This is a genomic window from Methylicorpusculum sp., assembly GCF_030651835.1.
Lineage (GTDB): Bacteria > Pseudomonadota > Gammaproteobacteria > Methylococcales > Methylomonadaceae > Methylicorpusculum.
The window spans coordinates 1-57,671 of sequence record NZ_JAUSBX010000125.1 but is presented as its reverse complement, the minus strand read 5'-3'; the positions used below and the strand labels follow the sequence as shown (position 1 = coordinate 57,671).

The 57,671-nt window shown below is 45.0% G+C and carries 50 protein-coding genes (1 of these 50 running past the window's edge); 22 read left to right on the top strand and 28 right to left on the bottom strand.

The features are described 5' to 3' along the window. The 4 genes from sdhA to Q7V32_RS16125 all read right to left on the bottom strand — a co-directional run. Window positions 1-676 carry the 5' portion of a succinate dehydrogenase flavoprotein subunit gene (gene sdhA / locus Q7V32_RS16140; RefSeq protein WP_304898005.1) on the bottom strand. It extends 1,109 nt beyond the left edge of the window, so 676 of the gene's 1,785 nt are visible here — the first part of the coding sequence; it begins with the start codon at window positions 674-676; its stop codon lies off the left edge, out of view. Window positions 677-679: 3 nt separating this feature from the next. Continuing rightward, complete coding sequence (gene sdhD / locus Q7V32_RS16135; RefSeq protein ID WP_159658217.1) at window positions 680-1,060, bottom strand: succinate dehydrogenase, hydrophobic membrane anchor protein; 381 nt, start codon at window positions 1,058-1,060, stop codon at window positions 680-682. A gap of 13 nt (window positions 1,061-1,073) precedes the next feature. After that, complete coding sequence (gene sdhC, locus Q7V32_RS16130) at window positions 1,074-1,448, bottom strand: succinate dehydrogenase, cytochrome b556 subunit (RefSeq protein WP_304898004.1); 375 nt, start codon at window positions 1,446-1,448, stop codon at window positions 1,074-1,076. Window positions 1,449-2,086: 638 nt separating this feature from the next. After that, complete coding sequence (locus Q7V32_RS16125) at window positions 2,087-2,254, bottom strand: DUF1674 domain-containing protein (RefSeq protein ID WP_304898003.1); 168 nt, start codon at window positions 2,252-2,254, stop codon at window positions 2,087-2,089. A 467-nt stretch (window positions 2,255-2,721) separates the two neighbouring features. Between Q7V32_RS16125 and Q7V32_RS16120 the strand changes: the two genes are divergently transcribed. Then, complete coding sequence (locus Q7V32_RS16120) at window positions 2,722-3,606, top strand: GGDEF domain-containing protein (protein WP_304898002.1); 885 nt, start codon at window positions 2,722-2,724, stop codon at window positions 3,604-3,606. A gap of 89 nt (window positions 3,607-3,695) precedes the next feature. Here Q7V32_RS16120 and rluB read toward each other — a convergent pair whose 3' ends face one another. The 7 genes from rluB to Q7V32_RS16085 all read right to left on the bottom strand — a co-directional run bounded on the left by rluB (window position 3,696) and on the right by Q7V32_RS16085 (window position 10,092). Further along, window positions 3,696-4,571, bottom strand: a complete 876-nt coding sequence (rluB, locus tag Q7V32_RS16115; RefSeq protein ID WP_304898001.1) for a 23S rRNA pseudouridine(2605) synthase RluB — start codon at window positions 4,569-4,571, stop codon at window positions 3,696-3,698. Further along, window positions 4,543-5,208, bottom strand: coding sequence for an SMC-Scp complex subunit ScpB (gene scpB, locus Q7V32_RS16110; protein ID WP_304898000.1), 666 nt, complete (start codon window positions 5,206-5,208; stop codon window positions 4,543-4,545). Before scpB ends, rluB begins: the two co-directional genes overlap by 29 nt. A gap of 10 nt (window positions 5,209-5,218) precedes the next feature. Continuing rightward, window positions 5,219-6,043: a ScpA family protein gene (locus tag Q7V32_RS16105; protein ID WP_304897999.1), complete on the bottom strand. Its 825-nt coding sequence runs from the start codon at window positions 6,041-6,043 to the stop codon at window positions 5,219-5,221. A 64-nt stretch (window positions 6,044-6,107) separates the two neighbouring features. Next, on the bottom strand, window positions 6,108-6,761 hold the full coding sequence (locus Q7V32_RS16100) for a site-2 protease family protein (protein ID WP_304897998.1): 654 nt from the start codon (window positions 6,759-6,761) through the stop codon (window positions 6,108-6,110). A 14-nt stretch (window positions 6,762-6,775) separates the two neighbouring features. Further along, window positions 6,776-7,399, bottom strand: coding sequence for an L-threonylcarbamoyladenylate synthase (locus Q7V32_RS16095; protein ID WP_304897997.1), 624 nt, complete (start codon window positions 7,397-7,399; stop codon window positions 6,776-6,778). Between the two features lie 44 nt (window positions 7,400-7,443). Further along, complete coding sequence (gene tsaB / locus Q7V32_RS16090) at window positions 7,444-8,127, bottom strand: tRNA (adenosine(37)-N6)-threonylcarbamoyltransferase complex dimerization subunit type 1 TsaB (RefSeq protein WP_304897996.1); 684 nt, start codon at window positions 8,125-8,127, stop codon at window positions 7,444-7,446. Window positions 8,128-8,136: 9 nt separating this feature from the next. Then, on the bottom strand, window positions 8,137-10,092 hold the full coding sequence (locus tag Q7V32_RS16085; RefSeq protein ID WP_304897995.1) for an ATP-dependent DNA helicase: 1,956 nt from the start codon (window positions 10,090-10,092) through the stop codon (window positions 8,137-8,139). Window positions 10,093-10,398: 306 nt separating this feature from the next. On the opposite strand from Q7V32_RS16085, the gene Q7V32_RS16080 reads away from it, so the two are divergent. Together Q7V32_RS16080 and bfr are read left to right on the top strand one after the other, a co-directional pair. Next, the gene (locus Q7V32_RS16080) at window positions 10,399-10,590 is read left to right on the top strand and encodes a bacterioferritin-associated ferredoxin (RefSeq protein WP_304897994.1); all 192 of its coding nucleotides are present in this window, start codon (window positions 10,399-10,401) and stop codon (window positions 10,588-10,590) included. A 185-nt stretch (window positions 10,591-10,775) separates the two neighbouring features. Beyond that, entirely contained in the window at window positions 10,776-11,240 is a 465-nt protein-coding gene (gene bfr / locus Q7V32_RS16075; protein WP_304897993.1) for a bacterioferritin, read from the top strand. A gap of 74 nt (window positions 11,241-11,314) precedes the next feature. Here the strand turns inward: bfr and Q7V32_RS16070 are convergent, their stop codons facing one another. From Q7V32_RS16070 to hrcA, 6 genes are all read right to left on the bottom strand, one after another. Further along, window positions 11,315-11,884, bottom strand: a complete 570-nt coding sequence (locus Q7V32_RS16070; protein ID WP_304897992.1) for a hypothetical protein — start codon at window positions 11,882-11,884, stop codon at window positions 11,315-11,317. Window positions 11,885-11,938: 54 nt separating this feature from the next. Further along, entirely contained in the window at window positions 11,939-12,745 is an 807-nt protein-coding gene (gene dapB / locus Q7V32_RS16065; protein WP_304897991.1) for a 4-hydroxy-tetrahydrodipicolinate reductase, read from the bottom strand. Window positions 12,746-12,749: 4 nt separating this feature from the next. Next, entirely contained in the window at window positions 12,750-13,880 is a 1,131-nt protein-coding gene (gene dnaJ, locus Q7V32_RS16060; protein WP_304897990.1) for a molecular chaperone DnaJ, read from the bottom strand. A 345-nt stretch (window positions 13,881-14,225) separates the two neighbouring features. Continuing rightward, window positions 14,226-16,157 carry a molecular chaperone DnaK gene (gene dnaK, locus Q7V32_RS16055; protein WP_304897989.1) on the bottom strand — a complete coding sequence of 644 codons (1,932 nt, stop codon included), beginning with the start codon at window positions 16,155-16,157 and terminating at the stop codon, window positions 14,226-14,228. A gap of 66 nt (window positions 16,158-16,223) precedes the next feature. After that, window positions 16,224-16,871 (bottom strand): nucleotide exchange factor GrpE, encoded by a 648-nt coding sequence (grpE, locus tag Q7V32_RS16050; protein WP_304897988.1) that lies wholly within the window; start codon window positions 16,869-16,871, stop codon window positions 16,224-16,226. A gap of 61 nt (window positions 16,872-16,932) precedes the next feature. Next, window positions 16,933-17,991, bottom strand: a complete 1,059-nt coding sequence (gene hrcA, locus Q7V32_RS16045) for a heat-inducible transcriptional repressor HrcA (protein ID WP_304897987.1) — start codon at window positions 17,989-17,991, stop codon at window positions 16,933-16,935. A 397-nt stretch (window positions 17,992-18,388) separates the two neighbouring features. Between hrcA and Q7V32_RS16040 the strand changes: the two genes are divergently transcribed. The 3 genes from Q7V32_RS16040 (at window position 18,389) to Q7V32_RS16030 (ending at window position 21,906) form a co-directional block, all read left to right on the top strand. Next, window positions 18,389-19,264 carry an NAD(+) kinase gene (locus Q7V32_RS16040; RefSeq protein WP_304897986.1) on the top strand — a complete coding sequence of 292 codons (876 nt, stop codon included), beginning with the start codon at window positions 18,389-18,391 and terminating at the stop codon, window positions 19,262-19,264. A 9-nt stretch (window positions 19,265-19,273) separates the two neighbouring features. Continuing rightward, on the top strand, window positions 19,274-20,956 hold the full coding sequence (gene recN / locus Q7V32_RS16035; RefSeq protein ID WP_304897985.1) for a DNA repair protein RecN: 1,683 nt from the start codon (window positions 19,274-19,276) through the stop codon (window positions 20,954-20,956). Window positions 20,957-21,018: 62 nt separating this feature from the next. Next, window positions 21,019-21,906, top strand: a complete 888-nt coding sequence (locus Q7V32_RS16030) for a carbon-nitrogen hydrolase (protein ID WP_304897984.1) — start codon at window positions 21,019-21,021, stop codon at window positions 21,904-21,906. A 325-nt stretch (window positions 21,907-22,231) separates the two neighbouring features. On the opposite strand, the gene Q7V32_RS16025 is transcribed toward Q7V32_RS16030, so the two are convergent. Both Q7V32_RS16025 and Q7V32_RS16020 read right to left on the bottom strand, forming a co-directional pair. Next, a complete protein-coding gene (locus Q7V32_RS16025; RefSeq protein WP_159658195.1) occupies window positions 22,232-22,546 on the bottom strand; it encodes an H-NS family nucleoid-associated regulatory protein in 315 nt (104 codons plus the stop codon). A gap of 240 nt (window positions 22,547-22,786) precedes the next feature. Continuing rightward, window positions 22,787-23,509, bottom strand: a complete 723-nt coding sequence (locus Q7V32_RS16020; RefSeq protein WP_304897983.1) for a DUF2914 domain-containing protein — start codon at window positions 23,507-23,509, stop codon at window positions 22,787-22,789. A gap of 541 nt (window positions 23,510-24,050) precedes the next feature. Here Q7V32_RS16020 and Q7V32_RS16015 point away from each other — a divergent pair. The 8 genes from Q7V32_RS16015 to folD all read left to right on the top strand — a co-directional run bounded on the left by Q7V32_RS16015 (window position 24,051) and on the right by folD (window position 38,390). Beyond that, window positions 24,051-26,879 (top strand): 2-oxoglutarate dehydrogenase E1 component, encoded by a 2,829-nt coding sequence (locus Q7V32_RS16015; protein WP_304897982.1) that lies wholly within the window; start codon window positions 24,051-24,053, stop codon window positions 26,877-26,879. A 1-nt stretch (window position 26,880) separates the two neighbouring features. Then, window positions 26,881-28,167 (top strand): 2-oxoglutarate dehydrogenase complex dihydrolipoyllysine-residue succinyltransferase, encoded by a 1,287-nt coding sequence (gene odhB, locus Q7V32_RS16010; protein WP_304897981.1) that lies wholly within the window; start codon window positions 26,881-26,883, stop codon window positions 28,165-28,167. 13 nt (window positions 28,168-28,180) lie between these two features. After that, complete coding sequence (lpdA, locus tag Q7V32_RS16005; RefSeq protein WP_304897980.1) at window positions 28,181-29,617, top strand: dihydrolipoyl dehydrogenase; 1,437 nt, start codon at window positions 28,181-28,183, stop codon at window positions 29,615-29,617. 144 nt (window positions 29,618-29,761) lie between these two features. Beyond that, window positions 29,762-32,047, top strand: a complete 2,286-nt coding sequence (locus Q7V32_RS16000; protein ID WP_304897979.1) for a CHASE2 domain-containing protein — start codon at window positions 29,762-29,764, stop codon at window positions 32,045-32,047. Between the two features lie 230 nt (window positions 32,048-32,277). Continuing rightward, entirely contained in the window at window positions 32,278-35,697 is a 3,420-nt protein-coding gene (locus Q7V32_RS15995; protein ID WP_304897978.1) for a FecR domain-containing protein, read from the top strand. Window positions 35,698-35,749: 52 nt separating this feature from the next. Further along, the gene (locus tag Q7V32_RS15990) at window positions 35,750-36,286 is read left to right on the top strand and encodes a hypothetical protein (protein ID WP_304897977.1); all 537 of its coding nucleotides are present in this window, start codon (window positions 35,750-35,752) and stop codon (window positions 36,284-36,286) included. 453 nt (window positions 36,287-36,739) lie between these two features. Further along, window positions 36,740-37,405 (top strand): Crp/Fnr family transcriptional regulator, encoded by a 666-nt coding sequence (locus Q7V32_RS15985; protein ID WP_304897976.1) that lies wholly within the window; start codon window positions 36,740-36,742, stop codon window positions 37,403-37,405. Between the two features lie 130 nt (window positions 37,406-37,535). Next, window positions 37,536-38,390, top strand: a complete 855-nt coding sequence (gene folD / locus Q7V32_RS15980) for a bifunctional methylenetetrahydrofolate dehydrogenase/methenyltetrahydrofolate cyclohydrolase FolD (RefSeq protein WP_304897975.1) — start codon at window positions 37,536-37,538, stop codon at window positions 38,388-38,390. Between the two features lie 148 nt (window positions 38,391-38,538). On the opposite strand, the gene Q7V32_RS15975 is transcribed toward folD, so the two are convergent. Together Q7V32_RS15975 and Q7V32_RS15970 are read right to left on the bottom strand one after the other, a co-directional pair. Continuing rightward, on the bottom strand, window positions 38,539-38,757 hold the full coding sequence (locus Q7V32_RS15975; protein WP_304897974.1) for a DUF2905 domain-containing protein: 219 nt from the start codon (window positions 38,755-38,757) through the stop codon (window positions 38,539-38,541). A 25-nt stretch (window positions 38,758-38,782) separates the two neighbouring features. Further along, window positions 38,783-39,253, bottom strand: a complete 471-nt coding sequence (locus tag Q7V32_RS15970; protein WP_304897973.1) for a Crp/Fnr family transcriptional regulator — start codon at window positions 39,251-39,253, stop codon at window positions 38,783-38,785. Between the two features lie 763 nt (window positions 39,254-40,016). On the opposite strand from Q7V32_RS15970, the gene Q7V32_RS15965 reads away from it, so the two are divergent. Beyond that, the gene (locus tag Q7V32_RS15965; protein ID WP_304897972.1) at window positions 40,017-43,481 is read left to right on the top strand and encodes a hypothetical protein; all 3,465 of its coding nucleotides are present in this window, start codon (window positions 40,017-40,019) and stop codon (window positions 43,479-43,481) included. Between the two features lie 68 nt (window positions 43,482-43,549). Here Q7V32_RS15965 and Q7V32_RS15960 read toward each other — a convergent pair whose 3' ends face one another. The 5 genes from Q7V32_RS15960 to Q7V32_RS15940 form a co-directional block, all read right to left on the bottom strand. Further along, window positions 43,550-44,950 carry a sodium:solute symporter family protein gene (locus Q7V32_RS15960; RefSeq protein WP_304897971.1) on the bottom strand — a complete coding sequence of 467 codons (1,401 nt, stop codon included), beginning with the start codon at window positions 44,948-44,950 and terminating at the stop codon, window positions 43,550-43,552. A gap of 29 nt (window positions 44,951-44,979) precedes the next feature. Next, window positions 44,980-46,077, bottom strand: a complete 1,098-nt coding sequence (nadA, locus tag Q7V32_RS15955) for a quinolinate synthase NadA (protein ID WP_304897970.1) — start codon at window positions 46,075-46,077, stop codon at window positions 44,980-44,982. Between the two features lie 172 nt (window positions 46,078-46,249). Then, a complete protein-coding gene (locus tag Q7V32_RS15950) occupies window positions 46,250-46,816 on the bottom strand; it encodes a DUF2780 domain-containing protein (RefSeq protein WP_304897969.1) in 567 nt (188 codons plus the stop codon). Between the two features lie 185 nt (window positions 46,817-47,001). After that, window positions 47,002-48,792: an aspartate--tRNA ligase gene (gene aspS, locus Q7V32_RS15945; protein WP_304897968.1), complete on the bottom strand. Its 1,791-nt coding sequence runs from the start codon at window positions 48,790-48,792 to the stop codon at window positions 47,002-47,004. Between the two features lie 68 nt (window positions 48,793-48,860). After that, entirely contained in the window at window positions 48,861-49,145 is a 285-nt protein-coding gene (locus Q7V32_RS15940; protein ID WP_304897967.1) for an FmdB family zinc ribbon protein, read from the bottom strand. A 98-nt stretch (window positions 49,146-49,243) separates the two neighbouring features. Between Q7V32_RS15940 and pyrC the strand changes: the two genes are divergently transcribed. Further along, window positions 49,244-50,278 (top strand): dihydroorotase, encoded by a 1,035-nt coding sequence (gene pyrC / locus Q7V32_RS15935; protein WP_304897966.1) that lies wholly within the window; start codon window positions 49,244-49,246, stop codon window positions 50,276-50,278. Window positions 50,279-50,331: 53 nt separating this feature from the next. Here pyrC and Q7V32_RS15930 read toward each other — a convergent pair whose 3' ends face one another. Then, a complete protein-coding gene (locus Q7V32_RS15930) occupies window positions 50,332-51,093 on the bottom strand; it encodes a VacJ family lipoprotein (RefSeq protein WP_304897965.1) in 762 nt (253 codons plus the stop codon). 139 nt (window positions 51,094-51,232) lie between these two features. Here Q7V32_RS15930 and rnt point away from each other — a divergent pair, with 139 nt between their 5' ends. Then, complete coding sequence (gene rnt / locus Q7V32_RS15925; protein ID WP_304897964.1) at window positions 51,233-51,904, top strand: ribonuclease T; 672 nt, start codon at window positions 51,233-51,235, stop codon at window positions 51,902-51,904. A 112-nt stretch (window positions 51,905-52,016) separates the two neighbouring features. Here rnt and grxD read toward each other — a convergent pair whose 3' ends face one another. After that, entirely contained in the window at window positions 52,017-52,340 is a 324-nt protein-coding gene (gene grxD / locus Q7V32_RS15920) for a Grx4 family monothiol glutaredoxin (RefSeq protein WP_304897963.1), read from the bottom strand. A 166-nt stretch (window positions 52,341-52,506) separates the two neighbouring features. Here grxD and Q7V32_RS15915 point away from each other — a divergent pair, with 166 nt between their 5' ends. The 5 genes from Q7V32_RS15915 to Q7V32_RS15895 form a co-directional block, all read left to right on the top strand. Then, complete coding sequence (locus Q7V32_RS15915) at window positions 52,507-53,685, top strand: acetylornithine transaminase (RefSeq protein WP_304897962.1); 1,179 nt, start codon at window positions 52,507-52,509, stop codon at window positions 53,683-53,685. A gap of 3 nt (window positions 53,686-53,688) precedes the next feature. Then, window positions 53,689-54,591 carry an ornithine carbamoyltransferase gene (argF, locus tag Q7V32_RS15910; protein WP_304897961.1) on the top strand — a complete coding sequence of 301 codons (903 nt, stop codon included), beginning with the start codon at window positions 53,689-53,691 and terminating at the stop codon, window positions 54,589-54,591. A gap of 44 nt (window positions 54,592-54,635) precedes the next feature. Continuing rightward, window positions 54,636-55,301, top strand: a complete 666-nt coding sequence (locus tag Q7V32_RS15905) for a TIGR04211 family SH3 domain-containing protein (RefSeq protein WP_304897960.1) — start codon at window positions 54,636-54,638, stop codon at window positions 55,299-55,301. Between the two features lie 81 nt (window positions 55,302-55,382). Continuing rightward, window positions 55,383-57,080 (top strand): dihydroxy-acid dehydratase, encoded by a 1,698-nt coding sequence (gene ilvD, locus Q7V32_RS15900; protein WP_304897959.1) that lies wholly within the window; start codon window positions 55,383-55,385, stop codon window positions 57,078-57,080. Between the two features lie 289 nt (window positions 57,081-57,369). Continuing rightward, on the top strand, window positions 57,370-57,671 hold a 302-nt coding region (locus Q7V32_RS15895; protein WP_304897958.1), incomplete at its 3' end, for a hypothetical protein.

Here is a 57,671-nt window from a genome sequence, read left to right as displayed (position 1 = left end):
TACCATCACCGGTTACAGTGTGCGCAGAGGTACAGGAAAAAAAGCTTCGCCCAAAACCACCGGTTGCCAGAACCGTCATGTGGCCTTTAAACAAATGCAATTGGCCGTCTTCCAAACACCAGGTCAGCACACCCCGGCATTCATCACCTTCCATAATCAAATCGAGTGCGATGTATTCGACAAAGAATTCGGCATTGTGCTTTAGCGCTTGCTGATACAGCGTATGCAAAATCGCATGACCGGTCACATCGGCCGCTGCACAAGTGCGCTGAGCCTGACCTTTACCATAATGCGTCGTCATCCCGCCAAATGCGCGCTGGTAGATTTTACCTTCCGGAGTCCGTGAAAACGGCACCCCGTAATGTTCCAACTCAATAATGGCGGGTATTGCTTCGCGGCACATGTATTCGATAGCATCCTGATCGCCTAACCAGTCAGATCCTTTGACGGTGTCATACATGTGAAATCGCCAATCATCTTCACCCATATTGCCGAGCGCAGCACTGATGCCTCCCTGAGCGGCAACGGTATGACTGCGAGTAGGAAAAACTTTGGAAATACAGGCTGTTTTCAACCCTTTTTCAACCATGCCAAATGTTGCTCTAAGTCCAGCGCCTCCTGCCCCAACAACAACGACATCGTGAGAATGCTCAATTATTTTGTAACTTCCTGACATGATTTACCCTACCAATATAATTTTAAAAACGGCTATCAATGCGGCCAATGCAAACAACAGGAAAACCAAATTGACGGACCAGACAGCAACGATTTTGATGCCTTCCTGGGACACGTAATCTTCAATCACAACTTGCAAACCCAGTGCCGAATGATAGAAAACAGCCAGAACCCAGGCAATGATGCACACCGAGTGAAAAGGCTCATTCATCCATGCTACTGTTTCTTGATAAGGGGCATTTAAAGTCATATCGAGCAATATTACTAACCAGTATGACAACGGGACCAGCGCTACGGCTGTCACTCGCTGCAACCACCAATGTGAAGTGCCGGACTTTGCAGAGCCCAGACCTTTAACCTTTGATAAAGGGGTTCTAAAATCCATAATTAACAGCCTATCAAACAAAAATGAAAGTAAATAAGGTCAAAGAAAAAGAAATGATCAGTTCTTTAATAGCCAGACTGTCCAGATTTTCTTTTTCATACGTTTTGCCCATGTCCCAAATCAAATGGCGCACACCGTGTACCAAATGAAAAAACAAGGCATAAATGAAGCCCCAATACATCAAACGAAATAGCCATATATCCATGACCTCCTGCATTGATGCATAAGAATCAGATCCGCCGGCTATGGATGAAACTAAATAAACAAACAGGAACAACCCAAACGACAGCATGACACCGGTCATCCGATGAGTGATGGACACTATGCCGGTCAGAGGTAGCCTGTAAACTTGAAGATGGGGTGATAAAGGTCTGTTGTTGTGATTCATATCCAATTCCGAATGGCTTAAGTTAAAAAAACGACCGTTTTATACAATCACTGTTTTTGTGGTTTATAAAACAACCCGCCGAAAAAATTTAGTTAAAAACTCAAATAGCATCCATTCATCTTTAAAATTCTCTGCTGGAAAAATAATCCATTAATTTGATAGCGTCCTGTAAAGCTTAGAAAACTTGAAATCGATAATTTCTCAGTAATTTCTGTACTGCTCAGCACATAAAATTCTTATGAGGACCAGCAAATCCGGTTTTAATTTAAGAGCGCAGGGTTTGATAGGTATCAGCATGCACAAATATTGCCAAAAATATCGCCTCACCCTTAAAGCTAAAGTAACCCCGTGATTTAAATAGTAAAGACAGGCAAAAATAAAAGCATGACAGGTTGCGACAAAGCCTTAAAGTTTAGTAGACGCACCTTTTGAGTGCCGACTATTTCAAAATTCGCACCTAATGAAGCCATTATCCGCGTTTTGTGTCATTTTTATCTAAAAATAAACCACAATTCTGATTGAGATGGACTTATTAGCTGATAGAGGATCTTGACAAAATCAACTCTAAGAGAAGCGGTTGACGAAATAATCCAGGCTTGTTGACGCAAGGCATTTCAAGAAAACCAACCTAACTCTGATTAAAAGTCTATGCATCGTCCTTTTTTTTCCCAATCGCCAAAACGGGTTGGCTCCGGACCATTCCGTCCTCCGATTTCTTCGACATTAACCGGGTCAGTCGTGTTGATTGAGTCAGATAATTCCTCTGCTTCATTGATGCTTTTCTCTGTTTCAGAAAGTTCTTTCATATTTATCTCCTGAATTTCAATAGCCAGAGTCCTGGCCCTAAACGACTAAAACCATTTTACTCGGATCTATCTCTAATAAGACGAGTAAATGCTTTATAAACTATTAGCACCACCTTGCTATTCCGGAATTGGGTTGAACAAGTGCCGAGGATCATCCGTTTGTGCAATGATAAGTAGATCCTTCACCAATTCCACGTTGATAACACAAACCGGATTCAAGAGCGAAGTCGCTTTTATCAATATGACTGAATTATACCAAGTGCGTGTTTCACCTGAATGACAAGAGAGCGTACAATCAGGGGGGCAACGGCAAAAATTTGCCGCATGAATGGCGACAAATTTTTGACCAAGACCAGTTAGCAGCCATAAGAAAACACCTAATGCATTGTTTATACAATGCATTTAAATTATGGCACGTTACTCGCTTTAGACAAGACAAGTTAAAGTCTTAGAGCAAGAGGTCTATCATGTCCAACAAAGTCGCCAATTTAGCCTTAGTCAGCAACGTAACTTTTGAAGCCTCAAAAGCAGTCAATCTGCACCATTACGATCTCAGCAGCGCGTTACAAACGAGTCTCGAGTTTAACCAATTGGTTACCATTTTCAGCGAAAAAATTCAAAGCCTGATTCCTCACAGCGGCTTCGAATATTTCAACAACGAATTCGGCATTGCGATCAAAAACGGCATTATAACTCGCAATTCCTGTTCATATGCGCTGAAAGTAGAGGAACAACAGTTGGGCGAACTCAAATTCATGCGCCGTCAGAAATTTGACCCCAAGGAAATGGATTTATTGGAATCGTTGCTGTGCTGCTTAATTTATCCATTAAAAAACGCAACACTCTATCATCAAGCCATCGACATGGCCTTCAATGATCCACTAACCAACACTCGCAATAGAACTTCGTTTAATGAATGCCTGAAAAGAGAAATCCAATTGGCCCATCGCAATCATTTAGATTTAGCGGTCATTTTTTTAGACATTGATCACTTTAAACGAGTCAATGACATCTACGGTCATCAATGTGGAGATTCCGCACTGGTAGCGGTTGCAAAATGGATTAAAGAGAGCATTCGGGGCAGCGATATCCTTTATCGATATGGCGGTGAAGAATTTGTCATTTTACTCAGTGATACCGACAAGGAAGGCGCCGCATTATTAGCAGAGCGCATTCGCAGCAATATTGAAAATCATACGTTGGCCTTTGACATGGACACCTTAAAACTGACGGCAAGTTTAGGAATCAGTCATTTACGCAGTGATGATCACGCAGAACAACTGGTCAGTCGCGCCGATGAAGCGATGTATACCGCGAAAAAACTTGGCAGAAACCGGGTGGTTATGCGTTGATGATCAAAAATCGCTTCTCTGCTTCAAGAGAGAAGCGATAGCCTAATAAATCGTCCAGGAAACCCGAAATCAGTACAGGAACATCCACTTTAAAAACGGGTTTTGCTTTTACCTTTTGATGTCACAATGGGTCTATTTTCCTTTTTCCGTGTTTTATCGTAAGAGGGGCTTTGGTCAATGGCCCTCTCTTTAGATAAGCCCACTGAATCAAGCAAGTCATTCAGCTCATCCATTGTCATTTCATAAAAGGAATGAGCTTTAAGTCCATCCGGCATTGCGATAGCGCCATACCGTATCCTAATCAACCGGCTCACCGTTACGTTTTGTGATTCCCATAAACGCCGTACCAAGCGGTTACGACCTTCCGTCACAACCACGTGATACCACTTGTTGGCGCCTTCGCCACCCTGAAATTTGATATCATTAAAACGAGCGATGCCATCTTCCAGCTCCACTCCTTTTTTTAATTTTTCAAATACCACCTCGTCAACATCACCCAAGATACGCACCGCATACTCCCGCTCCAACTCGGAGGAAGGATGCATCATGCGGTTGGCCAATTCACCGTTGTTGGTCACCAGCAGCAGTCCTGACGTATTGATATCCAGACGCCCGACAGCGATCCAGCGGCCTGTTTGTAATTTGGGCAATTGGGTAAAAATAACGGGCCGGCCTTCGGGATCACGACGGGTAACTACTTCGCCGGTAGGCTTGTGGTAGATTAAAATCCGGGTAGTTTGTTGGGCATAGCGCTGCCAGTGAATGATGCGGCCATTCAATTGCAGATGATCACCAGGTTGCAGTTTGTCACCCTGCTTAACCATCACACCATTGAGCATCAAACGACCTTCATCAATCCATCGCTCAATTTCCCTTCTTGAACCCACGCCTCCGCGAGCCAGCACCTTAGAAATACGTTCGTCTCCAACCGGCAAATTAGCCGATGGCGCTTTTGGCGCCGACAATACCGGTTTGTGTTTCGACGGCTTCGGTCGAGGCTTCGTTGTTTGTGCTTTGCTGTGGGTTGGCTTCTTGTTGTTCACTGTTTACCTGTAAGAGATGTTGATCGTGTTCTGCTAAAGAATTTAAATCCGCCATTTCCTGTAGGGTCGGCAATTCACTTAATGCAGCTAAATTAAAATAATCCAAAAATTGTTTTGTGGTTCCGAATAAAGCAGGCCGCCCCGGAATTTCTTTATGGGCAACGACTCTGACCCATTCTCTTTCCAAGAGCGTTTTGATGATATTAGAACTGACTGAGACCCCCCGTATATCCTCAATATCACCGCGCGTAACGGGTTGACGGTAGGCGATAATAGCCAATGTTTCCAGTAGAGCGCGAGAATATTTGGGCGGCTTCTCTTCAAATAAACGTCCCACCCAGGGTGAAACATCCGCTTTAACCTGAAAACGATAGCCGCTGGCCACCTTTTTTAATTCAATCGCCCGATGGGCATAATCATCAACCAATAATTCCACCGCCGCTTCGATATCGGCTGGCTCCGGTTGCTCCAGTTCAGGAAAAACCTGTTGCAATTGCTTGACTGACATAGCCTTGTTTGAGGCAAACAATAACGCTTCGATGATGCGCTTTAACTCCATAGGAATCTGATTATTGCTGAACTGAAACTGCAGAACGTAATTTTATGTGCACCGCATCAAAAGGCTCGGGCTGAATAATATCAATCAGACCTTCTTTGCTGAGCTCCAAAATGGCCAAAAAAGAAACGACAACGCCGTGACGCCCTTCGAATCGCCCGAAAAGCTGCGTAAAGACAAGACTTTTCATTTCATTTAGACTATCCAGAATCGATGTCATCCGCTCCCTCACCGAGAGTGGTTCTTTGACGATTTGATGATGGCTCAATTGTTCTGCACGCTTTAAGACATCTTGAAACGCCAGCAACATCTCTTTTAAAGCGACCTCCGGCAAAGGCTTGTTTACTGAGATCTGTGACGCATCTACTTCAATTTCGAACAAGTCTCGCTCCAACCGGGGTAACTGGTCAATTTCCTCTGACGCTTTTTTAATACATTCATACTCTTGCAACTTACGAATTAAAAAAGCTCGGGGATCACTCTCTTCATTGTCTTCTTCAGACTGACGGGGCAATAACATCCGCGACTTGATTTCCGCCAGAACGGCAGCCATAACCAAATATTCTGCAGCCAATTCAAGCTGAAGATTGCTCATCATATCAATGTAAGTAATGTACTGACGGGTAATTTGAGCAATTGGAATATTTAGAATGTCCAGATTCTGCCGTCTGATCAAATATAACAACAAGTCCAGCGGACCTTCAAATGCATCGAGAAAAACTTGTAAGGCATCAGGAGGAATATATAAATCTTCAGGCCAATCGACAAACGGCGCACCACCGACTGAGGCCAGCAGATCACTATGACCGTGGGAATTTAAAGTGTCGGTTTGCTCCATTACATTTAACAAAAGTGACTATTGGCATTTGAATAAGCATCTGATTGTCGTATCAATGAATGCATTACAACCCGGCCAAATCAAAAAATAACTTTTGGATAACAAACATCGGGTATCCAAGCACCAGCTGCAAAACGCCGGTATACATCAACACAATAAGAATGATGAAGCCGAACCGCTCTAGACTGTTGTAATACCAGGCCCACCGGTTCGGCAACAAGCCTGTCAAAATCCGGCTTCCGTCCAGCGGTGGTATCGGCAGCAGATTGAGCAATGCCAATACCAGATTGATCGTGATGCCGGCTATTCCGGTGTAGATCAGCGGCAGCGACACAAAGTCCATATTTAGCATGACGCCCAGCCTTGCCAATAACGCCCAGCCTGTAGCCATCAGTATATTCGATACCGGGCCAGCCAGAGCAACAATAGCCATGTTTTGTTTTGGATTTTTAAAATTCCTGGCGTCTACCGGAACCGGTTTTGCCCAACCGAATATAAATCCTGTAAATGTCAATAGTAATATACCGGGGATTATGACAGTGCCCAGCCAGTCGATATGCTTTATAGGATTTAACGTTAAACGGCCTTGCAAAAAAGCCGTGTTATCACCGTATTTTTTTGCCATCCAGCCATGAGCAACCTCATGCACGGTAATCGCAAAGACGACCGGCAAAACCCAAACGACAAACCGCTGCACCATACTTAATTCGTTCATCATGACGGTAATCTCTTCTATTTTTCCAACATGGGCGCCAGGCCTTTACCCTGCCTGATAATTTCAGCAGTCTGCCCAGAAAAGGAGATGATGGTCGTAGGTTCGTACTTAACGACACCTCCATCAATAACCAGATCGACCTCGTGTTCCAGCCGCTCTCTGATTTCGTAAGGATCAATCATCGCATCCTCTTCACCCGGCAAGACCAGTGTCGAACTGAACAGAGGCTCATTGAGGTTTTCAACTAACTGTCTTGCTATTGCATTATTGGGAATACGAATACCTATGGTTTTCTTCTTGGGATGTTGCAAGCGGCGCGGCACCTCACGGGTGGCATCCAGGATAAAGGTGAATGCCCCAGGCGTCAGCGCTTTGATTAAGCGGTGCGCATCATTACTGATTTTCGCAAACGTAGAAATTTGTGTCAGATCTTTACAGACCAAAGTAAAGTTATGTTTATCATCTAACTGACGGATCCTGCGAATCCTGTCCAGCGCATGTTTATCGTCCATGTGACAGGCGATTGCGTAAGATGAGTCAGTTGGATAAACGATAACACCACCGCTGTGAATAATATCGACAGCTCTCACAATTAAACGTGCTTGGGGTGTTTCGGGATGTATTTGAAAAAACTGAGCCATGACGTTTTAATTTCGCCAATTCAAAAACCGCACATTATACCTCATTATCGCTCAGATTCTTTCTTTGCGACTTTATCTCTTAGATAAACGGGCATCGCTACTTCAACCGAAACAGCTCTTCCGGCAAGCATGCCCTGCACGCCCAATGAAGCCACAGCGGCAGCTCGCGGCAAACGATCCGCATCAAAAGAGATAACGCTCTGCGTTAATTTAGCCAGCAAGACCTCGGAGTAAACACGCCAGGCACTGCCCACTCCGATACCTTTTTGATGACAAGCGTCAGCTAGATCGGCAGGTATCACGTTTTCTTTACCTACCAATTCAGCAAAGCCGTTTGCGTCACGCTGATAAACCGCCCAAAAAATTTCGCTTAACCGTGCGTCGATGGCGCTAAAAATCACGGATTCATTCGTAGAATCAAACGCATCCTGCGCTAAAGCAGCCAGCGTGGAAATCGGCACAACAGGCAAATCCGCACCAAAGGCAATGCCGTGAATGACACCCGTTGCAATCCTAACCCCGGTAAAAGACCCCGGACCGCATCCGAATGCGACAGCATCCAATTGTTGAGGACGTAAATCAGCCTCGGTCATCAGTGCCTCGATCATTGGCAAAATGCGTTGCGTATGGGTTCTGGGCGCTAATTCGAAGTGCTCCCGGATTTCCCCATTAATAAACAAAGCGGCAGAACAGGCTTCAGTTGCCGTTTCAACTGCAAGTAATTTCATCACGTATTCTCATCTTGAAAAAAAAGCTTTCACATCTTCAATATCCCGGGTCCGCCGCATCGGCGGTACGCTGTCGAGAAAAATCTGCCCGTATGAGCGCTTTAAAAGCCGGGGATCACACACCATCAGCACCCCCTTATCATCCACATCCCTAATCAGACGACCTACCCCTTGCCGTAAAGAAATCGCTGCAGCAGGAATTTGGTGCTCGAAAAATGCGTTGCGGCCTTGCCGTTCCATTGACGCCAGCCTGGCTTTTAGAACCGGATCGCCGGGAGATGCGAACGGCAGTTTATCAATAATCACACAGGATAAAGCATCGCCTCTGACATCGACACCCTCCCAAAAACTGGAAGTACCTAATAAAACCGCATTACCCGCTTGTTTAAATTCCTCCAACAACAGCCCTTTGGGCCGGGTTCCCTGAACCAGCAATGGATAAGGCATCTTGCCAGCCAACAGCTCCGCCGCTTGATTCAGTGCACGGTAACTGGTAAATAGAAAAAAAGCTCTACCTTTACTGGCTTCCAAAACGGGTAATGCAAATTCAACGATACGCTCAGTAAAATTGGGCGTGGATGGCTGCGGCAAGCCCTTGGGATGATAAAACAAGGATTGGTTGGCATAGTCAAACGGACTTTCCCAACTCTGACAGCTCGGCTCGGTGAGTCCCAGACTGCGGGAAAAATGATCGAATTTATTGGCCACACTGAGCGTTGCAGAAGTAAAAATCCAGGTAGCAGGATGGAGCTTCATGAAGGCGCGAAACTCAGAGGCAATATCCAGCGGCGTCCGGCTAAGCGTGAAGGTTTTTTTATGCGTTTCATACCAGCGAATCCATTTTCCATCATGGTCCTGCATGATGAGCTTGAATTGCTCGTTCAACTCCTGAGCCCTTTTGAAACAGCCTTCCAGTGTTTTGGTTTTAACTGAAGCCAGATCCAACTGATCCTGCAGGAATTTCAGTTTTTGACCTAATACTGCCAGTGCCTCACAGATAGCCTGATTATTTTCAATATCCTGCCAATCCCCTTTTTTCAACTCCAGCCCAAATGCCAATCGCGCCGCTTTTATCTGAAGATCCAGTTCTTCGCAAGCCGTCCGTAAATCGGGCATATCGGTAGCATCTTTAAAATATTCAACCAACGCATCCTTTGCTAAATCGTCTAATTGTCTGGCACCGAATGAAATACCCAAAAAATTGGAGGCGGTATCCGCCAATTGATGCGCTTCGTCAATCACTACCAGTTCAGCATCTGGCAATAACTCGCCAAAACCAATCTCCCGTATCGACCAGTCAGCGCAAAGCAGGTGATGATTAACTACCAGAATATCCGACTCCTGGGCCTTTTTTCTGGCTTTAACCAGAAAGCATTGTTCATAGTCAGGGCAATCGATCCCCAGACAATTGTCTGCCGTAGACGTTGCCAAAGGCCATACGGGATTAGCTTCACTCACATCCGGCATTTCTGCAATATCACCGGATTGCGTTCGTTTTGCCCATGACTGAATTTTTGTCAATGCCGAGGCGTCTTCTTTACTGAAACCCAGAGCTGAATTGAGTGAATTATCAAGCCTAAATGTACAAAGATAATTGCTTCTTCCTTTTAATAATGCCGCAACAAAAGGCACTGTAACAGCCTGGCGAATAACAGGCAGATCGTTGAAAAACAACTGATCTTGCAGATTTTTCGTCCCGGTGGAAATGATGGATTTTTTACCCGATAAAATAGCCGGGATCAGATAGGCAAATGTTTTGCCGGTGCCGGTACCGGCTTCCGCTATCAAGTCCTTCTTTAGTTCAATCGATTCGGCAATGGCTAACGCCATTTCGATTTGCGCAGCACGTGGCTTATAACCTTTAATGACTTTAGCCAGCGGCCCATCACTACCAAAAAATGCTTCCAGTTCGATCACTCTAATTACAGGCTTGCCACAAAAAGGGAGAAGTGTACGCAGGAACATCGCCAGTATTCAAGCGTAATTAAAATGTTTATGTCATTCAGGGATTTTTATTGAGGCAACCATGGCGATTGATCCTTTTATGACAGGTGAATACCACCTTGCCCATTCTGAGTGCTGAATCAGTTATGTTGAGCGCTTAAGTACGATAGCCGCTTGTTTATTGGATTGTTAGTTGGTTTTCAAAGCCTGAATTTGATAAGAAACATCGGATTACTCACACCTCATCACAAAAGAGACTAAAAACAACTTTACTTTCTAATGAGAATTGTTATTATTAACATAACAAGCAATTCCAGGAGATTCACAATGTATGTTTGCGTGTGTAAAGCGGTCACTGACAAGCAAATAAAATCGGCTATCAACAACGGCTATTGTTCTCGTAAAGACCTGAATGAATGTTTAGGGGTCGGAACTGTTTGCGGCAAATGTTCGCCGCAAGTTAAACAGTTGCTTGACGAACACCGCGCGCAAACGCCTATAATGTGGGCTACAGCGTAAGAAGCATTGGGCAAGACTACTATTTATCTTCCTGATAAGTAGTAGTCTTAAAACAATTGAGCATGGCTGAAGTTTGCTGGAAATCATCCCTATCTGGAATTTGCCTGCTACTTACACCCTTCACATAAAAGCCTTTTCTGGCTTATTGCCCTTGCGCACCTGTTTAACAAACCCATGAGGCAACAATGAAAGGCGATCCAAAAGTTATAGAATTTCTCAACAAAGCACTTGAAAACGAACTGACCGCTATCAATCAGTACTTTTTGCATGCCCGCATGTACAAAAACTGGGGCTTTTCTAAACTGAACGAAAAGGAATATCACGAATCGATAGATGAAATGAAACACGCCGATCGTTTGATTGAGCGGCTTTTATTTCTTGAGGGTTTACCGAATCTGCAAAATCTTGGCAAACTGTTAATTGGTGAAAATCCACAAGAAATGCTTTCTTGTGATCTTAAGCTTGAATATCAGGCCGTTCCGCTTTTAAAAGAAGCCATAATCTATTGTGAAACTGTCAAGGACTTCATTTCCAGAGAATTATTTGAAGCCATCCTTGAAAGCGAGGAAGAACATATTGACTGGCTGGAAACACAATTGGAACTGATTGAACAAATCGGCCTGCAGAATTATTTGCAATCTCAAATGTAACTTTCCCACATGAACAGGGCGAATTCTATTCGCCCTTTCTTGTTCATCAAAAAGTCCATTTGAATAGGCCTGTGCTATCGTCTGGGCCTGCTGATTATATTGACGCTGTCGCTGGTTATACCCTGATTGACGCTACGATTTTGATTTCTATCAATAAACGGACCTTTATTATAATTCTTGTCTCCGCTGTAATCTTTGCGATGTTGCCGCCAATCGCGGTCTCTATAAGGAATGGTGAGCGGATAATAAGGCTGATAGAGGTTGATTAAAGGTTGCTGCTGCAGAAGTTCGAGCTCCCGGCGCTTGGTTTCTGCCAAATCCTCCTGGGCATTGGCGCTACGCTTTAAGGCTTCGACCTCTTCCAACCGGGCATTCTCTGCACGCCTTTCCTGTTCTGCTTTTTTTATCTGGGACTCTTTTTCGTCCTGCTCAAGCTGCCATTGTTTCAAACGCGCTTCAGACTCAACCCTCTGCTCGGGCGTCATTTGTTTGATTTTTAGAGAATCTTGTTGAGCTTCTGATGGACACTCATCATCTTGAAAAAGCACCTTTCCTGAGGGAAAAGTGCATTTAAAAACCTGTGCGTGCGCTGATTGAATTGTCACAAAAACCGTAACGATCAATACAATTCGGATTATTTTCATACGACGCACCTCATAAGTTTGAAGTGGCACTAAGGATCAAAGCCCCATTAGATCTCAGTCTTTCAACCCCAGCACATCCAGCATGTCATAGAACCCATTAGGCTTGCCCTGAAGCCAAACAGCCGCTCTGACAGCACCGTTAGCAAACGTCATACGGCTGGTGGCTTTGTGTGTTATTTCAACCCGTTCACCTTCGTCGGCAAACATCACAGTATGCTCGCCGACAATATCACCTGCCCGAATGGTAGAGAAACCAATCGTTTTACGATCACGTTCCCCGGTCACTCCTTCTCTTCCATAAACAGCACAGTCTTTTAAATCGCGCCCCAACGCTTCGGCCACCACCTCGCCCATACGCAAAGCAGTTCCCGACGGCGCATCGATTTTATGCCGGTGATGGGCCTCAATAATTTCTATGTCCGTATAAGTCCCCATGACTTTCGCGGTCATTTCCAGCAATTTGAGCGATAGATTGACACCGACACTCATGTTCGGTGCCAATACTACAGGGATAGTCTCAGATGCCGATTTAATCAGATTTTTTTGCGCTTCATTAAAACCGGTCGTGCCGATGACAATACCTTTACCGGCACTTTGACAAATTTCAACATAGCGTAATGTTGATTCCGGCCGGGTAAAGTCAATCAATATATCAAAATGCTCAGTCACAGAAGCCAAATCATCGGTCACATGGACAGCCAAAGGACTTAAACCCGCCAGCTCACCCGCATCTTTGCCGATTGACAAACTCTGAGGTCGGGATATAGCCGCAGTTAATTCGGCCGAACCGGACAACGCCGCGGCTTTGATCAAGCAAACGCCCATCCGACCTGAGACACCCACAATTGCAACGCGGACCATAAATCTATCCTGTCAGTTTTTCGAAAAAGCTTTTTACACCATCCAGCCAGGAATGTTCCTGAGGACTGTGATGCTTACCACCACCCACCAAGGATTGCCCTAATTGTTCAATCAAGTCTCTTTGGTCTTTGGTTAAATGTATCGGCGTCTCAATAATGACACGGCATAGCAAGTCACCTACTGCACCGCCTCTAACCGGCTTTACGCCTTTGCCTCTCAACCTGAATAATTTTCCGGTTTGTGTCTCCGACGGAATCTTAAGTTTGACCTTACCATCCAGTGTCGGGACTTCAAGCTCTCCGCCTAAACAGGCCGTTGGAAAACTAATAGGAACTTCGCAATACAAGTTGGCACCATCACGGGTAAATATCGCATGGTCTCTGACATTGATCTGGACATATAAATCTCCGGAAGGTCCACCATTGAGTCCAGCTTCACCTTCTCCGCTTAACCTGATCCGGTCACCAATATCCACACCTGCAGGCACCTTGACTGATAAGGTTTTAGTATCCTGGATACGACCCTGACCATGACATTTGCGACAAGGATCTTTAATCTGCTTGCCGGAGCCGTGACAGGTAGGACAGGTTTGCTGCACAGAAAAAAAGCCCTGCTGCATTCTTACCTGGCCATGACCATGACAGGTTGAACACGTGACCGGAGAGCTGCCTTTTTTGGCGCCCGAGCCATCACATTCGTTACACACCACTAATACAGGAACTCTGATTTTTGCTTCAGTGCCCCCGACGGCTTCTTCCAGACTTAATTCAAGGTTATAACGTAAATCAGCGCCTCGCTGAACACCGCTGCGCTGACGTCCACCACCAAAAATATCGCCGAATACATCACTGAATACATCACTGAAACTTTCGCCAGTAAATCCTCCCGATCTTCCGCCCATTGAACCGTCGACACCGGCATGTCCGAACTGATCGTATGCCGAGCGTTTCTTAGGGTCGGATAATACCTCGTAGGCTTCCTTGATTTGCTTGAATTTCGCCTCTGATTCTTCAGGATTTTCTTTATTTCTATCCGGGTGAAATTTCATCGCTTTGCTGCGATAACTCTTCTTTATCTCCGCATCACTGGCGTTTCTATCGACACCGAGGAGCTTGTAATAATCTTCTTTTGCCATGTTAGTCTGTTCAATCCGCTTCTAAAGTCACATTAGAAGATATAGCATTGCTGCAAATTATGAATACCCGCGCTCATTGAGAGCTTGGAATTATGCTTTCAAACAATAGGGGTTCCGCTTGTTAATCACCGAAATTCAGGCTGAGACTTCAACAAAAAACTGACTTGGTCCGGCCCATCCAAGTTAAGCAAGATGCCGGATCAGCCAAACAAACGTAATAGCTAGAAATCACAAAGGCACAAAGTCAATCACTAACTTTGTGCCCTGTGACTGCGTCAAAAAGCCGCACTATGAACCTTACAGGGCCATCTGTCCAACTTTTTGTCGGCGCGATGACTCCACAAACTATTTTTTATCGTCTTCTTTAACTTCCTCAAACTCAGCATCGACCACCCCATCATCCGCTGCCGATGAGTTTGATCCGGAACTTTGTCCTTCGGCTTTAGTTTCAGCTTCAGCTTTTTGGGCATAAACGCGTTCGGCCAGCTTACCGGAGAGCTCTGTGAGCGCATTGGTCTTAGCTTCTATGACGTCAATGTCGCTCCCTTTAATCGCATCCTTCAAATCTTTAATGGCCGACTCAATTGCTGCCTTTTCAGAAGACTCAACCTGACCTTCCAATTCCTTCAAGGATTTTTCTGTCGCATGCACCATACCCTCAGCATGATTGCGGACGCCGACTAGCTTGGCAATTTTGCGGTCTTCGTCAGCATGAGCTTCTGCATCTTTAATCATGCGCTGCACTTCATCTTCGCCAAGACCACTGGAGGCCTTGATGACGATAGATTGTTTTTTACCGGTCGCCTTGTCTTTGGCCGAAACATTCAAGATGCCGTTTGCATCAATATCGAACGCCACTTCAATTTGCGGCACACCGCGCGGAGCAAGAGGAATATCGGACAAATCAAACCGACCCAACGATTTATTGCCGTTGGCGACTTCGCGTTCGCCTTGCAATACATGAACCGTAACCGCCGTCTGATTATCCTCTGCTGTCGAGAAAACCTGTGAGGCATTAGTAGGAATAGTTGTATTTTTTTCAATCAGTTTGGTCATGACGCCGCCCATCGTTTCTATACCTAACGATAATGGCGTTACGTCCAGTAACAAGACATCTTTAACTTCCCCACCTAACACACCAGCCTGAATCGCGGCGCCCAAGGCAACAGCCTCATCCGGATTTACGTCTTTACGAGGCTCTCTGCCGAACAAGGATTTAACAAAATCCTGTACCCGCGGCATACGAGATTGACCGCCGACAAGAATAACATCGTTGATATCGGACGCAGACAGGCCTGCATCTTTAATTGCCATCAAACAAGGCGCTTTGGTTCTTTCAACCAGATCTTCAACCAGAGACTCGAGTTTTGCCCGTGTCAACTTGACATTCAAATGCTTCGGACCTGATGCATCCGCTGTGACATAAGGCAGATTGATGTCGGTTTGTTGTGTTGAAGACAATTCAATTTTTGCTTTTTCAGCCGCTTCTTTTAAGCGCTGTAAAGCCAGAGGGTCGTTATGTAAATCAATACCGGAATCTTTTTTAAATTCATCAGCCAGAAAATCGATGATTCTTAAATCAAAGTCTTCACCACCGAGGAAGGTATCGCCATTGGTGGATAACACTTCAAACTGATGCTCACCTTCGATTTCAGCTATTTCAATGATAGAAATATCAAAAGTACCGCCGCCCAGATCATAGACCGCAATTTTCATGTCGCCTTTGGGCTTATCCATACCAAACGCTAAAGCTGCCGCAGTAGGTTCGTTAATAATCCGTTTGACATCCAAGCCAGCAATACGGCCGGCATCTTTTGTGGCCTGTCTTTGTGAATCATTGAAATAAGCGGGAACAGTAATAACCGCTTCTTTCACTTCTTCGCCCAAATAAGCTTCCGCATCTTTTTTAAGCTTCATCAAAATCCGTGATGAAATTTCCGGAGCAGCCATTTTCTTGCCGTGGCACTCTACCCACGCATCACCGTTATCAGCAGGTATGATTTTATAAGGCACCATTTTGATGTCTTTTTGTACAACATCATCTTTAAAACGTCTACCGATCAATCGTTTGATTGCAAACAAGGTGTTTTCAGGATTAGTCACTGCCTGACGCTTGGCAGATTGCCCGACCAGTACTTCACCGTCTTTGGTAAATGCGATGATAGAGGGGGTCGTTCTTGCACCCTCGCTATTTTCAATTACACGTGCTGTTCCGTTTTCCAGTACCGCCACGCACGAGTTAGTGGTTCCTAAATCTATGCCAATAATTTTAGCCATTGAATTCTCCAGACTTGATATGAGATTGTTTAAGTTAGTAGTTATATAAGGGCTGTTTTGTTATCTTCAAGCCTGCTCATCTATTTTCGGCGTATTTTCAGGCGGCTTTTCTTCCGCCTTTGCAACCACAACCATAGCGGGCCGTAATAAACGGCCGTTTAACACATAACCTTTTTGAAATACGTTCAGAACTGAATTAGGTTCCGCATCTGCCGAAGGTTGCATAGCCATAGCCTGATGTAATTCAGGATTAAAGGGTTGACCTATCGGATTGACGACTTCAATATTGAATTTTGTAAAAACTGATTCGAACTGTTTAATCGTTAATTCGCTGCCTTCGCGGAATTTTTGGACTTCCGAACTTTCACCACTCGCAGCCTGCAAGCCAAGTTCAAGGCTATCCAGCACTGCTAATAATTCTTTTGCAAAACTTTCCAGGGCGTACTTGTGGGCGCTTTCCAAATCCTTTTGGATACGTTTTTTCAGATTTTCCATTTCTGCCTGCAGACGCATAGCCCTGTCCCAATTTTCAGCGGCTTTTTGTTCGGCCTGTTCCAACTTTTTCTGCAGCTCAGCCGATAAATCCTCCTGGACTTCTGATTGCGGGACAGGAACTTCTTCAGTTGGCGTCTCCTGAATTTCCGGGGTTACTTCAGCCTCAATTTTTAGCTCTTCTTCTTTGGCTGCCTCTGGCAACTCCTTTTCGTTACTCATTATCTAAAACTCCGGTTTATATTTTGTTGTCGTGCTTATGCAAACTGTCAATTAAGCGTAATCATGGGGCCAATGTTTTCGGATTCAAGGCCGCACCCAATAATTTAGCCGTCAGCTCAACAAAAGGAATCACTTTTTCATAAGCCATGCGCGTAGGACCTATTACCGCTAAAACCCCCACCACTTCATCATCTATCGAATAAGACGACGTCACCAAACTGCAATGATTAAAAGGTTGATAGCCCGATTCCTCACCGATAAAAATTTGGACGCCTTCGGCATTGAGGCATTGATCAAGCAAATGAATCACATTGTGTTTTTGGCTAAACGCATCAAAAAGCTGCTTTAGACGATCAATATCCGATAGTTCGGAAAAGCCCATTAGATTGGTCTCACCGCTTATCACACAATCTTCAGAATTCTCGTCCTGGTCTAAGGCCAATTTAGCCATTTGCACGACATCCAGCATTGCCTGATTCATCCGTTCCTGAGCGACTTTCAACTCCTCAATCACCGCTTTTTTTACTGCGGCCAAACTACGCCCAGAATACATCGTATTGATATAGTTGGATATTTGCTGCAATTCCGAAGGAGAAAACTCGCGAGAAGTATGGATAATCTTGTTGTGAACCTCTTGTTCATTCGTTACCAAAATAACCAATACACGAGTATTCGACAAAGGCAGAAATTCAATGTGCCGCAAACTAACCAGTTCTCTTTTAGGCAAGGTCACAACGCCGGTCATTCGGGTCAAATCGGATAGCAACTTTGACGCAACGCCGATCGATTGATTGATATCGTGTTTTGCAACCAAACTGCTTTGAATAAGATTGAGCTCACTGATTTCAAGCGGCTTCACGGTCAACAGTGAATCGACAAACAAGCGATAACCGCTTACGGTTGGAACTCTTCCGGCCGAGGTATGCGGAGAATGAATAAGACCCAGATCCTCCAGATCAGCCATCACATTCCGGATGGTCGCAGGACTTAAATTAAGCGCCGGATCTTTTGACAATACTCTTGAGCCCACCGGTTGACCATCATGGATATACCGCTCAATCAAGGATTTAAGTAATAATAAAGATCTTTCGTTTAAAGCCTGACCTTTTTTCTCAACCATCTATTCGCTCCGGTATTAGCACTCTATAAAGCAGAGTGCTAACAAAAAATTATCAGCAAACCCTTTACTTGTCAACTCAATAAATTAACAAAAACATTCGCTTAGCGAAGCTTAATGGATAAATGAAATATTAATTTGGGTTTTAACCAAATACGAAGTCATATTTTGTATAATCTCACGGTAACCCTACAACAATTTTTACAAACAGATACTTAAAGTACCTGTACATTAACACTCTGAATTAAGTTATTTCGATTTTTCCGAAAAGCGGCCAAAAACACAGGATTCCCAATTAGTTCTAAAACTGACTGAAAGCCAGTCTTTATAACCCATTCAATAGAAACATTTGATTGCATGGCCTCAATAACTTAATCGTGATTCGGTAAACCGGAGATCAATGCATACGCTGTTCAAAAAGATTGGCATTATTGGAAAATCAAGTGACCCGGGTATTGCCGAAACATTAACGCTGCTCTATCAATTTTTGCAGCGGTGCAAATACGAGGTCTTTGTTGACATTCAAAGCGCCGGATTTATTGACGAACCCGATGTCAAAACCTGTGCCGCCGAGGAAATGGGACTGCATTGTGATCTCGTTATTGCAGCAGGCGGTGACGGGACTTTTTTATCAGCGGCGCGCGCCATTGCGCCTTACAATATTCCACTGATTGGCGTTAATTTAGGCCGCCTGGGTTTTTTGGTGGATATATCTCCCGATGTGCTTCTGGTTAAACTTAACCAAATTCTCAACGGTGCCTTTCGGGAAGAAAAGCGTTTTTTACTGCATACCAAAATCATTCGGGATAATGCAGTCATTCATGAGCAAACCGCCGTCAATGAAGTGGTGATTCACCGCTGGATTACGCCGAGCATGATTGAGATTGTCACCCATATTGACGGCGTGTTTCTTAATTCACAGCGTTCTGACGGCCTGATTGTCTCAACGCCGACTGGATCAACGGCTTATTCCTTGTCTGCCGGCGGACCAATACTGCATCCTTCGCTTAATGCTTTGGTCTTGGTTCCACTCAACCCGCATACGCTGACTAACCGTCCGATAGTCATAGACGATTCCTCACAAATTGAAATCAGCTTTTGCCAGACTAAACAAATCAATGCCCTGGTCACTTGTGATCACCTGGAAATCCCTGATGTTTTGATCAGCGATAAGATTTTAATCAATAAAGATCCAAAACCGATTAGAATTCTGCATCCCGAAGGACATGATTTTTATCATATACTTAGAAAAAAACTTAACTGGAGCAGCAGTTAACTCAAACACATGCTATTAAATCTCACAATCAATGATTTGGCCGTGGTTCAATCGCTTGATCTGGCGCTTGAAAAAGGCATGTCGGTACTGACCGGCGAAACGGGGGCCGGAAAATCCATTTTACTGACCGCCTTAGGCCTTGCCCTGGGTGATAGAGCCGACTCGGGTTATATCCGGCCGCATTCAAAGCGAGCGGAAATTAATCTGGAATTCGATCTGTCCGATGCGCCTTTAGCTAAAACCTGGCTGGAAGACAATGAACTGGATCATGAAGATCAGTGCTTGATTCGTCGCGTCATCAGTCAGGATGGCCGTTCAAAAGCTTTTATCAACGACCGCCCGGTGACCTTGCAATCACTGCAAGATCTGAGCGAAAAGCTGGTCGAAATTCACGGCCAACATGCCCATCTGACTTTGCTGCACAACGACGAGCAACGCCGTCTCTTAGATGACTTTGCTCAGAACCAAGGCTTACTCGAACAGCTTCAGACCTGCCATCAGAAATGGCTTAACACCAACAAATCACTCAAAGCATTATTGAAAGCCAATTCGGATAAAGCCGAGCGCGAGGAATTACTGAGATTCCAGATAGAAGAATTACAACAACTGGATTTGGCCCATTTCAACTACACGGCGTTGACCGAAGAACACAGTCAACTGGCGCACTTAGGCGAGATTTTAACCGTCGGGCACCAACAACTTGATGTGCTGTACGAAAACGACGAAATGTCGATTAACCGCCTGCTTGGGCATTCCATTAATGCATTAACAGATCTCAGCCGCTTTGCTCCCGCGCTTGAAAGCGTCAGCACCATGCTCTCTGAAGCACACATTCAGATCGAAGAAGCTTCTCACCAATTACGCAGATACATGGACAGCCTGGAAGCCGATCCTAAGCGGCTGTCCTGGCTTGATAATCAAATCGGCATCATTCAGAGTTTGAGCCGAAAACATCAGGTAACACCTGAGCAATTACCCGAACTAGCGGTAAGGCTTGAAGAGGAATTGGCCCATCTAACGCACAGCAGTGAACGCATTGAAGAACTGACTGCCGCATCAGTAGCATTGCTGACTGAATACCGCAAATTGGCTGGCCAGTTAAGCGAGGCGCGCAAGGAAGGCGCGCTTAAACTGCAAACTCAAATTTCGACCATGATAAAAGAACTGGGCATGCCGCAAGGTGATTTTATTGTTGGTATTTCGCCATTTGAAGATGAAACACCTCGCCAGCAGGGTCTTGATAAGGTCGAGTTTCTGGTTAGCGCTAACCCGGGATTACCGCCAAAACCCTTGGCCAAAGTGGCATCCGGGGGCGAATTATCCAGAATCAGCCTGGCCATTCAAGTCACAACGAGTAACGACAAATCGACGCCCACCATGATTTTCGACGAAGTTGACTCCGGCATTGGCGGCGGGATAGCGGAAATTGTCGGACAAAAACTGCGGCGTTTAAGCCATAACAGGCAAGTCATCTGCGTCACTCATTTGCCCCAAGTTGCGGCCCAAGCGCATCATCATCTGTTTGTTGCCAAAAACAACCAGTCTGAAATGACCTCTTCTACCGTCTCACAACTTAATGAACAACAGCAAATAGAAGAAATTGCCCGGATGCTGGGTGGCGTCAATATCACAGAAAACACGTTGGCGCATGCCAGGGAAATGCTGATGACCGGAAAATTGGAAAATCAATAACTTGACTAACCGACAGCTCCCCTCTTTTCCTTTAACTGACTGCTAATTTAAGCATTACCATTATGAAAAAAAACCTCACTGTAAGCGCCGTCCAGCAGCCCTGCGATGCAGACAAGCAGACCAATCTAAATTTATCCATTGCCAAAATTCACGAAGCCAAAAGCCTGGGTGCCGACCTGGTTGTTTTGCCTGAATTACATTTGGGCCCTTATTTCTGCCAAAGCGAGGATTACCAGTTATTCGCCACTGCAGAATCTATTCCCGGGCCGACTACGGCAGTGCTCTCTGATGTGGCAAATGAACTGGACGTGGTGATTGTATCAACCATTTTTGAAAAACGGGCGCCGGGGCTTTATCACAATACCGCTGTTATTTTCGATAAAGACGGCACTATCGCAGGAAAATATCGGAAAATGCACATCCCCGATGATCCGGGATTTTACGAAAAATATTATTTCACTCCTGGAGACATCGGCTTTAAGCCGATTGAAACATCCATAGGCAAATTGGGTGTCATGGTTTGCTGGGACCAGTGGTTTCCAGAAGGAGCCAGACTGATGGCACTCGCAGGAGCCGAGCTGCTAATTTACCCAACGGCAATTGGTTGGGATCCGGACGATACGGAGGCAGAGAAAAAGCGACAAATGGACGCATGGATTACTATTCAGCGGGCCCATGCCGTTGCCAATGGCATCCCCGTTATCGCCTGCAATCGTATCGGTTTCGAGCAATCGCCAACGGATAGCAATACCGGCATTGATTTTTGGGGTAACAGTTTCATTACCGGTCCTCAAGGAGAAGTATTAGTCAGTGCTAACGCGACTGAACAAAAAATACTGACGTGTGAAATTGACTGGGCCCGAAACGAAAAGGTAAGGCAGATCTGGCCTTATTTAAGAGATAGACGTATTGATGAGTATGGGGATATCACAAAAAGGTTTATAGATTAAATCAAATAAACCTAACCCAATGAATTCAGGCTTATTCGGATTAAAAACCCGAAGCCATCATAATTTGACACGATTATTAATTATCTATGCAGTGAAAATAAATATGAGTCACTGCACTAAATGATATTTATAAACTAGCACTGATTTAGCCAACAATAACTTCCCGGATTAACCTGTATCAGGAAATAAAATTGCCTCGAAGAGAATTAACTCATCTTTCAAGCCATTTAATAATCGGGAAGTTACAAGACATATCCTAAACCGGGATCTGCTTTACTCAATTTTATATATCTATTGAGCACTGCAGTTTATTTATTCCAGTTCTTTAAACTTCAAATTCAGACCGATCTCGCCCGCTATCCAGAAGTGTTTGCAACCATCTTGGCGTTACGCCTCTTCCGGTCCAGGTTTTGCTGGGATCCTGTGGATGCCGGTATTTAATCGGCACTTTCAATCCTTTGCGGGTCAGCTTTTTATCGTTCTCTATTATTTCGACACTGACATCAATGGCAGCGGCCAATTCTTTAATTTGAGCAATAACGTCTTTACGCTTATTAGCTAATTTTGTTTTTAAAGCTTTTTCTGCGTTGAGTATAACCTCTTGCAATTCATTTTCAGAAAGTTCCTGATACTCAGTCATTAGTATTTCTCACCTTAAATTCCTAAACATAACAATAATATTTGATAGCCTTCCAATTATCTTAAAAAGTTATCAGTGGCTGATGATATCAAATACAAGCACATTATCCAAATACGTAGCATTAAAAATAAAACTGAGGTAGATATATATTTAGCGCTTCTTTATTCAAAACCGTAAAATATCATGCTCTATAAAAATTGCTAGTCTCAAACATAAAAAACTAATGTTTACAAAATAGCTTCACTTGGTTTTTACAGTGAAAGTTAATTTGTGATAAACCCTGCCCTGCTGATCTATCAACCTGACCGCCCAGTTTCCCTCGGTCGCCGGCGTAAAAAGTTTACTGGTTGAAACTCGCCAATAATCCTGCTTAACCAGTATGGGGGTTTTCAATTTTTCTTTTCCGTCTAGCAACCATTGATGATAAAGCTTTAAACCCTTCATATTGACTAACTCGGTATAATAAAATATACCTGTAGCTCTGCTTTTGGACACTCTTATTGGAGAGACCACTTCATCCATTGGCTGATTATCATGGATACCCGAAGTTAATAAGGCCCTCTCTACTTTATAGTGTTTTTGCAATGACAGGTCTGACGCCATACTTTCAACCTGTAACTCTGTATTTTGATTTTCTGGGGATAAATTAACCGAAGGGCTTGTATCCGCTTCTTTATCCTTATCAAGCTTATCGTTTTCAGCTTCAGACTTTGGCACCTGACCGTCAGTTTCCCCTGAGAACTCGGCTTCAGTTTTTACAGAATCAAGCTCATCATATGCCGGTTGACTGTTATTCAGATAAATATAAGGTAAAACGATTAACAGCAAAATCAACGACGCTACAATCAATATACGTTTTACATTCCATTCTATTATTTGGATTTCATCATAAAGCTTATCTGTATTTTTATCGGCCTTATTAGGATGATTTATTTTTATGATTATTTTCTTTTGCTCTGCCATAACACCGCTCCTAACTATTACCTTTAAAGATTTGGCAACAACCAACCCCTTCATTTTCTTTCAATATAACATCTATTCGTTATTACTCATATTGACCAAAAGCCAACGCTTACAAGAAAAACAATTGAATTATCAATTACCACGCATCCCAATAACATTTATATTTCTGATTCAGCGTTATAGCGTAGAAAAAGTACCGCTTTATACGACTCAGTCTTTAACTCAAAAATACTGATCGGCTATAAACTGACCTGACATTGAAAAGCGCTACGTTGTAAAAAAATTTCTGGACACTTAAAAATCAGCTTATACAAATAAGGTAATATCGCAAAGACATCGGCCTATACCGACAATTTTAATCCACTGCTTTTTACAATTTGTATTCAGTAAGGATCAGGATGATTTTAAAATACTCAAACAGGCTAATCCATTCACTAGAAGCGGTAAATTTTTTCATCCGTTTATGGATTTTAACGTTTGTTAATATAACATTTTCGACCTAAGATAGGCCCAACTGCTAAAGAATTAACGGAATACATCAATGAGCGACCTCCTTAAACTGTTTCGAGAATCTTCATCCTTGTACGGCAGCAATGCCAATTTTATAGAAGAGTTATACGAGCAATACCTTCAGGACCCGGATTCAGTCGAAGACAGCTGGAAACAAAAGTTCGGGCATATTCGAAGTGACTCTGTCCAGGAAACAGCACATAGCCCAATCATCGAACGCTTCGCGTCATTAGCTCAGCAATCACAGGGCCGTCTAGCCAAGTTACAGGGCTTTACGGAGCAGAGTGTCAAAAAGCAATCGGCGGTCGCGCGACTGATTAATCACTATCGGGTTCGCGGGCATCAGATTGCAACGAATAACCCACTTCACACAACAACACCTTATTTTCCTGATTTGGATCCCGCCTACTATGGGTTGACCGAACTGGACATGGATACGTTGTTTGACACAGGAACACTGTACGGCGTTGACCGACTCCCGTTAAGGGATATTATTTCCACTCTGAAGGAAATTTATTGCGGCAATATCGGAACGGAGTACATGCATATTGTCGACACCGATATGAAGCGCTGGATTAAAAACCGGCTGGAAGGCGCCAAGATTCATCATAAACTGTCGGCTGAAGAACAAATGTCGACACTTCTATTCCTGACCGCTGCAGAAGGCATAGAAAAATACCTGCACAATACCTTTGTAGGCCAAAAACGCTTTTCGCTGGAAGGTGGCGAATCATTGATTCCAATCCTGGACAACATCCTACAGCGAGCAGGCGAGAAGCAAACGAAGGAGGTTGTGATAGGGATGGCACATCGGGGCCGATTAAATGTCCTGGTCAACATTCTCGGAAAGAATCCATCCAAGTTGTTCGAGGAATTCAAAGGCATACATATTCCCGCACCCGGCATGAATTCCGGTGACGTTAAATATCACATGGGTTTTTCTTCCGACATCGTCACACCCGGCGGACCGATTCATGTGACGTTGGCATTCAATCCTTCGCATCTGGAGATTATCAATCCTGTGGTGGAAGGATCGGTCAGAGCAAGACAAGACCGAGACCCCAGAGCGGACAGTCATAACACTATTTTACCGATTTTGATTCATGGCGATGCCGCGTTCGCAGGACAAGGTGTGGTGATGGAAACACTCAACATGGCAGGAACGCGCGGATTTTCAACCGGCGGAACCGTTCATATCGTGGTTAATAACCAAATAGGTTTTACCACCAGCAACCCCGCCGACGCCAGATCCACGCTTTATTGTACCGACGTGGCCAATATGGTTCAGATTCCTGTTTTCCATGTCAACGGCGATGATCCCGAAGCAGTTTTATTTGTCGCAAAAATGGCACTGGATTTTCGCATGACGTTTAACAAGGATGTCGTGATTGACCTCATTTGTTACCGCAGGCTTGGCCATAACGAAGCGGACGAACCGGCCACTACCCAACCGCTGATGTACAAATACATCAGGAACCGGCCAACGACACGCCATATTTTCGCAAATAAGCTGATTGAAGCAGGCGTCATTTCGAAGGAAGATGCCATTCAACTTGAACAGGATTATGTCCGGAAACTGGAATCGGGCCAAGTCGTCTCCAGGCCGATTGCCAACGAAAAAGTTTATTCCTATTCGGCCATATGGGATAAATACCTGAATAAAAAATGGACTCAAGCCTGCAAAACAGCAGTCTCCCTGGATGTGATACGTTTTTGCAATAAACAATTACAAATATTGCCCACCGGTTTTGAATTGCACCCTCGGGTTGGCAAGATAATGGACAGCCGCAGAAAAATGGCCGCGGGCGCACTCCCATTAGATTGGGGATTTGCCGAAAACCTGGCTTATGCAACGCTGGCCATGGAAAAATATAATGTCAGATTAACAGGGCAGGATGTTGGCCGAGGCACCTTTTTCCATCGCCATGCCGTTCTTCATAATCAAATCGACGGCAGCACTTATCAGCCACTCAGCCATCTTGATCCGAATCAGGGCCGTGTTCAGATCTATGACTCGTTACTTTCAGAAGAAGCGGTATTGGGTTTCGAATACGGTTACAGTTCTACTACTCCCGACTGCCTGGTCATTTGGGAAGCTCAATTCGGTGATTTTGCGAACGGCGCACAAGTGGTTATTGATCAGTTCATTACTTCCGGCGAAACCAAGTGGGGTCGTCTCAGCGGCCTGGTCATGCTGTTACCTCATGGTTATGAAGGTCAAGGCCCGGAACATTCATCCGCACGACTTGAACGGTATATGCAGCTATGTGCCGAACATAATATTCAGGTTTGCACACCGACGACACCCGCTCAAATCTTCCATCTGCTGCGTCGTCAAATGATCAGAACTTACCGCAAACCGCTGATCATTATGAGCCCCAAAAGCCTTTTGAGACACAAGCTGGCGGTATCTACACTTGAGGATTTGTCCAAAGGTAAATTCCAGACAATCATCAGCGAAACCGATTCGATAAACCCGAAAAACGTAAAGCGAATGGTACTCTGTGCAGGGAAAGTTTATTTCGATTTACTGGAAACCCGCCGAGAAACCCATACAGATGATGTGGCGATAGTCCGTATCGAACAACTTTATCCCTTTCCGGACAAGCGGTTTAAAGACGAAATTGCTAAATATCCAAACCTTGAACTGATGATTTGGTGCCAGGAAGAACCCAAAAACCAAGGCGCCTGGTATCAAATCAGACATCATTTCGTCGATACGCTTGCTACTCAAATCAACTTGCAATATGCTGGCAGAGCGGCCTCCGCTTCGCCAGCCGTTGGTAATTTTAAAAAGCATCTCGAACAACAAAAACAAGTCGTAGAATCCGCTTTATTCGGTAACTACAAAGGAAAATAACATGACCATCGAAGTCCGCGTTCCCGCTCTCCCGGAATCAGTTGCCGATGCAACGCTTATAAACTGGCACAAAAAACCCGGTGATTGGGTCAATAAAAATGAAAACCTTGTTGATCTTGAGACAGATAAAGTTATTCTGGAAGTGCCCTCACCCAACTCAGGCATCTTGAGTGAGATTATCAAAGAAGATGGCGCCCTCGTTTTCAGCAACGATGTTCTGGCAATACTGGACACTGAAGCGTCTTCAGGCGCCTCCGGCCCAAACCCTGCTGAAAATAAAGTCGAAGCCGTTGTTGCTCCAGCCTCTTCAGCAATCGCTGAAAAGACGACTGAACACCCTGCATCATCAGCTGCCCAATCTTTGGAGGCGCATCTGAGCCCGGCTGTTCGACGCCTGATCGTCGAGAAAAACATTGATCCTGCGCAAATCAAAGGTTCAGGCAAACATGGCCGGCTGACTAAAAACGATGTCATTGAATATTTGAGTGATGAGCCAGTCATAGAACAACGGCATGCCCCGGCAAGGCACATTGAACCAGAAAAACCCACAGCACCCATCGAAGTAAAGACGGTAGTCGCTACCGGTATTCGACCCGAACAACGGGTACCTATGACCCGGCTCAGGGCAAAAATTGCCGAACGCTTGTTACAGGCTCAACAAAACGCCGCCATGTTAACCACTTTTAATGAAGTTAATATGCATAACGTGATGGAGCTCAGAAACCAATACAAAGGCCGCTTTGAAGATAAACATAAAATCAAACTGGGTTTTATGTCATTTTTCGTTAAAGCCTCTATTGAAGCTTTGAAAAAGTTTCCAGCAGTGAACGCTTCGATCGACGGAAACGACATCATTTATCACGGGTATTATGACATCGGCATTGCTGTCTCAACGCCTAGAGGCTTGATCGTCCCAGTTTTGCGCGATGCGGATCAACTGGATTTTGCCGGCATTGAAAAAAGCATTGCCGATTACGGTAAAAAAGCCAAAGAAGGCAACATCAGCGTGGATGACCTCACGGGAGGCACGTTTACTATTACCAATGGCGGCATCTTCGGATCCATGCTTTCAACACCCATTCTAAATCCACCACAATGCGCGATTTTAGGCATGCACGCCATAAAAGAGCGGCCGGTCGTTGAAAATGGTGAAATAGTGATCCGTCCCATCATGTATCTGGCTTTGTCCTACGATCATCGACTCGTCGACGGTCGTGAAGCAGTGCAATTCCTGGCTACTATCAAAGAATGTCTAGAATCGCCTGCTCATTTGCTTCTAAATATTTAAACGGTATATCGCCATGTCAAAATATGAATCAACGTACGATGTTATAGTGTTGGGCGCAGGTCCTGCTGGTTATGTGGCAGCGATTAGAGCTGCGCAATTGGGCTTAAAAACAGCTTGCGTTGATAACTGGATGAGCCCTGACGGTAAAACCAGTTTGGGCGGAACTTACATAAACGCAGGCTGTATTTCATCAATGGCACTTTTGGAGTCTGCCAAAATCTACCACCAGATTAGGAATGACATCAAAGACCATGGTATATCTGTAGATAATATCAAGCTTGATGTCCCTAAAATGATTGCTCGCAAAGACAAAAAAGTCGATATGCTCAGTAAGCAAATCAAGCAGGTTTTTGCGGACAACGGAATTGATTTTATTCATGGATCAGGCAAGCTGCTGACTGCCCGGCAAGTTTCGGCAACGCCTCCTAACGGCGGTAAACCGATTATTCTTAATGCGAAAAATGTCATCCTCGCGACGGGTTCTTCACCTATTGAACTTGGCTGCGCGCCCATCGACAACGAAGTCATCATTGATTCGACTGCAGCGCTGAGCCTGCAAAGTGTTCCTAAAAAACTGGGTATCATAGGTGCCGGTATTATTGGCCTTGAGATTGGCGGAATCTGGAATAAACTGGGCTCAGACGTCACCCTGCTGGAAGCCCAGGAAATTTTCCTGCACGTAACCGATCAACAAATATCACTGGAAGCCTACAAAATTTACACCAATCAAGGTTTAGATCTGAGAATGGGCACCCGGGTCATTTCTGCAAAGCGTTCTAAAGATAAAGTAATCGTCGAATATCAGGATCAAGAGGGTAATCACACCTTAAAACTGGATAAACTGATTGTCGCTTCCGGGCGAAAACCCAATTCCGAAAATATTGCAGCACCAGAAGCAGAACTGGTTTTAGATGAAAATGGTTACATTCATGTCGATGAAAAATGCTGCACCACCGTTCCAGGTGTCTATGCAATTGGCGATTTGACATTACTAGGCCCCATGTTGGCTCACAAAGGATTGGAAGAAGGCGTTTTTGTTGCCGAGCAAATTGCAAACATGGAAACGCCCATCAACTATGACATTATCCCGAGTGTAATCTACACGGATCCCGAAATCGCCTGGGTGGGCCATACCGAACAGGCCGTTCAAGCCCTGGGCATTAAATACAATACCGGCGTGTTTCCGCTGAAAGCCAATGGCAGAGCTGAAGCCATTGACAAAACAGAAGGCTTGGTCAAGATCATTACCAATGCTGAAACCGATATCATCATGGGAGTCCACATCATCGGCATTAATGCATCCGAATTAATCGCAGAAGCTGTTTTGGCAATGGAGTTTTCTGCCAGCTCGGAAGATTTGGCCAGAACGATTCATGCCCATCCGACCATTTCAGAGGTCCTTCATGAAGCCGCCTTAGCCATTGACAACCGCTCACTGCACTTGCCTTAAGCTAAAACCCAACCTGCGAATAACTGTGATTCTGACCGTTTCATAATGACTACCGGTTGAGGAGTTTCCAATAACCCACTCCTCAATCTCTTCTTACCTGCCGGTGAGCAGCGCACTTCTGAAGCTTCAGACTGTGTTATAGCCATGAGCGACCAACCCATTCAAATCAGACACCGCCAAAAGACGCAAAATACCTGCGTCCTGGCCGTGCTGATCAGTTTAATGGGAGTGTTTCTAAGTTTAAGTCCATTTGGCGCTTATCTAGAAGAAGAAATGGGGCTCACCTGGTTATTCCATATGAGAGGCCCTATAACCCCTCCCGAAGAAGTAGTCATTGTCAGTATTGACAAAGCGTCTGCAGAAATTCTTCGCTTACCCGATGACCCTGAAAAATGGCCGCGTTCTTATTATGCACAACTGATTCGTAAACTGAATCAGCAAAGACCCTCAATCATTGGTTTTAACATTATTTTTGAGGAAAGCCGGGATGACGAAGGCGATTTGATGCTCGCCGAAGCGATGAAAGAAGGCCGCAACATTGTACTGAGCAATTATTTGAAACAAGGCTCGCTTTCTTCCATCGGACCGTTAAACCAGTTCCGTTACGAAACCATCATAGAACCGATTCCCATCTTGAATCAGGTCGCCCTAGGTACCGCACCATTCCCTCTGCCCAAATCTTCATCCAGCATTAAGCAGTTCTGGGCTTTTAAAAGCAGCGCCGGCGATATCGCCACATTTCCGGTCGCCGTGTTCCAATCTCATCTGCTAAAACAGGCCTACCCTGCCATTTTGGATCTGATCAAAACAACAGCCCCCGAACTTTCCTATCAATTTCCTCCGGATTTTGAAGGACTGGTAAACACTCAGGATAATTTTGAAACCCTACAAATCGTACAATCAGTATTGAGCAAACAGAGCTTGGCAGATGACGATTCGCAGACATCATCAACTATCAAATCCACACACGATCATACCCACCTGTTAAAATCCTGGGCAGCCTTACTTAAAGAAAATGACAGTCTGCTGCTTAATCATTATGGCAAAGCCGGCACCCTTACCACTATCCCTTTTTATCAGGCATTAGTCAGTGACATACTGAATCCTGACCTTTTTAGTAACAAGATTGTCCTGATCGGTTACTCTGAAAATATCATGGAAGAAAAAAACCGGGGATTTTATACCGTCTATTCTGAACAGGACGGCAGCACAATAAGTCCCATAGAACTTGCCGCAACGGCAATTGCCAATTTGCTGGAACATAGTTGGCTCAAAGCCCTACCTGTCTCTTATCAACTGTCTTTGCTGATTTTATGGAGCCTGTTCTTATCTCTGGCCTGCCGATTTTGTTCTTTTTCGGTCTTATTAGCCGTTATTGCATCGTCATCCGCCGCTTACCTCAGCCTCGCCAGTTATTGCTTTAACCAGCATTATTTATGGCTGCCTTTATTCATTCCGATTGTGGTTCAAGCGCTTTCAGTCATCCTCACCGCGGCGGTTGGTCACTATTTAGCGGGAAAGCGCGAACACAAAAATATGTTTAACGCATTCAGCCGCTATGTTCCGTCAGACATGGTTAATAGAATGGCAGGCCATGGCAGCCTTGACGAATTAAACAGTCTGGGTGAGCTGATCAATGGCGTCTGCATGGCCAGCGACGCGGGGCAATACACATCCTTGTCAGAGTCCTTGCCTCCTAAAGCGCTAAGTACTCTGATGAATCATTATTACGGTAATTTGTTTCCTGAAGTGCAACAGCACGGAGGCATAATTTCCGATGTAATCGGCGATGCGATGCTGGCCATTTGGGCTAAATCGGATCATGACGATAAAGCATTGAGAACCCAGGCCTGTCAAGCCGCTTTGGCTATTCAACAGGCGGTAGACAGGTTTAACGGCTCTCAGCCCCACACCCTCAGCACTCGACTGGGCTTGCATTACGGTGAAATGCACCTGGGCAACGTCGGATCGACTGATCATTTTGAATACCGTGCCGTCGGCGATGTGATTAATACGGCAACCCGCATAGAAGGACTTAACAAAATCCTAGGCACTCGCATTTTAGTCACCAACGAGGTCATCCATGATCTTGAGCTTTTTTTAAAGCGGGAACTGGGGTTTTTTATTCTCAAAGGCAAAACCCACCCCGTCTGCGTCTATGAGTTAATCGGTTTAACTGTATCAGGCTCTGCAAATACAGCCACCAGAGCACGACATTTTGAAGAGGCTTTGCATTTGTTTCAGTCCAATCAATGGACCCAAGCCCATGATTCATTTTTAGCGATAGCCGAAAAGTATCCTGACGATGGTCCAACTCGCTTTTATTTAAATTACCTCACCCATCAACCCGCCACTTCAGAACAGCCTCCCATTGATTTCAAACAAAAAAAGGTCATCGACTTAGGTAATATTACCACCGCCTTGCAATAGGGAAGTTTATGAACATACAATGAACTCAAGCAAAATTTTGTGATAAGGTTCATTTACTTTTTTGCAGATCGGTGAGTGGTGAACCCATTTTTAGATACGCTTTAAGCCTCTAAATTTTACTGCACTGGCATCAATTGCTTGGTTCGAAACATTCTCTAATTGCCATTTTCTGAAATCGATTCTGTTTGAGTCAATAGATGGCAGGCTAAATTATTTGCAATCATTTAAAAATGAACAGAATCACTCAAGGTTACCTTTTATCATTCCTTTTTGTGTTCCCTTGCATAACCTGGGCTAACGGGGATTGCGAGCAGTGGATCGCCAAGCTGGCATCCGGACAGGGAAAGGTTGACATCCAGCATCCGAGTGAAACACGGTGGCTATCGGTTGAACAGGAAGCTATATTTTGCCCTGGTGATAAAATCCGCACCGGGAGAAGAAGCCGGGCAACCTTATTACTGAGCAATCAAACCATTGTTACGCTGGACCAAAATTCCACACTGATTTTTTCGCAGCCTGAAGAGGAAAATATTCCATGGCTTTTAAAGCTACTCCAAGGTTCCGGATTTTTTAGGAGTCGGCAGACACAACAGCTGAATATCCATACGCCTTTTATCAATGCCGTCCATGAAGGCACTGAGTTTTTGGTTGAAGTCGATGCAACCCAAACGCAAATCAGTGTTTTTGACGGCCAAGTCACCGCTCAAAATCAGCTTGGCAAGATTTCCATAACTCAGGGCTACACGGGATTTGCAACCGAAAATCAAGCCCCCCGAATACAAGCATTAACGATAAAACCGGAAGATGCGGTGCAATGGTCTCTCTACTATCCACCTATCATTGACGACTCATCCGATGGCCGTTTAGCCGCAGGCAGCAGTCTGATTCCGGCTTTGGAAGCTTATAGGCAAGGTCATAGCTTTCAATCCCTTGCCGCGCTTGATGCGCTGCCGGTCGATCAGCACAATGTCCATTATTTAACCTTGAAAGCTGCCCTTCTGCTTACCGTCGGCAGAGTCGATGAAGCCGAGCCATTAATTAATCAGGCACAACAACTTGAACCCACCAGCAGTGATGCGTTTGCAATAAAAGCCGTTATCGCTGTCGCTAAAAACCAGCAACAACAGGCATTGGAATGGGCCAAAAAAGCGGTGACTGCAAATCCGGAATCCTCAATCGCCAAAATAGCCGAGTCCTATGCCTATCAATCCTTATTTAATATTGATGAGGCATTAAAATCAACTCAAGAAGCCGTTAAATTAGCCCCTGATAACGCCCTGGCCTGGGCAAGACTCACAGAATTACACCTCTCGATGAGCGACCAGGATGCGGCCTTTATAGCCGCTGAAAAAGCCAATCAACTTAACCCTCAACTGGCCAGAACACGGACGCTTTCAGGTTTTGCCAATTTGGCCAGGACTAAAATAGAACGGGCAAAAGCAGACTTTGAACAGGCCTTAACGCTGGACTCATCCGACCCTTTGGCAAGATTAGGACTGGGCTTATCGAAAATCAGAAAAGGCGATATTGAAGCAGGAAAAACCGATCTGGAAACCGCAGTCAATCTGGACCCCAACAATTCCGTTTTGCGCAGCTATCTCGGCAAAGCCTATTACGAATTAAGAAATACTGATTACGCAAGCACCGAATATAAAATCGCCAAAGCAATGGACCCCAAAGATCCTACGCCCTGGTTTTATGATGCACTATTAAAGCAAACCACCAACCGGCCGGTTGAAGCGCTTCATGATATGCAACAAGCCATCGAATTGAATGATAATCGCGGCGTGTATCGATCAAAATTATTGCTGGATGAGGACGCTGCCGCCAGAACGGCAAATTTGGCGCGCATTTACAATGATCTCGGTTTTGGTAGAACAGCCTTGAAGGAAGCCTGGAAATCGTTGGGGTACGATTCAACCAATCATTCTGCGCATCGATTTCTTTCAGATGCTTATATTGGCCAGCCGCGCTATAGAACAGCCCGAGCTAGCGAATTATTGCAAGCCCAATTGCTGCAACCGATTAACATTACGCCGGTTCAACCCCAGTTAACCAGTGAAAACATTGGCATTCTAAACAGCCTGGGCCCAGGTAGCTTATCTATGAACGAATACGACCCCATGTACACGTCGAATGGGGCGCATCTGTTATTAAACGGTGCCTATGGCAGCAGCAACACTATCACTGATAATGCCATAATATCAGGCGTTTATAACAACTTGTCCGGAAGCTTAGGTCAGTTTCACTACGAAACCGATGGGTTTCGACAAAATGACGGTTATCAGCAGGATATTTATAATGCCTTTCTGCAATACACCCTATCGCCGGACCTTAGCGTTCAACTGGAACTGAAATCTGATGATGTCAGAGCAGGCGATGTGCCGCTTAGAGCTAACGGCTTTCATCAGGAAAATCTCAAAAAAACTATTGAACACGACATCATCCGGGCCGGAGGACATTACCGCATAAATCCTGTCCAGGATTTAATAGCTTCAGGATTTTATACAACATTAAAAGACGTTGAAACAAATACCAAACCCGTAGATCTTGCTTTAGAGGATAGTGCATCCCACATAAAGGAACACGGTTATCAAACAGAGTTACAATATATTTTCCATCCTGCAGACTTTGATATAACCACGGGATTTGGATATATGAATTTAAAAACAGACCAAAATATTAATACCGAACAATACCTGGATTTTCTTGGTACTCGCTTGAGCCTGTGTGGATTTCAAGACCCAGGCGAACCCGATACGCTATGCACAAATTCACGTTCACATAGACATACGGATTACATAAACGGTTATGTGTATTCAAAACAATATTTATTACCCAATTTAACGACACTCTTGGGCTTTAGTTACGATTCATACGATGATAGTCTGGTTAAAAGAAATCAGTTCAACCCTAAATTTGGAGTAACCTGGAATCCATTTGATAATTTAACTGTTCGAAGTGCTGTTTTCAGATCTTTAACTCGGCCTTTGGCTTCAAACCAGACCATTGAACCGACACAAGTAGCTGGATTCAATCAATTTTTCGACAGTAATAACGGGACCACTGCCTGGCAAGGTGGGTTTGGCCTTGATTATACCCTGTTAAGTTCATTCTTCCTGGGTGGTGAAGTGACTTGGCGCGACGGTAATCAAACTGTCATCAATAATAATCAAGTCGAGGATCAAAGCCGAAACGAGGCTTCACATTTAGCCTATTTCTATTGGACTCCTGTCGAATGGATGGCTCTTCGCTCCGAATACCGCTTTGAAAAATTAAGCCGAGATTATATCGTAGGTCAGGGAGATCCAACCAATCCCCGCTCTATCGAAACTCAACAAGTTCCACTTAGCCTGAATTTGTTCCATGACAGTGGGTTTTTTACCAGATTAAGTTGGACCCATGTATATCAGAGGATAGCCGAGGTTGCTGAGCCTGCAGGAACCATCAAGAATAACGAGAATTTCTGGACTTTTGATGCCGTTGTGGGATACAGGTTACCAAAAAAAATAGGCCTAATTAGTTTTGAAGTAAGAAATGTACTGGATAATGACTTTAACTTCCAAAGCACTTTCGATGCAAGCGGACCACAGCTAAGTCCTTTTATTCCTGAGCGGCAGTTATTTGGGAAACTCAGCTTGTTTTACTAAAATAAATGAAAATTGTTTTTGGGTTTTGATTAAAAATGAGGAAATTGTTGCCATGAAAATAATAAACATACTTTTTACCTGTTCGATAGTTCTGCTAACGTTAAATTCGTGCGGCTCTTCAGATACTGAAATGCCAATAGTTAATTTACTCAAACAAAACTCTATAGCAACCACAGGAATTGCCTTTGATACAGCGAAGCAAATTACATTAGATACTCTCACAGGAGGAGAAATTGAACCGTGTGGAACAACGGATGACATCTTTGTTTCCAACTCCGGTGACAAACAACCAAAGGAAGGTGTAACAAGCAAAAAAAATGATCCGAAAAAATGCAATACAAAAATCGTCAATGCCGACAATTTGCTTAAAGATGCAATAAAAAGTAGTGAAACCCCCATAAAAGGGATTATTAGAGTTAACGGGGAAGACAAAGAAGCAAGATTTGTTGTTACTGTAACGGCTTTGTACCAAGGCTCCCACTGCGCCACCACGTATGCCGCTGGAACACAAAGGACAAGCTGTATCAACAAAGAAATTCAATGCGCTGCAATCAGAAAGGCAACAAAAAATCCAAATTATCCTTGTTGAAACAGATACGTTTAATACGATGGAAATTCATAGTCATTACTTGGATGAAACATCAAGCATGAGTTTTTACGATAGATCACTGTAGCGTTTATAAATCAGCCTAAGCGACAGCAATTCTCAATTTGAAGGGACAAAAGGGCTGAGGGAAGCTTTTTGAGGATGTCGGCAGCAGGGATGCTGCTGTCAAGCCCCCATGGAAGGGTTTACGGCGTTCCTCGAAAGGCTTTTTCCAGCCCAAAATGATGCCGAAAAGATCAAACTGAGAATTGCTGCCTAAGTGATGTCTTAATGCCGAATGGATCGTTAGATTGTTAAACTGATTCTGATAAAAATGGTTTCAACACATCAAGCAGCATTAAAAACATGAGGACTGCATGCGAACAAGGCGCCTTGTATATCTTTTCAAGGCCGTTTTGATTTTAGATACTTATCCACTCAACCAACACTTTGGCCGTGCATCAAGAACTCCTGAACACTTTACAAAAAATCCCTTTTCTGGCCAGTGTTCCGCAGGAATCGCTGGTATCGCTTTCGGCGCATGCCAAAACAACGCACTTTCCAAAAGATGCGTTTATCATCACTGAGGGTGACGATACCCACTCCATGTTCATTCTACTCAGCGGTAAGGTGCGCGTATTTACCAGTGATGATGAAGGCAAGGAAGTGACATTAGCCATTCAGGAAGCGGGGTCTTTTTTTGGCGAATTGGCGTTATTGGGCGATGAACCTCGTTCTGCCTCAGTGGTGACTACTGAAAAATGTCTGTGTGGCATCATTTCAAAATACGATTTCAAACAGTGGTTATTGCAAAATCCTGAAATTTGTCTGGCACTTTTAAGCACTCTCTCCGACAAAGTCAGACAACTGACCGACAAAGTCAAACAACTGGCTTTATCCAACGTCTATGAGCGGACCATTCGAGTCTTGAAAGACATGGCGATTGATGATCAAGGCATTCCTGTTATTCACAACCGACCTACGCAACAGGAATTGGCCAATATGGTCGGGGCTTCCCGGGAAATGATCAATAAAATCATGAAGGAACTCACCAAGGGTGGTTATGTAGAAATTGATCATAAGTCGCTTAAAATTGTCAATAAGCTTCCCGCGTCCTGGTAAGGCTTGATTGAAGTTTGATCTATGCTTATGCAATGGGTCTGATGCATAGTGATAAATTCGTAGAAAAAACGTTGTCATCATTAATCCAGTTCTTTAAGCTTGCCCTCTTTCAAACACAATCGGTTAATCCATGAGCGCAATCATTATTGATGGCAAAAAAATCGCACTTGAAGTCAGAAAAAGCTGGAAGGAAAGAGTCAATCAACTCAAGCAACGCGGCATTCTGCCGGGTCTTGCCGTCATTATCGTCGGCAATAACCCCGCATCACAAGTCTATGTTCGCAACAAAATAAAAGCCTGCCATGAGGTCGGCATTCACTCTGAACTGATTGATCTACCCGAGGATGTCAGCGAAGCCCAATTACTGATGACGATAGAGAACTTAAACAAGACGCCGATTATCAATGGCATATTAGTTCAACTGCCGTTACCTAAACACATTGATGTCAGCAAAGTTCTGGAAACCATCAGCGTTGAAAAAGATGTAGATGGCTTTCATCTTTATAATTTGGGCGCCTTGATGTCAGGTAACACCATCTTTCCACCCTGTACGCCCTTCGGTGTTCAATGCCTGCTCGAATATTCGAATATTCCCATTGAAGGGCAAAACGCGGTCATCGTAGGGCGCAGCAATATTGTTGGGAAACCAATGGCAATGATGCTGTTACAAAAAAATGCCACAGTGAGTATTTGCACCTCTAAAACGCGTGACCTTAAACAGTTCACCTCGCTGGCTGACATTCTGGTTGTGGCGACAGGAAAACCTAACCTGATAACAGCGGACATGGTCAAACCGGGAGCGGCGGTGATTGATGTAGGTATTAACCGGCTTGAGGATGGTCGTTTGGTAGGCGACGTAGATTTCGAAGGCGTCAAGCAAGTCGCCGCTTACATCACGCCAGTTCCGGGTGGCGTAGGTCCCATGACCATTACGATGCTGGTGGCCAATACCGTAATTGCTGCCGAGCAGGCAAACCAAGCTTGATGTCCTGAATTATTTCAAACTACTCGCCCACTTTGAATTGAGAGCGTAGGCAATTGATTTCAAAGGACACATCAATATGTCCCTGTTGCAGAGGCCTTTTCATTAAACCACTTACACCCAATAAAATGAGAGGCGGTGAGCTGATATATTATTTTAAGTATGAGAACAAATGAATCGCGAGACTGATTAAAATACTGACCACAATCATGGAAGTGATCGGTATAAATACCCCTTTATTTTCATCTTCTATTCTGATGTCCCCGGGCAAGTGACCAAACCAGCTGATTAATCCCGGGGCATAACTGATCACAAAACCGGTAATCGTCAGAATAACACCTGCCAACATCAGTAACTTACCGATTGACATAACACCCTCCCCTAAAGTTTTCACATTATAGGTGCTGGTCTATTCCATGAGCTTTAAGTCCCCACGCCAGCAAATTTTCAACACGTTGATTGGCTCGGTTAATCCTTTCTATAAAAATCGCAAACAGCTGTTTATAAAATCTGTATCCGGGTTCAGGTTTCTTTTCAAAATAGGCATTTAACAGTTTACCATTGACTTCAATCGCATACCCGTCCGTCAAGGCTGTCACTGTCGCGATTCTGGGCAGAAATTCAAGCAAACATATTTCACCAAAAATATCGCCCGGATTTAAATCGCAAAAGCCTGACTGTATCCGTTTTTCATCAATAGCAATGTAACCCGAAACTCTGAGACTGCCCTCTTCGACCAAAAACAAGGATTGACCTATCTCGCCTTCTTTAACAATCAGCTGTTGTTCATAAAAAGGAAAACGGCGCCAGGCAGGGCCTTCCTCAAAATCCGGATCAATAATTATTTCATGCAGAATGTTACCCATTATCCTTATCCATTAGGTACTGATAGAAATCAAACTATTGTCTATGTGCAAAAAACCAACCGCTTATTTCAACAAAACCGCGATCACAATAGCTCACCAAGATTGATTGGCTCGTACTGATGGATTTTACATTTTCAGATAAAGTTTACTGCACAAAGAATGATTTTCAATTAAACTCAAGCTTGATTAAAAATACTATACAAATTAGCTGGATCCTAGTTTAAGTCAAATGAAGCTTTTATAATTGATTTAATTTCAATCGTTTTTAGAGCCTATTTGTTCATAACAATCCAGGTATTTACAATCCGCTGGCTAATAAAATGGCTTGATCTAATTCTATTTTTCGATGACGATATAAACGAAAGCTAATGAAAATTGATCAACATCATCAATCTGTCTGGATTCTGAAAATAGGCTTTAAACAGTTGCCAGCTCTTCATTTAACAAGCCTAAATTTATATATTTTTCTTTAAAGTGTAATTAAAGTCGATTTTATTCTGAATAAATCCAAATTTATCAACATCATCGTTCAAGAACTGAATGACTTAGCCTTATCCGGCTTGAGGCGATATGTTTTGTATGATTACTTAAAATAATAAAAAAAGATGGCTGCATTTCAAAAAATGCAAACTCGAGCCACACATCCAGACCGACAAATCGGTTAATAAATAACGCCCAATCAACAATATACAATCGAGCGCAGGTTTTTTATTTTTTAAAGTGATTATCTTTTTATACAAACACATCCAACGGAGCTTTTACGATGAACACGTTAACAACACCTCAGCAAGATGATGCGACCAGACTAAAGCAATTCGAAGAGGTGCAACATATCAATTTGCAACTCGCTGCGCTGGGCCAGCCCATTTGCGAAGCTGAAAATGATCAACAAACGCTTAAAATAGCCGACAGCCTGCTTAAAAATTATTTGCAGCAACGGCGTTTGCTGGCTAAGTACCGCTGTCCAGCCGATCAGCGTATTCAAGACTATTTAAACAGTTATCTCAAGGGAAACGGTATTGAACTTACCGTTAAGCTACCCGGCGAGTCGTTCATACTCGATCACAAAGGCATAGCGCAGGAACTTTCAGTCCCCTATCAACAAAATGAATTTCATTCCGCTTATGTTGATTCTTACCGTTTGGCCCAAGGCGTTCTGCATAATCCACAAAACGACAGACGGACGACGAAAGGTGTGTTTCATATTGTCGAAGGCGGTCTTCCTGTTCCCGCTGACAAAAAAGAAGTGCCCATCAAAGCTTACGCAAGCATTTTGCAAGCCGCATTAAATCCTCCGGATGATCTTTTGGCACTGCCTTTTACCAGTGCACAGGATAATCCTGCAAAAGTATGGGTATCTTTGCTATTAAGACCCATCGTAAGACCTAAAATCTCTGAAAGCATGCCTGAACAAAGAATGGAAGTGCGCTTTTTTGTGCCAGGCGGCCTAGTTGCTAATCTGGCTTTTGTCGAATCGATTTTTGGCAATGGCGGAGATCCTTATTTGCCGGATAACGACGCCGGACTGGATATAGACCACTGGACCGGCACAACCGGCGGCATTATCTTGGCCCCGCATTTAGTTCGACTGAAAAAGAAAGAGGTAGGCCTTCCTCATTATGACCAAGCGACAAATCGTCAGCGTAAAGAGGGCATGTGCTGGAAAAGCGAAGATGAATTGTATAACGACGGCACACCCTTTAAATTGGTTTGCAGGGACATACGAGGCGTTATCGTAACCATCATTGCCGACAATTATTTCGGTTACAGTAAAAAAGAGAACAAATCTCAAATTAGCTACTCTGCCAACCTGCGAGGTGACTGTGAAGAAGAGCACTCCGGCGGCGCATTGGCTTTTTCTCAGGTTAATTTGGGAGAAACCTATTTACCGCTAAGCACTGATTTTGATCCGGACTATTCTTTCGAAAATGTTTATGCCAAATTAGCCGCTGTCATTGATTTAAAGCCAGAGGGTTATGCCATAGACAAAACACATCCTGAAATCATTTATGTACCTGAAAACGCTCAGGTTAATATTCAGGAACAAAAAATCAGCTGGGAAAAAAATGGTCAGCTGCAGGCGATCAAACTGCTGGTTGATCACTTCTATGTCTATCCCAATGGTTTCAAAATTCACATGGAGCGCCACCCGCACGCGCCCAGCTGGCGATTGATCGGCACCCAGCCGGAAGGCACATTCTGCCATAAACCATCTACTGTCTCCGGCGGAGGAAAATCGGAAATATCCAAGTCCATTGCCGGCGCCATCATTTCGGGTGCCATTTTTGTCGATGACTTTGATAAAGATATGGATTTTGTGGCCCGTATTTTTGAGCGCGATTATTCCGGCCGCTTCCGTGACCCTGCTAAACAAGGCCAGGATCAACGGAGTTTGTTGAGCAATAAACGCACCCTGGGCTCAGTGATCAAACTACTGACGCCTTCGGCCTCTGACTACAATGACGAATACAACCATTGGCTTGAAGCAATACCTCAGCACATTCTCGCCTTGGTGTTGATGATCAAACGATTCTATAAAGAGGAATGGGGACAAAATTGGCGCGAACATTTCTCGGTTGACTTGGTCAACAGCTATCCTGGAAACGAACTGAAATTTCATGGTCGCAAACTGGTTGCCAGTTATTTGCGCGTAGGTTTTGATGCCAAAGGCGCATGGCGCGTCTTTAAACTGCGTCAAGACTTTATGGCTTCAGAGAAGGTTCAACTGGAAGATGACATTACCGCTTCAACCGTGGTTAGGTCGGATTCTATTGCAGGTCTTAATCCCGCTTACACCAATCCAAGCGTCAAGCTTGTAGAAAACTGTGAACAAAGCTTTTTTCAACGCCCGGATGATGCTATTAATCGGGGCGCTGATTTGCAAACTGAATTGGACTTGTCCGGAACCAACAACTTCATTGTAAATTTCCAACCCTTAACACCTAAAGACGCTCAAGAACTGATCGAAGATGTCATTCACTTTGAAGAATTCAGCGAACCGATGCAGAAAGTAATTTTACGGGCTGCGCAGGGAAAAGAAGGTGAGTTTTTTGTTTCATCCGCTCATCCGAGAATTGTCGATGGTAAACCGAGCTTGAATTCTCGCTATTTACAGCTCCGTCCGGATCTTGCAAACCCTCTGATGCGTTATCTCGCAGAAATGTCGACCCGCCTTTCCAGACGATTGGCCTTAGATCAACCGGTTTATTTTCCGGTCAACTCGGTTCTGGCAGGACGCAGGAACAATCCACAGGAAATTGCAGCTGGTATCAGACCTTTAGCCGCTTACAACCCGATTCATTATCAGGAATTGCCTGAGTTGTTCATGGATTACATCTGCAGCTTAACCGGAAAATCACCTTCAACAACCGGAGCCGGTTCTGAAGGCGCCTTGACCAAAGGTCCTTTTAACGCACTGAGCGCGACATCGGATCTCAACACGGCACTGGTCTCAATGATCCTGTGTGACTACGCAGGCTTTTCAACCAGCGCTGGTTTCATAGGTGCGCAGCGCCGTATCGATCACGACATCAGCTTGTTAATCCCTGAACTTTGGTCGCGCTTAACGGTTGAGGAACGCGATCCCCGTTATTTGATCGAGCATGGTCATCTGGAAAAAATGGAAGACTTTGAACATCAAGGCCGCACCGTATTCGCCAGTCGCTTGGGTTACCGCATCACCGAGCGTTTTGTGCATACCAATTTCGGAAAAATATTCGACTACCCTACTGCTGTTTTCGATGAGGCGATGTTGAAACCTGAAACCCAGGATCTTGATGCTTTCATAGATGGCATTGACAACATTTACGAAGCGCAACAACGGGTAGCACAGCTGTACATTGAGGATGGTACCGTCGAAGACGCCTGCCCACCCCTAAAAGCGCTTATTTATATCATGGCCGAAGGTCAATACGAGGGAAAAACGATTGATGACCCGACTATTCGCAGCATGTTTACCCGCGACTACCTTTTAGCCAGTGATTGGTATCAAGAAAGACTTGAAATCAAACAACAGCGCGATTTGCAGTTATGGCAAAGACACTACGACTATATCAAACTCAGATTGGGCGAGATCGAACCGGGAGATACAGTAATTCAAGAACAATTAACCGAAAAACTGAATAAAGCTGAACGGATGATTGCAGCTTTGAGTGATTCAAACTATACACAGACTTTGATCGGCACATTGGGTACCGATTGGGTTCACCGCAAGGCGCTTAATAGCTAGGTAAACGGATCATGCTTAGGAAGCGTACCGATAAAAAAGGTGCGCTTCCTGACTTGACCAGCATTCACTCAACGCTGACAAAAAACAGCTTTTCTTTCAATCGCACACTTTTCATAGCAAGCCAACAGGATATAACTGAAAATGGCGGCTCCCAGCGACCATAAATAAGGCGTCTGTAGCTCAAGCCAATAATTGCCTGCTATCCACACGACCAATCCTGAAATAAGCCCCGCACCGGCACTCAAACTCCCGCCAAACCGGGTAAAAAGACCAAAAACAACCACGGTTATAACTCCCGCACTGCCGAAGGCCGATGCTTCTTCAACCAGGGAATAGACACGTCCGGCATGCAGCGCCAAACCATAAGCAATAAACCCGCAAACCAAAACAGCTGCTCTGGCAATAAGCACCTTACGCCGCTCATCCGGATTCCCCAAAACCGGTACGATCAGGTTGTGTGAAATTAATGCAGAAGCGGCCAGTAATGCGCTATCCACCGTGGATAAAATTGCCGAGATCAGCGCCCCGGCAAAAATCACATAGAGAAAAGAGCTCAGATAGGTTTGTGCCAATTGCGGCAATATTTGCTCAGGATGATTTAAATTTGGTAGCAGTCCGTAACCCAGCAAACCTGTAGTTACCGGGATCAAACCCACAGCAAGATAAAGTAACCCGCCACCCACACAGGCTCTCCGTGCGATTTCAGGCGAACGGCTGGCCAGGACGCGAGACACCAGTTCTTGTGACATTAGCGAACCACACACCGGTATCGCCCAAAGTTCGACGGTATCCAGCCAGGAATGCGTTGAGCTTTCATTGAAGAACCGCAAACGTTCGGGTTCAATTTTATTGATGGCAACCTGCCAGCCGCCACTGGCTTCAACCACTAACACCAGCAACATCATTAAACCGAGAATCAATGCCACGCCTTGCACGGCATCGGTAATCACATCAGCCATCAAACCGCCATAAAGTGTATAGATAATCACAACAGCAGAGGCACAACTGATCGCCAGTTCCACCTGAAAACCACCAGTCGCCGACAAGACTTGACCGAAAGCTCTGATCTGGGCCGCCGCCCACATAACCGTCCCGGGCACCATCATTAAAACGGCTAATCGCTCTATATTGACCGAATAACGTTGTTTGAATAAATCAGCTAACGTCGTCATTTGCCTTCGCCATAGGGGTATTGAAAACAATAACCCCATGACCACCAGGCAAAGAGAATAGCCGAAAGGATCAATGGTGGCGCCGGACAGACCATTCTCATAAACGGCACCTGCAGCGCCGATGCAGGTTTCGGCACCGAACCAGGTCGCAAATACGCTTAAAGTGGCAAGCCCCGTTCCAAGACTTCTTCCTGCCAGCAAATAGTCGTCTTCGTTGTTGATCTTCCTAGACACAACAATACCGATCACTAACTGGATCAGTATGTAAACAATAATGCCCAGCAGAACCCAATTCACATTCAGTCGAGACGGCTTAAATGTTTTTGCTAATGAATCGCCAGCATATTGTCCAGCGCTTTCCTGGCTAAAATAGCTTCCCTCTCAGGCACTTGTATCCGGTTAACCACATGACCAGCCGCCAGGTTTTCCATCACCCAGGCCAGATGCTGAGGATCGGTTCTAAACATCGTCGAGCACATACAGACGGTGGGCGACATGAAATGAACACTTTTGCCCTGATCTTTGGTCAATTCGTTCAATCGATTGACCAAATTAAGCTCCGTGCCGACCAGCCAGCGCGTACCCGGCTCAGCGTCGCCTACCACTTTGAGAATGTACTCTGTTGATCCCACATAGTCCGATTTTTCGCACACTTCGAAACTGGCTTCGGGATGCGAGATGACTTTAGTTTCCGGGTATCGTTCCAGAAAGCGGTCAATGTGTTCAGGCTTGAACATTTGATGAACCGAACAAAATCCTTTCCAGAGAATGATTTTGGCTTTTCTGATCTGCGCTTCGGTCAATCCGCCTAATGGCTGTTCAAAATCCCAGGTCACCATTTCATCCAAAGGAATGCCCATGCGATAGCCGGTATTTCGCCCTAAATGCTGATCGGGGAAAAACAACACTTTTTCCCGTCTTGAAAAACTCCATTCCAGAACTTTTTGCGCATTCGACGACGTACAGACAATACCGCCATGGTCTCCGCAAAAGGCTTTTAAATCGGCTGCGGAATTGATATAGGTTACGGGGGTCACCTTTTCATCAGGATCCAATAAGTCCGAAAGCTCCTGCCAACATTTGTTCACCTTAATGACATTCGCCATATCGGCCATCGAACAGCCGGCCGCCATATCAGGCAATATTGCGATTTGCTCGGGCCGGGACAAAATATCGGCAACTTCAGCCATAAAATGCACGCCGCAGAATACGATATATTCGGCTTCCGAAGCAGCCGCGTTTCGGGAGAGCTTTAAAGAATCACCCGAAAAGTCAGCATGTTTAAATACCTCATTACGCTGATAATGATGGCCTAGAATCACACAACGAGAGCCCAGTTTTTGCTTGGCGCCAACAATTCGAGAATCGCACTCATCATCATCAAGTAATGCATAATTTTGGATGGGTAAAGCCGTGGAGATCATATTTCGAACCTAAATCAAATGTAAGGTGTTCGTTTAAACACCTTACCTGTTATTGAGCTGTATTGTTTGAATTCTGTTTAAAAAACAGCTACCAGAAACGGTGCACGAGTATCAGCATAACCCAAACGAGGGCGCTTTCGAAGGTTTAACAAACGTGAGAAAACAATGGCCCTCAGTACAACGCGTTTTGAAGTAATGACATGGCACCTGCTCCGCCTTGCTGCTGAACATATTGCATGACCACCGGCACAAATTGGCTAATCATATTTGAATTCATACCCAAGGTTTGAAAAGAGCTGGCCAGGGACGCCAAGTTACCCAGACCGCCTGCTTGATTGCCCAATAAACCACTGGCGGTCCCAAGCAAAGATGAATTGGCTGCGGCTGGAACCTTCGGGGCATTTGATAAATACTGATCCATACCCGGCACAGCATTACTTAAGGTTGAAAAGTCAGCGGCATTCATACTTTGCTTGGCAACTGAAAAAATCGAGCCCGCTCCGCCTAAAGCCTGTACAGGAGAGATACCCAGCTGATTGACTAAAACATTGACCAAACCCAACCCGGAACTGTCACTCGCAGCATTCCCCAAAACACCGGCCAAAGGGGCTTGCTGACTAACCGCAGACTGAGCTGCACCTAATCCGATGTTTTGAATACTACCTTGTTGAGCAGGTGCGCAACCACCAGCCAGCGCTATCAAAGAAGTTATAACGGCTATGTTTTTTAATGGTTTCATAATTGACTCTTGGACAGGCCTGTTTGTGGCTTGGTAATAAAGGGTAAAACAATCAACGTGCTATTGCTCTTTTACATTGAGCGAGACAAGCAGATAAAGCCCTCGTTGGGTTAGACTTTTGCTAACCCAACTGATGCCTGGAATCGTCAAAGACGCGACCACTCCATGCTTACCCGCTCGCTCGTTTAATCCTGCTTTTCTTCTTTGCCCGCAGGTTTGCGGAGTTTAATTCCCAACTCTTTCAATTGCTCCTCACTCACAAAAGCAGGTGCATTGAATAATGGACAGGCGGCCGTTTGCGTTTTCGGAAAAGCTATTACATCGCGGATGGAGTGAGAACCGGTCATCAGCATCACCAATCGATCCAAACCAAAAGCAATACCGCCATGAGGTGGCGCGCCATACTTTAAAGCATCGAGTAAGAAACCAAATTTTTCGCGGGCTTCTTCGTGACCAATGCCGAGAATATCGAATACAGTTTGCTGCATCGCCGTCCGATTGATACGAATTGAGCCACCGCCAACTTCGGTTCCATTCAAGACCAGATCGTAAGCGCGCGATAAGGCTTGCCCTGGATTAGCGACCAACTCTTCTGAAGAGCAGCTTGGCGCAGTAAACGGATGATGAATTGCTGAAAAGCGTTTGGCTTTTTCGTCCCATGCGAACATAGGAAAATCGACCACCCACACCGGTTTCCACTCGCCTTCGAGCAAGTTGCGGTCAATGCCCAGTTTGACGCGAAGCGCTCCCAGCGCTTCATTGACGATAGCGGTTTTATCGGCCCCGAAAAATATCAGATCGCCATTTTGAGCACCAGCTTTTTCCATCACTTTAGCCCAAACGGTATCGGGCGCAAATTTAACAATAGGAGATTGCAAGCCTTCTATACCGGCGGCTAAATCGTTGACTTTGATGTAGGCCAAACCTTTTGCGCCGTATATAGCGACAAACTTGGTCAATTCATCAATGTCTTTCCGGCTCAAATCGCCGCCATTCGGCAACCGCATCGCCACCACACGTCCATCCGGATCGTTGGCAGGCCCTGAGAAAACCTTGAAATCGACATCTTTCATTTCATCGACAATATCGACAAGTTCCAATGGAACCCTTAAATCAGGGCGGTCAGAACCATATCGGCGCATGGCTTCTTGATAGCTAATGACCGGAAATTGCGCACCGAGGTCAACATCAATGATGTCCTTGAACAGACGGCGAATCATTTCTTCCATGACTTCCATGATTTGCTGCTCGTTCATAAACGAGGTTTCGATATCGAGCTGAGTAAATTCAGGCTGACGGTCGGCCCGCAAATCTTCATCCCGGAAGCAGCGTACGACCTGATAATAACGATCCATTCCCGCTATCATCAGCAATTGTTTGTACAACTGCGGCGACTGGGGTAAAGCAAAAAAGGCATTTTGATGAGTCCGGCTGGGCACGATGTAATCGCGGGCGCCTTCCGGTGTAGCCTTAGTCAGGTAAGGTGTTTCAATTTCGAAAAACTCGTGGTCATCCAAAAATTGCCGTAAATGACGCGTCACATCGCGGCGAACCTTCATCTTTTGTTGCATTACGGTGCGGCGCAAGTCTATGTAGCGAAAACGCAGTCTCGTTTCCTCATTGACTTCGATATCGCTTTCCAATGGGAACGGCGGGGTTTCCGATTCGTTCAACACTTCAATATGCTTGGCCAGCACTTCAATAGCGCCGGTTGCCATATTCGAATTATGCGTGCCTTCGGGACGTTCTCTGACCATACCTTCAATGCGCAGAACATATTCGCTACGCACACTTTCGGCTAGAGCGAATGATTCAGGTTCATCTGGATCGAATACGACCTGCACTAAACCGGCACGGTCCCGCAGATCAATAAAGATGACACCGCCATGATCACGGCGCCGATGAACCCATCCGCAAAGGGCAACGGATTGGCCTAGATGTTGGGCAGTTAATTCTCCACATTTGTGGCTACGCATAGATTGTTCTCGTATTTGTCCAAAAAGAGCCGATATTACTGGCTAAGATGCATCAGTGCAAGCCAAGGTCAACTGCTGGTCTTACTGCAGCTGCCTACGCCCGGAGATGCGGCCGGTTTTTTTGAATCCGAAGTACTGGGCGCTGAGTCACCTGCGACATTTTTTTTGGCGCCGCTCTTAAAGTCGGTTTCATACCAGCCGCCACCTTTAAGCCTGAACCCTGCAGCTGAGATTTTTTTCATTAACTGAGGTTTGTTGCACGCCGGACAATCTATTAACGGCTGTGAATTAAGCTTTTGCAGGGCTTCGTATTCATGACCGCAGGATTGGCATTGATATTCGTAAATGGGCATCTTTTAATCTCCGAAAATAAACTTATTTATGAGGGTCAATTTTATTTTTTCAAGTTCCATGCGCTAGAATGCAAGTTTTACAATAGACCAAACCGCTTATGAAACGATTGACTATAACCCGTCCGGATGACTGGCATGTGCATTTAAGAAACGGGGCTATCTTAAAAACCGTAGTCCCCCATACCGCTCAACGGTTTGCAAGAGCCATCGTCATGCCCAACCTGAAACCTCCGGTTACGTCTGTTGCACAAGCCATCAGTTACCGCCAGGAAATTTTAGACGCGCTCCCCGAAAACGCTGACTTTACTCCGTTGATGACACTGTACTTAACTGCAGCCACAACTCAAGAAGATATTAAAGCCGCCGCAGAATCCGGCATTGTTCATGGATTTAAGCTTTATCCTGCGGGCGCCACAACAAATTCCGATGCGGGCGTTTCCCAAGTAAAATCTATTTACCCCTTGTTTGAAGCGCTCCAAGATGTGGATATGCCTTTGCTGATTCACGGAGAAGTCACTGACAGCGATACCGACATATTTGATAGAGAACGGCTTTTTATAGAGCGCACACTGATAGACATTGTCCACCAATTTCCGGAACTGCGCATCGTTTTAGAACACGCAACAACCCAAGATTCCGTAGACTTTGTCACCGCATCATCCGCTTTTGTGGCATCAACCATCACGCCGCAGCATTTGCTCTACAATCGCAATGCTCTGCTGGCAGGGGGTATCAGGCCCCATTATTACTGCCTGCCCATTCTAAAGCGCGAAGATCATCGCTTAGCATTGGTCAAGGCGGCGACTAGCGGTAATCCAAAATTTTTCCTGGGCACCGACAGTGCTCCGCATCTGACCCATCTCAAAGAAAACGCATGTGGTTGTGCCGGTTGTTATAGCGCACATGCCGGCATTGAACTTTATGCCGAGGCATTCGAGCAAGCAGGGGCATTGGATAAATTAGAGGGTTTTGCCAGTTTCTTTGGACCTGATTTTTATCGCCTGCCCAGAAACTCTGACACGTTAACCTTGGTAAAAACTGAGTGGCGCCCGCCCTTGGCTTTTGGCAGCGATGAATTATCGATTACGCCTCTTAGAGCCGGAGAAATCATCAATTGGTCGATTGAAGAGTAAAAAAATGGCTCTCCCCCATAAAACAGGGTAGGAGAGCCTTTATTTTTTATCGCTTAATAGGGATGAAGAGGAGCGCCGTTCTCATCATCAGCATCAAATTCCAAATCGTATTCGTCTTCAGGCAAATTTCCATCGTAGACTAAATATTTGCGACGCTGTAGATAAGCATTCTTGAAAAACTCGTAACGGTCGACAGCGGCCTCCGAAGCAATTTTTTCTGTCGTCAAATTATCTGCGCGTTTGTCTATAGCATTGAGACCGAATAACCCGGAAGTAATAATTCCACTATCTAAATAACTGATCGGATTCATAGCGGCATCACCCGCTGCGCCGCTTATGCCTCTAGGCGTACTGGAACCGAACAGAGGAATAACCATATAAGGTCCGGTTGGCACCCCCCACACACCCAAAGTCTGATCAAAGTCTTCATCATGCTTGGGTAAATCGATCATCGTTGCCACGTCAATCAATCCACCAATTCCCGCCACTGAATTGACGATAAAACGGGCTCCGTCAGATCCGGACTGAGCCACTTTTAATTGCATTAAATCGTTGATCGTTACACCAATATCATTAATGTTACTAAAAAAATTGGTTACTGCCTGATCGGCAAATGAGGGCATGACCCATTGATAACCTTGGCCAACGGGCTTCATAAAATATTTATCGACATTATCGTTAAATGTCTGAACCTTCCTATTCCAGTTTTCCATAGGATCCCTGGGATCATTGCTGGTTCGAATCGACGAACAACCTGCAGCTGTCGAAATTATTACAAGACTCAGCAGTCCTGATGTAATTTTTCTTTTATTCATTTTGCCCTCTATGCCTCCCTAAAATATTTTTTATCTTGTATTTTTCGCGTAACATAACATAAAGACAAAGCCTCTTCGAGCATTTACATCCTTATGCATCTGCTTTTACCCCGTACTTCAACGCATTTTTATAATCTTCATGGAAACCACTCGATTACCGTTTGATAAGCGATTCAGAGGCTACCTTCCGGTCATAGTTGACATAGAAACGGCCGGTTTCAACCCCAAAAAACATGCACTCCTTGAACTGGCCGCCGTTATCGTCGAATTGGATGATCAAGGCCGGATGGAAGTTACTGAACGCCATTGCGCCAATGTAGCCCCGTTCAAAAATGCAGAATTCGATGAATCAGCACTCAAATTCAATGGCATAGACCCTTACCATCCGTTTCGTATGGCAATTGAAGAAAAAGATGCTTTGGAAAAACTGTTTAAACCGATTAAAAAAGCAGTCAAACGAAACAACTGCACTCGCGCAATTCTAGTCGGCCACAACCCGGCATTTGACCTGAGTTTTTTGAATGCGGCCATTTCACGCACCCAATACAAACGCAGCCCTTTTCATCCTTTTAGTACTTTTGATACGGCAACGCTGGGAGGTATGTTTTACAAGCAGACGGTGTTAGCAAAGATAGCTCAAACTGCAGGGCTTGGCTGGGAAAATGAGAAAGCGCACGCGGCACTCTACGATGCAGAAAAAACTGCCGAATTGTTTTGTCAGGTTTTCAATCGCTTAGACTATCTGGAAAGACTGGATCAAATGAATCAACAAGTTCCTGCAAACAACGAAGTTATTGAGTCATCGAATTGATATGATTGAGGACATTGATAAGAAAAATTAGCCTGGCTAATTTAAGCAGTGACAAGCCGAAGCTCGTCACCGCACATTAAACCAGCACCATATGAGTTGAAGTCAACAACCTTTAAGCAGCGACCGCATCAGCTTCAGCCAGCATTTTTAGCAATTCGCCTTTTGTATACAAGTCGATGATGATGTCGCATCCACCTACCAACTCACCTTTTATATACAACTGAGGATAAGTCGGCCAGTTAGAATAGGACTTTAATGCCTCCCTCAACTCAGGATCTTCAAAGATATTGACATAGGCAAACTTGGCCTTACATGCATTCAACACCTGAACTGATTGGCCTGAAAATCCGCATTGAGGAAAATCAGGAGTACCCTTCATGTACAAGACAACCGAATTTTTCTCAAGTTGATCTTTTATTCTTTCTATAACTTCCATCACTATCACCCTTTAATATTAATAACCCAGCGATTTTATCAAGAATAGATTTTTTAAAAAAGCCTAATTTACTTATCTAATTCTTGCTTAGTCATATCGTGAAAATTATAATTTAAGGTTTTTTCATAGGGCAACTTATTGCCCTAAGGTTAGCAGGCTTTAAACAATGACCAGTCATATCATGCCTACCTACGGTCGCTTACCAATAACACTGGATAGGGGTCAAGGGGCCTGGCTTTGGGATAAGGACAATAACCGTTACCTGGATGCGCTTTCCGGTATAGCCGTTTGCAACCTGGGACACGCGCACCCTGCCGTCCATAAAGCGCTTTGCGACCAAAGTGCCAGACTCATTCACACGTCTAATTTATATGGGATTGAACTACAGGAGACGCTGGCCAATCGCCTTTGTGCAAAAAGCGGTATGGATAATGTCTTTTTCTGCAATTCCGGCGCGGAAGCCAACGAAGCGGCGATAAAACTGGCCAGACGCTATGGATTCGATCGCGGCATAGAGCGTCCTGCGATCATCGTTATGGAAAAAAGCTTTCATGGCCGGACACTGGCAACACTAAGCGCGACAGGCAATGCAAAAATACAACAAGGTTTTGCACCATTAGTTGAAGGCTTTATCCGGGTGCCTTACAACGATCTGGACGCCATTGAACAAGCTATACTAGCCAACGACAACATTGTTGCCGTTTTAGTTGAACCGATACAAGGCGAAGGCGGAGTTAATATCCCTGCGCCTGACTTTCTTAACGGCGTCAGATTTCTTTGCGACCAATATAATATTTTGATGATGCTGGATGAGGTTCAAACCGGCGTAGGCAGAACGGGCTTATTTTTGGCGCATCAGCATAACACTATAAGCCCTGACGTCTGCACGCTGGCAAAAGCGCTGGGCAATGGCGTCCCGATAGGCGCCTGCATGGCTAAAGGACAGGCCGCCAAAATCCTCACCGCCGGCACACACGGTTCAACTTTTGGCGGCAACCCGCTGGCTTGCAGTGCTGCTTTGGCAGTGCTTGACACGTTGGACGAAACAGATCTGATTGATCAGGCCAAAAACAAGGGAACCGCGATTTCCCAAGGTTTAGCCAGACAACTGGCCGACTCCCCTCATGTCCACGAGATCCGCCATAAAGGCATGATGATCGGAGTCGAATTAAAACAACCTTGCGGGGCTTTGGTTAGCTTGGCGCTTGCTCAAGGCCTTCTGATCAATGTGACTCAAGAAAATACCATCCGCCTCCTTCCTCCTTTAATTATGGATGATGAGCAAATAAACCTTTTGGTGGACACCTTATCCACTGTTATTCAAGACTTTACAGCGCAGCAGTAACCTATGAAACTCAGACACTTTATCTCTTTGCACGATCTGACAAGTTCAGAACTCCGCCAGCTGCTCAACCGGGCTATCGAACTCAAGAACACCAGAAACCCCGACTTTCAGCCGTTGAAAGGAAAAGTGTTAGCGATGATCTTTGAAAAGTCATCCACACGCACCCGTATTTCATTTGAAACAGGCATGATCCAGCTTGGCGGCAACGCATTGTTTTTATCCCCCAGAGATACTCAACTGGGCCGGGGCGAGCCTCTTCGTGACAGCGCCAAAGTCATATCGAGCATGGTTGACGGCATTATGATGAGAACCAACAAACATGAAACCGTTACCACTTTTGCGGAACACTCCCGCGTCCCGGTCATAAACGGCCTAACCGACCTGATGCACCCTTGCCAGTTACTGGCCGACATGCAAACGTTTTTTGAACACCGAGGGGACATAGAAGGTAAAACCGTCGCCTGGATCGGTGACGGCAACAATATGTGCCACTCTTACATTGAAGCCGCATCGATATTGAATTTTAAACTCCACCTGGCCTGCCCGGAAGGCTATAAACCGGATTCATGTTTTGTTAATAGTGCATCCGCCTCCATTAACTTTTTTGACACTGCCCAACAAGCCGCCGAAGGTTGTGACCTCGTGGTTACTGACGTTTGGGCCAGTATGGGTCAGGAAGAAGAACAAAAACAAAGAGCGCTGGCTTTCAAAGATTATCAGGTGAGCCAATCAGTCATGGACGCAGCAAAAAAAGAGGCATTATTCATGCACTGCCTACCCGCTCACCGCGGCGAAGAAGTTGCTGAAGAAGTGATTGACGGCCCCAACAGCGTAATTTTCGATGAAGCAGAAAACCGTCTGCACGCCCAAAAAGCACTGCTAGAATTGCTCATGAGCGGCAATTAAAGCTAAAATTACAACCAATAAGAATCGAACCATAAAGGATACTCGTGAAAAAAATACTCGGTTTTCTGATCTTCCTGACCTCAATAACCGTTGAAGCCAAAACTGTTTATGTCACCGATGATCTGGAACTCACTTTAAGAAAGGCGGAAAATGATCGTAGCAAAATAGTCAAGATGATCAAGTCCGGTACGCCTTTAACATTGATAGAAGAAAGGAGTACCGGTTATTCATTGGTTCGCACGTTGAACGGTGTAGAGGGTTATTTTTTAACACGTCACTTATTACAAACGCCACCTAGCGCCGTATTATTACAAGATGCCAACAAAAAGATTGAAGCTTTTCAAAAAGAAAACGACAGCATAAAAGCTGAATTAGCGGCATTAAAAGGAGACACGTCCAAAATCGACTCGCTGGGACATTCCATCGTCTTAGAAAGAGACAGTCTAAACCGAGAATTGGCCGAACTTAAAATGACGGCAGCCAATGCAATAGAAATTAAAACTGAGCGAGACCGCTTACCAGAGCGTGTTGTAGGCGCTGAACGGGAATTGCAAAAATTAAAACGCGAAAACCAGGCCTTGATCGATAATTCCAATCAGGACTGGTTTATTTATGGGGGTGCTTTATCTCTGGCAGGCGTGCTGTTAGGTTTTATTCTGCCTAAATTAGGCTGGCGCCGCAGAAGCAGCGGAGGCTGGGACACTTTCTAAAATACTGCACGACCTTCACATTGCCCTCGCACAATCATTGTGCCGCACCGTAAGTTAAACAAGAATTCAGGAAACAGTTAAATGGCAAACTCAGAGGAAAAAAATACCCGTCACTTTTCATCACTTGTTGTGGATGGCATGGAAAGAGCGCCCAGTCGCGCCATGCTTCATGCCGTTGGCTTCAAAAATGAAGATTTCAAAAAACCGCAAATCGGCATTGCCTCGACCTGGAGCATGGTAACCCCTTGCAACATGCACATCAATAAGCTCGCGGATGCTGCTGCCCTTGGGGTCGACAATGCCAACGGCAAAGCCGTAATATTTAACACGATCACCATATCTGACGGCATCTCCATGGGTACTGAAGGCATGAAGTACTCGCTGGTATCGCGGGAAGTGATCGCCGACTCAATTGAAACGGTCGTAGGTTGCCAAGGATTTGACGGTGTTGTCGCTATCGGTGGTTGCGATAAAAACATGCCGGGCTGCATGATCGCTTTATCCCGATTGAATCGTCCTGCCATATTCGTTTATGGCGGCACCATACTCCCCGGCTGCCACAAAGATCAAAAACTGGATGTCGTTTCCGTTTTTGAAGCCGTTGGCGCACGCGCAAATAATAAAATCGACGATGAAGAACTGGCCGCTATCGAGGCCAAAGCCATTCCAGGACCCGGTTCATGTGGTGGCATGTATACCGCTAATACCATGGCTTCGGCAATCGAAGCCATGGGGATGTCCCTGCCTAACAGTTCCGCTCAAGTGGCGATTTCCGAAGATAAACGACTGGATTGTGAAAAAGCCGGTGCTGCCGTGCTGGAATTACTGAAAAAAGACATCAAACCCCGCGACATCATGACCAAAGCTGCATTTGAAAATGCAATCACCGTCGTTATTGCTTTGGGTGGATCTACCAATGCTGTTTTGCATTTGCTGGCGATGGCCAACACAACCGGCGTTGATCTGACCCTGGATGATTTCAGCCGTATTGGTAAACGAGTGCCTATGCTGGCCGATTTAAAACCCAGCGGCAAGTATCAAATGGCGGAATTGGTGGAGATAGGTGGCATACAACCCCTCATGAAGACATTGCTAGATCACGGACTGTTGCACGGCGACTGCCTGACAGTAACCGGCAAAACACTCGCGGAAAATCTGGCTGAGGTCAAACCCTACCCTGAACATCAGGATATGATCCGCTCACTGGATAACCCCATCAAAAAAGACAGCCATTTGAGCATTCTTTACGGCAATCTCGCCACAGAAGGCGCCGTCGCCAAAATCACCGGCAAGGAAGGTTTGGTTTTTACCGGCACGGCGAAGGTATTTGACGCCGAGGAACTCGCCTTGCAAAGTATATTAAACGGTGACATCGTCAAAGGCGACGTGATAGTGATCCGTTACGAAGGCCCCAAGGGCGGCCCCGGCATGCGCGAAATGCTCTCCCCTACTTCCGCTGTCATGGGCAAGGGCCTGGGCAAAGAAATAGCGCTGATCACGGACGGAAGATTCTCTGGAGGCACACACGGTTTTGTGGTGGGTCACATCACACCGGAAGCTTATGTGGGCGGTGTTCTGGCTGTTGTTCAAAATGGAGATCAAATTACTATTGATGCTGATACCAAACAACTGACCTTGCACATCAATGAACATGAAATAGCCCGTCGCCTGGAAAAATGGCAACAACCCGCACCAAGATATACGCGCGGCGTTCTGGCCAAGTATGCCAATTCGGTCAGCTCTGCCAGCAAGGGAGCCGTCACTGACAAATTTGACTAAGCCTCCCTGAAAACACACCAAGACTTAGATTTATCAACCTTAACAGGCGGGCTTTATTTATCCATGCCCGCCTCTAATAGATTAATCAAAGAACACTTCAGAGCCATCCTCGAACACCCCTGAATTGACGACAATCTCATCAGCGTATCGGCAGATGGAATTGGCTGGCGAACTTATCGACCGCTAACTTCAAACACTTGAAGCAATAGATCAAATTACTTATATTGCCGATAAAATAGAGTCGATCAGCACACAAGTAAAAAGGTTGCAGCATTTGTACAAAAAGCAAATGACCAAAGTAACCGATTTGTATGAAGTGGAAGCGTATTATCACTTGAAACCAGAACCTCATTTTTTAAATGCCATTGCCAGCCATTCAAAAATCGGTTCCACATCAGAAGAAGTCAAATTTCAGAAAAAAGCCAACGAAGCCCAGAAGAAAGACTATGAGTCGGGGAGTCGCTATTTTTGCGAAAGCTTGTTTTGGGCATCCCAGCCCAATCAAGCAGCAAAAAAATACGCGACCACTGATGCCTCCGGCGGCCCCGATTCGTCCGCGTCGCCTCGTTTCGACCCAACAAGGGGTCGAAA

Excerpts from the sequence above, each read along its gene's own strand:
- sdhD (WP_159658217.1), bottom strand. The coding sequence starts at position 1,060 with ATGGATTTTAGAACCCCTTTATCAAAGGTTAAAGGTCTGGGCTCTGCA.
- sdhC (WP_304898004.1), bottom strand. The coding sequence starts at position 1,448 with ATGAATCACAACAACAGACCTTTATCACCCCATCTTCAAGTTTACAGG.
- Q7V32_RS16125 (WP_304898003.1), bottom strand. The coding sequence starts at position 2,254 with ATGAAAGAACTTTCTGAAACAGAGAAAAGCATCAATGAAGCAGAGGAA.
- Q7V32_RS16120 (WP_304898002.1), top strand. The coding sequence starts at position 2,722 with ATGTCCAACAAAGTCGCCAATTTAGCCTTAGTCAGCAACGTAACTTTT.
- scpB (WP_304898000.1), bottom strand. The coding sequence starts at position 5,208 with ATGGAGTTAAAGCGCATCATCGAAGCGTTATTGTTTGCCTCAAACAAG.
- Q7V32_RS16105 (WP_304897999.1), bottom strand. The coding sequence starts at position 6,043 with ATGGAGCAAACCGACACTTTAAATTCCCACGGTCATAGTGATCTGCTG.
- Q7V32_RS16100 (WP_304897998.1), bottom strand. The coding sequence starts at position 6,761 with ATGATGAACGAATTAAGTATGGTGCAGCGGTTTGTCGTTTGGGTTTTG.
- Q7V32_RS16095 (WP_304897997.1), bottom strand. The coding sequence starts at position 7,399 with ATGGCTCAGTTTTTTCAAATACATCCCGAAACACCCCAAGCACGTTTA.
- tsaB (WP_304897996.1), bottom strand. The coding sequence starts at position 8,127 with ATGAAATTACTTGCAGTTGAAACGGCAACTGAAGCCTGTTCTGCCGCT.
- Q7V32_RS16085 (WP_304897995.1), bottom strand. The coding sequence starts at position 10,092 with ATGTTCCTGCGTACACTTCTCCCTTTTTGTGGCAAGCCTGTAATTAGA.
- Q7V32_RS16080 (WP_304897994.1), top strand. The coding sequence starts at position 10,399 with ATGTATGTTTGCGTGTGTAAAGCGGTCACTGACAAGCAAATAAAATCG.
- bfr (WP_304897993.1), top strand. The coding sequence starts at position 10,776 with ATGAAAGGCGATCCAAAAGTTATAGAATTTCTCAACAAAGCACTTGAA.
- Q7V32_RS16070 (WP_304897992.1), bottom strand. The coding sequence starts at position 11,884 with ATGAAAATAATCCGAATTGTATTGATCGTTACGGTTTTTGTGACAATT.
- dapB (WP_304897991.1), bottom strand. The coding sequence starts at position 12,745 with ATGGTCCGCGTTGCAATTGTGGGTGTCTCAGGTCGGATGGGCGTTTGC.
- dnaJ (WP_304897990.1), bottom strand. The coding sequence starts at position 13,880 with ATGGCAAAAGAAGATTATTACAAGCTCCTCGGTGTCGATAGAAACGCC.
- dnaK (WP_304897989.1), bottom strand. The coding sequence starts at position 16,157 with ATGGCTAAAATTATTGGCATAGATTTAGGAACCACTAACTCGTGCGTG.
- grpE (WP_304897988.1), bottom strand. The coding sequence starts at position 16,871 with ATGAGTAACGAAAAGGAGTTGCCAGAGGCAGCCAAAGAAGAAGAGCTA.
- hrcA (WP_304897987.1), bottom strand. The coding sequence starts at position 17,991 with ATGGTTGAGAAAAAAGGTCAGGCTTTAAACGAAAGATCTTTATTATTA.
- Q7V32_RS16040 (WP_304897986.1), top strand. The coding sequence starts at position 18,389 with ATGCATACGCTGTTCAAAAAGATTGGCATTATTGGAAAATCAAGTGAC.
- recN (WP_304897985.1), top strand. The coding sequence starts at position 19,274 with ATGCTATTAAATCTCACAATCAATGATTTGGCCGTGGTTCAATCGCTT.
- Q7V32_RS16030 (WP_304897984.1), top strand. The coding sequence starts at position 21,019 with ATGAAAAAAAACCTCACTGTAAGCGCCGTCCAGCAGCCCTGCGATGCA.
- Q7V32_RS16025 (WP_159658195.1), bottom strand. The coding sequence starts at position 22,546 with ATGACTGAGTATCAGGAACTTTCTGAAAATGAATTGCAAGAGGTTATA.
- Q7V32_RS16020 (WP_304897983.1), bottom strand. The coding sequence starts at position 23,509 with ATGGCAGAGCAAAAGAAAATAATCATAAAAATAAATCATCCTAATAAG.
- Q7V32_RS16015 (WP_304897982.1), top strand. The coding sequence starts at position 24,051 with ATGAGCGACCTCCTTAAACTGTTTCGAGAATCTTCATCCTTGTACGGC.
- odhB (WP_304897981.1), top strand. The coding sequence starts at position 26,881 with ATGACCATCGAAGTCCGCGTTCCCGCTCTCCCGGAATCAGTTGCCGAT.
- lpdA (WP_304897980.1), top strand. The coding sequence starts at position 28,181 with ATGTCAAAATATGAATCAACGTACGATGTTATAGTGTTGGGCGCAGGT.
- Q7V32_RS16000 (WP_304897979.1), top strand. The coding sequence starts at position 29,762 with ATGAGCGACCAACCCATTCAAATCAGACACCGCCAAAAGACGCAAAAT.
- Q7V32_RS15995 (WP_304897978.1), top strand. The coding sequence starts at position 32,278 with ATGAACAGAATCACTCAAGGTTACCTTTTATCATTCCTTTTTGTGTTC.
- Q7V32_RS15990 (WP_304897977.1), top strand. The coding sequence starts at position 35,750 with ATGAAAATAATAAACATACTTTTTACCTGTTCGATAGTTCTGCTAACG.
- folD (WP_304897975.1), top strand. The coding sequence starts at position 37,536 with ATGAGCGCAATCATTATTGATGGCAAAAAAATCGCACTTGAAGTCAGA.
- Q7V32_RS15975 (WP_304897974.1), bottom strand. The coding sequence starts at position 38,757 with ATGTCAATCGGTAAGTTACTGATGTTGGCAGGTGTTATTCTGACGATT.
- Q7V32_RS15970 (WP_304897973.1), bottom strand. The coding sequence starts at position 39,253 with ATGGGTAACATTCTGCATGAAATAATTATTGATCCGGATTTTGAGGAA.
- Q7V32_RS15965 (WP_304897972.1), top strand. The coding sequence starts at position 40,017 with ATGAACACGTTAACAACACCTCAGCAAGATGATGCGACCAGACTAAAG.
- nadA (WP_304897970.1), bottom strand. The coding sequence starts at position 46,077 with ATGATCTCCACGGCTTTACCCATCCAAAATTATGCATTACTTGATGAT.
- Q7V32_RS15950 (WP_304897969.1), bottom strand. The coding sequence starts at position 46,816 with ATGAAACCATTAAAAAACATAGCCGTTATAACTTCTTTGATAGCGCTG.
- aspS (WP_304897968.1), bottom strand. The coding sequence starts at position 48,792 with ATGCGTAGCCACAAATGTGGAGAATTAACTGCCCAACATCTAGGCCAA.
- Q7V32_RS15940 (WP_304897967.1), bottom strand. The coding sequence starts at position 49,145 with ATGCCCATTTACGAATATCAATGCCAATCCTGCGGTCATGAATACGAA.
- pyrC (WP_304897966.1), top strand. The coding sequence starts at position 49,244 with ATGAAACGATTGACTATAACCCGTCCGGATGACTGGCATGTGCATTTA.
- Q7V32_RS15930 (WP_304897965.1), bottom strand. The coding sequence starts at position 51,093 with ATGAATAAAAGAAAAATTACATCAGGACTGCTGAGTCTTGTAATAATT.
- rnt (WP_304897964.1), top strand. The coding sequence starts at position 51,233 with ATGGAAACCACTCGATTACCGTTTGATAAGCGATTCAGAGGCTACCTT.
- grxD (WP_304897963.1), bottom strand. The coding sequence starts at position 52,340 with ATGGAAGTTATAGAAAGAATAAAAGATCAACTTGAGAAAAATTCGGTT.
- Q7V32_RS15915 (WP_304897962.1), top strand. The coding sequence starts at position 52,507 with ATGACCAGTCATATCATGCCTACCTACGGTCGCTTACCAATAACACTG.
- argF (WP_304897961.1), top strand. The coding sequence starts at position 53,689 with ATGAAACTCAGACACTTTATCTCTTTGCACGATCTGACAAGTTCAGAA.
- ilvD (WP_304897959.1), top strand. The coding sequence starts at position 55,383 with ATGGCAAACTCAGAGGAAAAAAATACCCGTCACTTTTCATCACTTGTT.